Below are 57,671 nucleotides of genomic sequence, written 5' to 3'. Positions count from 1 at the left end.
ATGAAAGCTGTTTTTATCAAACTTATTGTTATAGGCAAGGCAGACAACAATAGATTCCAACCTTGACGACTTATACTTACTTATACATATAGTCTTAGATTAAGAAAACAAGGTTAAGCATTAAATTGAAACATTTGATTACGGGGGTAGCGCAATTCGCAATCGTCTATTAGACCTAAGTCGTATGGTCTACCTATCGTGATCCGTTTAAAGTGTCAGTTAATTAATGTATTGGCTAGTTCATGTAACAAAAGGAAAGGATCATGGTTGAAGGTACTAACACTCAAATGGCTATCGATTTACTGTGCTGTCACCTAGGGATTACTGAAGAAGAAGCGAAAAAACAAATCGGTATTCTTACGCCAGAAGCTGCGCAAGCAAACATCACAGAGACACAGCAAGCACTAATGGGGCTTACGAAAGAGCACTAATCCCTCGCTTGACTCCTTAAAGGCTTAAATAGCAAAAGGGCTGCAATCGCAGCCCTTTTCTTATGCTGTGCCTTATTCACCAATTACAGTGCAAGCAATGGCTGAACATCGATATACTTACCGATGTTATTAGACTTAGCTTTTGGTACATAGGGGATCTCACCCAGCTTTGGTGCACCTAGCTTGTCTTCAAGCATAGCAATAATAGCTGCGTAGTGCTCAGTGCCTGGATTAATGCGGTTAGCCACCCAACCTACTAGGTTTAAGCCGTCAGCACGAATCGCTTCTGCAGTTAATAGAGCGTGGCTCAAGCAGCCTAGCTTAATACCTACCGTCATAACCACTGGAAGCTGTTCTTTTTTAACCCAGCTAGACAGATACTCATCATCTGAAACGGGTACTCGCCATCCACCTGCACCCTCTACTAAAACGATGTCAGAGTTCTGCTTATGTTCAGCGAGCTTAGCCGATAGCACTTCTTCTTCAATCACCACACCGTCATGCTTAGCTGCAATGTGAGGAGATGAAGGTAGTAGTAATGCGTACGGATTAACGTCTTCATAAGCGATCTCTTTTGTCGCTGCTTCTTGAAGATGTAGCGCGTCGCTATTACGTAACCCTTCAGGGTACTTTTCACACCCTGCAGCAACAGGTTTATAACCAATTGTTGATAAATCTTGTGCGGCCAAAGCTTGAAGAATCGCTTTTGAAACCACAGTTTTTCCCACTTCGGTATCCGTACCTGCAATGAATACTGCATCAATCATAATTGAATAACCCCTAAACAAACTTGATATGTTGCTGGTAAGAAACCTTGATGGTTTTTAAACTCTCGATATTCCCGTTCAACAAGCTGCAACATGCGACGACTTGTCAAACCTTGTGAGCGACCACTTACATAATTAGCACCAATGCCTTTCAGGTCTCGCATCAGTTCAAACGCTGTGTCGTACCAAACGGTGATGGTGGGCAAGTCTAGTTGATGAGCCGTACAGCTAGATTGCGCTAACGCAATTTTTACCTGATTGATTGTAATAAAATGGTTAACGTGTTGATGTGAATCAATTTTGGACCATGACTTTTCTAGCTCAAACAGTGATCCATCAAGCAAAGTTGAGAAGATTACTTGTCCATTAGCCGCAGTAACACGCTTCATTTCCCTTAAAGGCGACGATAAATCGTCACACCATTGCAACGCCAAGCTCGAGAAAACAATATCAAATCTTCCATTTGCAAACGGCAACTGTTCGGCATCAGCTTGTTGATATAAAGAGACGGCAGAACCACAGCGCTGCTTAGCCTTCTTTAGCATTCCTAGAGAGAGATCGGCACAAATCACTTCAGCACCGCGACTCAACAACTGTTCTGAGAAATAACCCGTTCCGCAGCCGAGGTCGAGCACCTTAAGACCAGAAAGATCGCTTGGTAGCTTATCCAGTAAGCGGTGGCCCACATGACGCTGAAACTCAGCATGTTTGTCATAGGTAGTTGCCGCTTTACCAAACGCTTCGGCAATCGCACTTTTATCTTGGCCTAGGTATTCATGCACTACTGCTTCCTGTGACATTTGCTAAACCTCTTCCTTTAATGCATAGCTCAATTCGATAGCTTGAAGCAATGAACGGCTTAATTGGTTAACCTGCTTTTGAGTGTGATTGGCAGTTAATGTAATTCGCAAACGAGCCGTCCCAGCCGGAACAGTCGGCGGTCTTATCGCCGTCACCCATATCTGATTACGCTTTAACTTTTCTGCTATCGATAATGCCACCTGCGTTCCCCCTATCACAAATGGCTTAATAGGGGTCTTGGTATTAACCAAGCCTTGTATACCTTTCATCTGCTCCGCATAGATACCACCTAGCTCAACCAGTTTTTCTCTGCGCCACTCTTGGATTTGAATCATCTGACACGCATGGGACAAAGCGAAAGCCTGTGAGGGTGGCATTGCCGTCGAATACACATGATGTCGTGCAAACTGGGTTAAGTAGTCACCCACCTCTGATGAACATAGAATTGCAGCTCCGGAAAGACCAAATGCTTTACCAAAGGTCACCACCAAAATATCGGGTGTGATTTGCACAGCATTGCAGCTACCTGCCCCTCTATCGCCTAATACACCGATGCCATGAGCGTCATCAACCGCCAACCAACTGTCGTATTCATTGGTCAGGCTAGCGATATCTTCGAGGGGTGCGTGGTCACCATCCATGCTGAAAACGCCTTCCGTCACGACTAACGATTGCTGAGAACGACTTAGTAACGACTCAAGATGCTGCACATCGTTGTGCTTAAAGCGTTTCATTGAGGCAGGAGAAAGCACACCCGCTTCTATCAAAGAGGCGTGATTGAGCTTGTCTTGTAGCAATACGTCATCTTTCTCGAGCAGAGAGAACAACAAGGCTTGATTGGCGCTGAATCCAGAGCTGAAAAGAATGGCACGCTCAAAGCCAAGCCACTCACACAGTTGAGCTTCTAGATTTCGATGAGCAGAGCTAAAACCGGTAACTAATGGCGACGCCGCACTGCCAGCACCATACTGAGACAACCCGTTTTGCCATGCTTCGACCAATTCAGAATCGTTCGCCAGTCCCAAATAGTCATTGCTCGAAAAGTTTATGAAGTGTGAACCATCACTACTAAGCAACGGGCCATTACTGTTTTCAAGCACCTTAAGTTGACGGGTTAACCCTTGCTCACGGCGATGAACAAGGGCTTCTTTAATGCGTGATTTAAACCGTGGCATCGTAGAACATGTCATCTTTCGTAGGGCGAGCCGCAACGCGCTCTACCACTTGATCTAACAGTTCATTTTCTTGAATTTCATCAGGCTTTTGAGCCACTTCTTGGCTGTTGATACCCAACTTCTTGAACAGCTGCATATCTGTATCTTCATCTGGGTTTGGCGTAGTCAGTAGCTTACAACCGTAGAAAATAGAGTTTGCACCTGCCATGAAACACATCGCCTGCATCTGTTCGTTCATGTTCTCGCGACCTGCAGATAAACGAACCGCAGACTTAGGCATCATGATGCGAGCGATCGCGATCAATTTAATAAAGTCGAAAGACTCAACATCATCGACGTTTTCCATCGGCGTGCCTTTCACTTTAACAAGCATGTTGATTGGCACACTCTCTGGGTGTACCGGAAGGTTAGCCAGTTCAACCAGCAAGCCCGCACGGTCACTAGTGCTTTCGCCCATGCCAATAATACCGCCCGAACAGATCTTCATACCTGCATCACGAACGTGAGATAGCGTGTCTAGACGATCTTGATAGGTACGGGTGGTGATAATGCTGCCATAAAACTCAGGTGAGGTATCAAGGTTGTGGTTATAGTAATCCAATCCAGCATCTGCTAACTCACCTGCTTGCTCAGGCGTTAGCATGCCAAGCGTCATACAGGTTTCTAGTCCCATACCTTTCACACCTTTAATCATATCGGTGAGGTGTGGCATATCGCGCGCTTTAGGGTTCTTCCATGCTGCGCCCATACAAAAACGTGTTGAGCCAGCATTCTTCGCTTTTTGTGCGGCATCCAACACACGCTCAACTTCCATCAAACGCTCTTTATCGACATCAGTTCGATAGTGAGCACTTTGAGGGCAGTATTTACAATCTTCAGGACAAGCACCTGTTTTGATCGATAACAGCGTACTCACCTGCACGTGGTTGTGATCTTGGTGCTGTCTGTGAACCAGTTGTGCTTCAAACATTAAATCCATAAATGGTTTTTCAAGCAGTGCCTTTACTTCAGCGACTGTCCAGTCATGACGAACTTCCACATGTCGATCCTTTTTATTATTTGATGTCGCATCTCCATCAATAGAGATTGCATTTATGCTTGGCTAGTCTACCGACAAGCTTTAGACTGTCAACACATTGTTAATAACAAAAGTTTACAACTGGTTATATTTCAACCACAACAAGAACGGAAATCGTTATGGATCTCGCCTTTGATCGCCAGCATATCTGGCATCCCTATACATCAACGTTAACACCTCTGACCTGCTATCCTGTTACCAATGCAGACGGCGTTTACCTAGAACTAGAAGGCGGAAATCGAATTATTGATGGCATGTCCTCTTGGTGGTCAACGATCCACGGATACAATCATCCGCTCTTAAACGAAGCTGCTCACAGCCAGATCGAAAAGGTTTCACACGTGATGTTTGGTGGCATCACCCACCAGCCCGCTATCGATTTATGTAAGAAGCTTCTTAAGCTAGCACCAGACAATCTAGAACACGTATTTTTGGCTGATTCGGGCTCAGTTGCGGTAGAAGTGAGCCTAAAAATGGCACTTCAGTTTTGGCATGCGAAAGGACAATCTCGCTCTAAATTCTTAACGCTGAGAGATGGTTATCATGGTGACACGTTCGCTGCGATGTCAGTGACAGATCCCGATAACTCAATGCACAGTCTCTATAAGGGTTTTTTACCTGAGCATATTTTCGCTGACTCACCGAAGACTGGCTTTTGGGATGACTGGAACCCAAGTGACATTGATAGTTTTCGTGAAAAGCTATCCGCATATCATCAAGAAGTCGCCGCCGTGATCTTAGAGCCGATTGTTCAAGGCGCTGGCGGTATGCGTATTTACCACCCTGAGTTCTTAAAACAAATTCGCTTGCTTTGTGACGAATTTAACGTGCTGTTAATTTTGGATGAGATTGCGACCGGCTTTGGCCGCACAGGTAAATTGTTTGCCTGCGAGTATGCGGATATTCAACCAGATATTTTGTGTGTCGGCAAAGCACTGACTGGTGGTTACATGACGCTTTCCGCAACACTAGCAAGCAAAGAAGTCGCAGACACCGTATGTGGAGGTGAAGCAGGTTGCTTCATGCACGGCCCAACTTTTATGGGTAACCCATTAGCTTGTGCCGTTGGGGCCGCGAGTTTATCCCTAATAGAGCAAGGCCACTGGCAAAATCAAACTCGACAAATTGAACAGCTCTTCTCAGAGCTACTGCCACCGTTGCTCAAACATGAACTGGTTAAAGACGTTCGTTGGTTAGGCGCTATTGGCGTCGTAGAGACCCACTCGCCAGTCGAAATGGAAACTATACAGGCTCACTTTGTCGAGCAAGGTGTTTGGATTCGCCCGTTCGGAAGGTTAATTTATATGATGCCTCCGTTTATTAGCGAACCACAACATATCGAAAAATTGGTCGCTGCTATCGACACTGCATTACAAAATACTCATTGCTTTAAGTAGCCATTAAATAATGCGTTTATTGCTCTGAACAAGAGCGGTGATTATTTCCGTATATCTTCAGTAATAAATAATTTAATAAAACTAAAAGGCCTTACATAAAAGTAAGGCCTTATCTATTTTGAAGATATCGGTCAGTTTAACGTAATTGACTATCTTTACTTGCTCGACGGTTAAACAATGAATGTCGATGTGCGTCGTGCTCTAATAATGACTGACATTCGATACACAAACGAACGCCTTTTATCGCGAGTCGTCTTTTTTCTGGTATCTCGTCGCCACACTCATCACAATAACGCAAACTCTCACCACCTCGAAGGTTTCCTCTTACACGAGAGATCTCATCATCGATGGTATTTTGTATTTGCTGGCTGACACTGTCGTCTCCAGCCCATCCTACGGCCATAAGCCCTCCTCTATACATAAACGAGAAAATCTTTACCTACCGCGGTAAGAGCACATTATAGCCGGATATTAATTGAGTAATAATAACCAAAAATAACAAATTACTATTACACATTGGTAATAGTAATTAAATAAAAGTAGTTAAGGAATGCATCAACCAATTATTAATGTAATAAAAAACCCAGCCAATCGGCTGGGTTTTCAATATTTTATGAGCTCATTAAATCGTAAAACGATTAGCCGATGTGCGTTACGCCGCCCATGTATGGCTGAAGTACTGCTGGGATAGCAATACGGCCATCTGCTTCTTGGTTGTTCTCAAGAATCGCAACCATAGTACGACCAACAGCAAGACCAGAACCGTTTAGTGTGTGCACAAGTTCAGGTTTCTTCTCGCCTTTACGACGGAAACGAGCTTGCATACGACGAGCTTGGAAATCCCACATGTTTGAACAAGAAGAGATTTCACGGTAAGTCTCTTGTGCTGGAACCCATACTTCTAAGTCGTAAGTTTTCGCAGCGCCGAAGCCCATGTCACCAGTACATAGAACCACTTTACGGTAAGGAAGCTCTAGAAGTTGAAGTACTTTCTCAGCGTGACCTGTTAGCTCTTCAAGAGCAGCCATAGAGTCTTCTGGTTTAGTAATTTGTACTAATTCAACTTTGTCGAATTGGTGCATACGGATAAGACCACGAGTGTCACGACCGTAAGAACCCGCTTCAGAACGGAAACATGGAGTGTGAGCTGTCATCTTAAGTGGCAGTTCAGCTTCGTCTGTAATGGTATCGCGAACCATGTTTGTTACCGGTACTTCCGCAGTAGGGATAAGTGATAGCGTCTTAAGAGGAACATCACTAACTTGCTCAGTTAGCGGGCTTGTGTGGAACAAGTCTTCGCCAAACTTAGGAAGTTGGCCCGTGCCGTATAGGCTATCGTGGTTCACTAGGTACGGTACGTACATTTCTGTGTAGCCGTGCTCATCAGTGTGAAGGTCCAACATGAACTGAGCAATCGCACGGTGTAGACGTGCAAATTTGCCTTTCATCACGATGAAACGAGAACCAGAGATTTTTACTGCGCTAGCAAAATCAAGACCGCCAGACATTTCGCCAAGATCAACGTGATCTTTCACTTCGAAGTCGTAAGTCTTAGGTTGACCCCAACGAGAAACTTCAACGTTATCATCTTCGTCTTTACCTTCTGGCACAGACTCGTCTGGCAGGTTTGGAATAGACATAGTGATTGTTTCTAGATCAGATTGAAGCTCAGCCAGTGCTGCTTTAGCTTGGTCTAGTTCTGCGCCTAAGTTGCCTACTTCAGCAAGGATACGCTCAGCTTCTTCATGGTCGCCTTTTGCTTTCGCTTGACCAATGGACTTCGATCGAGAGTTACGTAACGCTTGTAGCTCTTCAGTTTTCATCTGAAGGGACTTACGTTTTTCTTCAAGTTCACGAATTGTCTCTACATCAAGGGCGAAGCCTCGACGTGCTAATTTTGCCGCTGTTTCATCCAGCTCAGCTCGAAGTAATTTAGAATCCAGCATTGCTAATCCTATGCTTTAGTTATTTGAATATTCAGTAGTTTGCTACTGAATCACTGCTAAACCCCTAAAACTGGTGCCATTTCGACCAATTTGTAACGATTTAATGTAAATTTTATGACTAGGTAACGATATCCAAAAAAGACTACTTTTCATAGCGTTTTTGTGGGCTTTTTGCGTCCAAATCCGCCAGATAATCTAGCTTCTCGCCAATTTTGGTCTCTAAGCCTCGTTTTGTTGGAAAATAGTATTGCTTTTCTCCCATTTCAGGAGGCAAGTACTTTTCACCCGCCGCGTAGGCTCCTGGTTCATCATGAGCATAACGGTATTCTTGTCCATAGCCCATGTCTTTCATCAAGGTTGTTGGTGCATTTCGCAAATGATGAGGCACTTCGTACTCAGGAAGGTCATGAGCATCGGATAACGCTTGCTTCCATGCTGTATAAACCGCATTACTCTTTGGTGCACACGCTAAATAAATAACCGCCTGTGCAATCGCGCGTTCTCCTTCAGCCGGACCAATACGTGTAAAGCAATCCCAAGCAGACATCGCAACCTGCATTGCACGAGGGTCAGCGTTACCAATATCTTCAGAAGCTATCGCCAATAAGCGCCTAACGATATAAAGCGGATCACAGCCTGCCGCAATCATTCGAGCCGACCAGTACAGCGCTGCATCAGGTTTTGAACCACGTATCGATTTATGAACGGCAGAGATTAGGTCGTACCAAATATCACCCTTGTTATCAAAGCGAGCCACCTTCTCACCTGCTACTTCCGCAAGCAACTGTAAGGTAATCGACTTCTCGCCTTTGTCGTTGTCTTCAGCCATGTCGTACAGCAGCTCAAGGTAGTTGAGCGACATACGCGCATCACCGTTCACTAACTCAGCTAAACTATCCAAAACATTGTCAACAAAGTGAGCAGGAACGTCACCAAGACCACGCTGCTTATCTTCAATCGCTTGGCGTATTACCGTCGCAATATCATCGGTATTGAGAGAAGTCAGCTTATATACCCGCGCACGAGATAGCAGAGCGTTGTTTAACTCGAAGGAAGGGTTTTCGGTCGTTGCACCAATGAAGGTAACCGTACCGTCCTCAATATGAGGCAGAAAAGCATCTTGCTGGCTTTTGTTAAAACGATGGACCTCATCCACGAACAAGATGGTTCTACGCCCTGCTTGCTTGTTTTCACGCGCTTTTTCGATCGCGATACGAATGTCTTTCACGCCAGATGTCACAGCAGACACACGCTCCACTTCTGCATTGGCATAATTGGCGGCTACTTCTGCGAGCGTGGTTTTACCTGTGCCAGGAGGCCCCCACAAAATCATCGAGTGGATATGGCCCGCTTCCAGGGCTCTGCGAAGGGGTTTACCTGGACCTAATATGTGCTGCTGACCAATATACTGTTCTACAGTTTCTGGTCTCATACGAGCAGCAAGGGGACGAAAATCTTCGTCCCCTGCAAAATCTAAGCTGTAATTACTCAATTGCAATCTCTTGATTATTTGATGGCATCGAGCTGATGGAAACAATATCCATCAACCCTATCGACGTACTACCAAACGATCGGCTTGTTTCGATCAATTTCTTTGGTCGTCGACCTCGACACCTTCCGGTGCTACAAAAGTAAAGCGGTCTGCTGCTGGTTTACCCAGGTTCACATTGTTGAAGGTAAACTCGCCTTTTTGACCGTCTTGTTCAATCACATTAAAGCCCTGAACAATGCCTTTTTCATTGATATTAATCTGGAAGTCACCCTGATTAGAGTCAACTGCCGTTGGTGTTAACGTAAATTGGTTACCCGATTGCGCCACATTGTAGTTATCCCAATCGCTTTCTTGGTTACGAGTCAGTAGTACAAAAGGCGTTTGTGATGTCGCTTGCTCTTGCCAATAAATACTGACTTGCTCAATGAACGGGCTGTAATACCACAAACTCTGCCCATCAGAGACCAATAGGTTTTCATCTGGGAAAGTGGTTTCCCAACGGAATAAGCTTGGACGTGCAATTTCAACCGTGCCTTCACCTTCCATTACAACTTCACCGTCAGGGCTTGTGACCACTTGTTTAAAGTCGGCGCTAAACCCTGCGTTCAATGCCAATCGGCTACTCAGCTCTTCTTTCGGAGAAGCGAACACTGAGAAGCTCATAAATAAAAGTGCGAATACTTTTTTCATTGATAATCCTGTTACAAGGTAAATCGGTCATAAAACTATGACCGATGATTAAGGGTTGAGTTCCTATCTACGCAATTAAGCGATTACTCTTTCGGCGGTGCTGGCGCTAATACTTCTCGGTTACCATTGTGCCCCGGTGAGCTCACAATGCCTTGAGCTTCTAACTGCTCAACAATACGAGCTGCGCGGTTATAACCGATCTTAAATCTACGCTGAACACCCGACACAGAACCGCGACGAGACTGAACCACATGCTCAACAACCTGATCAAACAATGGATCAACGTCTTCATCGCCTTCCATCTTCTCTCCCGGAAGTAGAGTTTCTGGGGTCTGCTCACCGTTGGTGATTTCATCGATGTAGTTTGGCTTACCACGCGCTTTCCAGTCGTTTACGACAGCATGTACATCATCATCTGATGCAAATGCCCCGTGAACACGAATGGTATGACTTGAGCCCGGTGGTAGATACAGCATGTCACCCATGCCTAGAAGCGATTCTGCACCACCTTGATCCAAGATAGTACGAGAGTCTGTTTTCGTCGATACGGTGAACGCAACACGAGTTGGGATATTCGCTTTAATCAAACCAGTGATTACATCAACCGATGGGCGCTGCGTTGCAAGAATCAAGTGAATACCTGCTGCACGTGCTTTCTGAGCTAAACGAGCAATCAGTTCTTCAACTTTCTTACCCACCACCATCATTAAGTCGGCAAATTCATCGACAACCACAACGATATAAGGTAGTTTTTCAAGCAATGGAGGCTCAGGATCCATACTGTCGCCTGCTTGCCACAATGGGTCATGGATTGGGTGTCCAGCTTCTGCCGCCATTTTCAGCTTATCGTTGTAACCTTTAATATTACGTACGCCTAATGCTGACATCAGCTTGTAACGTCGCTCCATTTCGCCCACACACCAGCGCAGTGCGTTAGAAGCGTCTTTCATATCGGTAACCACTTCTGACAATAGGTGTGGGATACCTTCATAAATAGACAGCTCGAGCATTTTCGGGTCAATCATAATGAAGCGCAGATCTTCAGGCGTTGCTTTATATAGCATACTCAAGATCATTACGTTCACACCCACCGATTTACCCGACCCCGTGGTACCGGCCACCAGCACGTGAGGCATTTTGGCGATATCAGCAATAACCGCTTCACCCGCGATGTCTTGCCCCATCACAACTGTTGTTGGTGATTTAGCATCAATAAACTGCTGGCTCCCCACCACATCAGAGAAGAAGACAGTTTGACGGCTCATGTTAGGCAGCTCTAAACCTACGTATGGTTTTCCAGGAATAACTTCTACAACACGAACTGCCATCGCAGACAATGAACGTGCTAAATCCATCGATAGACTTGAGATTCGACTCACTTTTACACCCGGTGCAAGATCAAGCTCGAATCGAGTAATAACTGGGCCAGGGAAAATATCCACCACCTCAGCTTTAATTTTGTAGTCCGCTAGCTTTGACTCAACCAGACGAGCGATATCTTCCAGAGAATCACGATCAATAAAGTTGTCACGCTTCTCAGGGTGATAGAGTAGCTCTAGGGTCGGCATCGGTGACGTTGGCTTAGGTAGGTTAGGCTCTTTTTGAACCAAGAATGGGTTTTGTGCGGCTGCCATATTCGCTTGAGCTTCAGAAACAATATTCTGGAAGGCCGCAACGTCTTTATCCTGATTCAGTTCTTCGCCTTCTGTTACTTCTTCCCAAGGAAGATCAATCGCCTGCTCTTCATCCGTAACGGCAGGTTGTGCTGTTTGCTCTTGTTGATAAGAGAATGATTCACGTTGTTCTTCGATATCACTCTCTGCTGTTTCAGAATCAAATTCAGAAGGCTGCTCGTACCCTTGCTCTTCAGCCCCATCAAATGGTGCACTGTGCACTAAGAAATCATCTTGAGTATCAGTTTCTGTTTCACCCATTGGTGAAGCATACAAAGATTCAGGCTGAACGTCGTCAGCATCAAATTCTGCAGACGCTTGAGCTTCATTCTCAATCTCTGGTTGTGCATATTGTTCATCAAGAGCTGTTTCAGTGCTCTCTTCCACAATAGGCTCAGCAGGACTAACTGATTCCTGTTCTTGCTGCATATATTGTTGATAAGCAGCTTGAGATTCATGAGCATCTGTCTGATCTTGTTCTGCAAGATCATCTTCATACATTGCAGCACTTTCTAGCTGCTCTATCGTCGCATTCAACTGCTTAGAACGCTCAACGCCCTCTTCCAATGACTCTTGTGGCGTTTGATAAACAGGAACGGCAGCAATTGGTTTTTCTGGTTGAGGGGCAATAACGGGGTGAGTCACGCGAGGAACTGGTTCTTGAGAAACCGGAGCATGCTGCTTAGACGGTACTTCTGCAGGCACATGAATATTGTAATGACGTTTTTCTGCTGCGCCTTCACCAGATACTCTATTAGCTGTATCAGAGGGGTCATTGGTCGCTGAGAAGCTCATTGCAGGATCGAGCGCTTCCGGTACCGCACTAGACTCTTCAATGACATCTTCATTGTAGATTGGCTGCTGACGGCTCTCTTGCTGTAGATCTCGGTCTGCCGACTCTTTCAATTCTGGCTCAAGCAATTCTTGGTCTTGACCACGTGCTTTATTTACAGCTGAAGTAAAGAGTTTAATCGCACCTTCACCTAGCCATTCCACAATTCTCAACCAAGAGATACCGGTTAAAAGTGTAAAGCCAGCGCCCCAAAGGAAAAGAAGTACAAGCGTACTACCCAGAATATTCAGCGTTGGCAGTGCAAGGCTCGTTAACACATCACCAACCACGCCACCTGATGAGAAGTACCAGATATCATCGAAGTTAATGTCAGCCAAACCACAGCTGGTTAGAATAAGGACCGTCAAACCAAGTAAACGGGTACCCCACAACATAAAGTCGATCTGTTCGTCTTCATTACGCTTGCGGAATAAGACCCATGCGGTGACGGTCACTAAGATAGGCAGTGGATAAGCCAGAGAGCCAAACACAAAGAAAAGGGTATCTGCTAGCCATGCACCTAGATAGCCACCTGCGTTTTGAATGTCACCACCCCACGCGGTTTGCGACCATGAAGGATCGGCAGGGCTAAAGGTTAATAACGCAACGGCAAGTAGAATAGAGAAAAGAACACCCAATATCAGGCTGCACTCTTTAAGGCGTTGAGCACCATTCAAACGAGAAGACTGGGGCTCTTCACTCGTTTTAATGATTGTTTCTACTTTATTACTGCTCTGCTTGAACATAAACCAACTTAATAATTAAACGGGATAAAACATAGCGAGCGGCACAGGCCGCCCATTTCAATGAAACTACTGTTGATTTAACCATATCAAACCAAAAAACCCAATTCCAGAAAGCAAGAAAGCGGAACAAATGTCCGCTTTCTTTCATTTCACCAATTATAACTAACGAGTTTTAATCACAAGTTGATTGGTTTGTTTCACTTCTTCCATTACCACGTAAGTTCGAGTGTCGTTTACGCCCGGTAGACGAAGCAACGTATCACCCAGTAGCTTACGGTAAGCCCCCATATCAGATACACGTGTTTTTAGAAGATAGTCAAAGTCACCCGACACTAAATGACACTCTTGGATGTCATCCAGTTTCTGCACAGCGGTGTTGAATTGTTCGAACACATCTGGCGCACCTCGGTTCAATGTGATTTCAACAAACACCAAAAGTGAAGCATCAAGATACTGTGGGTTCAGCAACGCTGTGTACCCATTAATGTAACCTTGACGTTCTAAACGACGAACACGTTCAAGACACGGAGTCGGAGAAAGTCCTACTCGTTTTGAGAGTTCAACGTTCGAGATACGACCGTCTTTTTGCAACTCATTAAGAATGTTGCGGTCAATACGATCTAGTTCCTTGGACGGCTTCTTATAATTGTCTGCCATTTTTTATTCCACCTTATTACTTCCTTGCAAAAAAATATACTACAACTTTTTAATATTCAGTATCAAATTTTACCTAAACATATCTATACTAGATATTAATTCGACAGAATTACCCTACACATAGATAAAACAACCAAAATAAAATGAGGAGTCAGGATGATCATTGGCGTACCTAAGGAAATCAAAAACCACGAATACCGCGTTGGTATGACCCCAGCTAGCGTGAGAGAACTAATCTCACACGGCCACCAAGTTTTTGTTGAAACCAATGCCGGTACTGGTATCGGTTTTTCAGACGATGATTACATCGCTGTAGGCGCATCCATTCTTCCTACTGCTGCTGACGTTTTCGCGAAAGCAGAGATGATTGTAAAGGTTAAAGAACCTCAAGCTGTCGAGCGAGCTATGCTTCGCGAAGGGCAAATATTATTTACTTATTTACACCTTGCACCAGATTTTCCACAAACTGAAGAGCTTATCAAGAGCAAAGCTGTCTGCGTAGCCTATGAGACTGTAACAGATAATATGGGTCGCTTGCCACTATTAGCACCAATGTCTGAAGTAGCTGGTCGCATGTCTATTCAAGCAGGTGCGCAAACTTTAGAGAAATCTAACGGTGGTTGTGGTCTTCTTCTAGGCGGCGTTCCAGGTGTTGAACCTGCGAAAGTTGTTGTTGTTGGCGGCGGAGTTGTAGGTGCTAACGCAGCACGTATGGCTGTTGGCCTTCGCGCTGATGTAACAATTCTGGACCGTAACGTAGACACGCTTCGTCGCCTTGACGAAGAGTTCCAAGGTCGCGCAAAAGTAGTTTATTCTACTGAAGACGCTATCGAGAAGCATGTTCTAGAAGCTGACCTAGTGATTGGTGCAGTACTGATTCCAGGTGCAGCAGCGCCTAAACTGGTTACAAAAGAGCACATCGCTAAGATGAAACCAGGTTCAGCAGTTGTTGATGTTGCAATCGACCAAGGTGGTTGTTTCGAAACTTCTCACGCGACAACTCACGCAGAACCAACTTACATCGTTGATAACGTAGTTCACTACTGTGTTGCAAACATGCCTGGCGCTGTTGCTCGCACTTCAACTTACGCACTAAACAATGCAACACTTCCTTACATTGTTAAGCTAGCGAACAAAGGTTACCGCGAAGCACTTCTATCAGACAAAGGCTTCCTAGAAGGTCTTAACGTGATTCACGGTAAAGTGACTTGTAAAGAAGTTGCAGAGAGCTTTGACCTAGAATACGTAGATCCAGCTAAAGCTATCGCGATGTTCAACTAATGATGTCATGACTCACTGAGGATCAAATTTTTCTCGTTGAGGCGCTCAGTTGAATCATACACATGAAAAAAGCCAGTCCGCTTATGTCGAACTGGCTTTTTTGTCTATGTAACACTCATGTCCGAAAGCTGTGAGATACACACTTTCTAGTAGCCGCACCGTTTATCGATCGCTCTTAACACCATGAATCAACAGGTTTCTGGGTGTGACGCTACGTTCACAAAACTCTTCTATGGTTGTTTCATAGCCTTGCTCTTTTAAATAAATCGCTCGGTCTAATGCTAGCCATATCTCTAATAGGCGTCTGAAAACCTGCTGAACCAGACTTAACTTTTCCATCTCCCAGAAAAGTGCTTCGCCTTGCACTAGATAAGAGTCAAAATCGACATTAGAACCAAACGACAACTCCTTCACTTCACAAGCCCAACGGCAGAACGACTCAAACCCTTCAGCTAGCTCTGATTTTTTGATACTCGGCACAGGAATGTATTCATTAATTCCCATTTCAGCCTTAAGTAACTGGCTGAAGCCTAGGCGATAACTCATCTCCAATTGACGATGACGCTTAACCCTCTCACCACCGGTGACGGTTTCTTGCAGTGGGATTCGTAAATCACTCTTGCTCAATGTTAAAGCAGAGGCCTTTGCTACTGATGACATCGGTTGGTAGTTTTCGTCACGAATAAGGTGATAACAACAAGGAGATATAGTCACCGCAGGAAGCCCATGCGACACGGACTTTTTAACTAACTCGACATGAAGATCACCACAGGCATGTAGTGCGACTGCATGTTGATTTGGATTAAACACCTTGTCAGCACTCTCAGAAAAAGCGTCACCTTGCACAAAGGTCATTTCTAGATGCAGTGTATCCGCTATTTTTTGGCCACTTTCACAGAGCGATTGCTGCCATTCGAAACTGGTCACCTTTTGGCTCGATTGCTGAGACAAAATTCGCCCTAAGAACCCTTTACCGGAACACCACTCCAACCACTCTTCACCATGGTGATGCTCAAGCGCCGCTTCGCCCATTGATACGATTTGCTGCAACTTTCTCCCTGGTATACCGTTTTCAGTCCCTTTAGGAAGCTGCAAGCCTTTGAGGGCTGTATTGGTAAATTGGGCGCTTTGATGAGCCTGACTAAGCTGGGGCAGAAAACGGCCGAGTTCAGTTATCAACAGATCAGGCTGTTCTTTCAAGGTCTGAATATTTTCAGTCGTTAAACTATTTAACCAGTCAACAAGTTGCGCGTTAACTTCTTGCCATGGCTGCTGCTGTGTTTGGCATAGGTGAAAAGGCTCAGAACGCCAATAAACTTGGTGCTCAAGCAAAAATGAGTCGAGTATTTTAAATCGTGAATGCATGCTTCCCCCTATAGTGCGTGGATTGTAGGGGTAACAGGCGTAAATGAAAAGGATCGAGTTAAAGAGAACGAAAGGTGAACGGTAAATGCCAAAAAGAAAAACGGCCTGTAAATACAGGCCGAATTAAGAATCAAGTTTTTCGAGATAGAATTAACGAACTGGCAGCTCGATATCTTTAAACATCTCTTCGATTTCTTCATTTGATTTCAGAGAGATAGCTTGCTCTACCACTGGACGAGTTAAGTGAGGTGCAAAGCGCTCCATGAAATCAAACATGTAAGAACGCAGGAAGGTACCTTTTCTAAAGCCAATGCTGGTTGTGCTCGCACCAAATAGATGGCTCGCATCAATCGAAACTAAATCGGTATCTTGTTCATGGTCAATCGCCATACTCGCAATCACACCAACACCAATGCCCATACGAACGTAAGTTTTGATTACATCGGCATCCGTTGCAGTAAATACCACGCGTGGTGTTAAGCCCACTTTATTAAATGCGGTATCCAGTTCAGAACGACCTGTAAAGCCGAAAACGTAAGTGACCAAAGAGTAGACCGCCAGATCCTCAATAGTGATGCTCTGCTTTTGAGCTAGCGGGTGATCTTTTGTGACCACGATAGAACGGTTCCAGTGATAACAAGGTAGCATGATCGCGTCTTGGTAAAGGTGAAGTGCTTCTGTCGCGATCGCGAAGTTTGCTGTTCCTTTGGCTACCGCCTCAGACATTTGGCTTGGCGTACCTTGGTGCATATGAAGCGACACTTTAGGGTAACGTGCTGTGAAACCTTTAATAACATCAGGCAGAGCATAACGTGCTTGAGTATGAGTCGTCGAAATGTTCAATGTGCCCATCTCTGGATGAGTATGCTCACCTGCTACGGCTTTAATGCTTTCAACGCGAGCTAGAATCTCTTGAGAGATACGAATGATATCCTCACCAGCTTGAGTAACCTGAGTCAGATGCTTGCCGCTTCGCTCAAAGATCTGGATACCCAACTCATCTTCCAGCAATCTAACTTGTTTACTGATGCCTGGCTGAGAAGTGTATAAACTCTCCGCTGTCGCAGAAACATTTAGGTTATGGTTTACAACCTCAACAATGTACTTCAGTTGTTGTAACTTCATATCTAACCCCGTAATCCTTTACTCATTTCTGTGCTAACTTATTTGCAAAGAGAGCATTCTAGTCTCGTGTAATATAATTATTAGTTATAACGCTTCAAGAACTAAAAAGACAGAAAAATTGAGTTTTTCTCAATTAACAAATAGAAATGCCACGATGGCTTTGCAAGCTAGCCCTCATTCCCATAAATTAATTGATAGTTTTGATTGCTGATTACGCTCAACAAAAGATAATCAGAAATTGCATTTTACGAGTGCCGATACATCATGGAATCGTGTATCCTCTCTAGTTAGCTCAAGAAAACATAAGCAGACATAAATATATGAATAACCCTGGTTTAATTATTGCCTTAGTCGCGATTCTTTTGGTGTTGGTATTAGGTTACAACATCATGCTTCAGTACAAAGTTAAGGTAGAAACAGCGAAGAAACAGGAAGCTTCTCGTTATTTGACCATTATTGATGGAACCGAAGAGCTTATTGGCAACGCGCACCACATGCCGTTTAGCCAAGATCTTCTTGTGTGCTTAAATAATCGAATTCTCGATGCATTAGAGAACATGTATCAGCTCGACCCAAAAAATAAGCAACTTGCCCAGCGTATTGAAAGCGTAAAACAGCAAATCATTCAGCTTAAAGAGAATTACCAAGGTGGCGAAAGCACGGTCTTTAGAGTTCCAAGCAGCGATAAACAAGCAATCATGATGCTCAAACTGGTTAAGCGCCTGCGCGATACGGTTCGTAACGAGCACAACAAAGGCCGTTTTGAAACCCAAGCCTACGTGGTAGAAAACGCACGTTTAGAGACTATTCAGATTCGCATCAACATTGAGAACGTGATTAAACGTGCTAACGATTCAATTTCACGCGGTCAACCAGGTACTGCTATTCAATTGCTTCGAAAAGGTATTGATGCATTAGCAACCAAGAATGACGCATACTCAATGAGAGCAAAAGAAAAGCTTCAGCAGATGCTGAATGACCTTGACCAAAAACGCCAAGACAAAAACGCACACGATTTACAGCAGATGGAATCTAAAGAGCGCGAAGACGATATGGACGCGCTATTCGGTCAGAAGAAGAAGTGGTAACTGCATAATCCAAACGATTAAGAAGGCCACCATTAGATATCTAAGGTGGCCTTTTTTATCGCTGACGAATTTCCTTTCTCAATATAGGGAGATCCTATTAGCTGTGATAAACTCCCACATTATCAACAAACCTGCTCCGACCATGTATCAAGAATTACTCGCTCCAATCCACTCTTTTCTTAAAGCTGAAACGCCAGATTCATGGATCGATGAAGCCAAAAAGCCAGAAAACCTTCACATCATTTTGCGCGATCACATGCTGTGTGAACTTAAAGCAGCGCAAAGCGCTTTATTCCTTATCCGTAAATACGCGGTTGATAAAGAAAGTGCTAAACAACTGAATGAATGGATCTTGCCATACGAGCAATTTGCCTACCGTCGCATTGGTGATTTAGAGTCACTTCGTGGTAAAAGCAACGTATCGAAGCAAATCACAGCGAAAGAAGGCTGTAATTACGGCGCTGACCTTATCGATAAGATGGTTCTACTTATCAAAGAAGAACTGCACCACTTCTATCAAGTGATGGAATTAATGGAGAAGAAAGGCGTGACTTACCAGCCGATTGAAGCGGGTCGTTACGCTAAAGGGCTAATCAAACAAGTAAAGACATACGAACCAGATGCCCTAGTCGATAAACTGATTATTGGTGCCTTTATTGAAGCACGCTCTTGTGAGCGTTTTGCCAAATTAGCACCTTTCTTAGAAGAAGACATGGAGAAATTTTACGTATCTCTACTTCGTTCAGAGGCTCGTCACTACCAAGATTACCTGGAGTTAGCAGAGCAAATCGCGGGCAAAGATATCTCAGAGCGCATTGCTCATTTTGCTCAAGTGGAAGCAGATCTGATCACCTCAGACGACAGCGACTTTAAATTCCATAGTGGCGCACCAGTATAATCCGCTAAGAAAGTACGCTCCAATCCAAACAAAGAAGGCCAGCTAATTGCTGGCCTTTTTATTTGTTCCACGTTAGCTATAAGAGAAAGTTAAGCTAGTGTGCCGTTGATTTCAGCAAGCACAGCTGCAGGGTCTACAGCCTGAGTAATTGGACGACCAATAACTAGGTAGTCAGAACCTGATTCAATCGCTTTATAAGGCGTCATGATGCGTTTCTGGTCACCAACATCGGCACCTACAGGGCGAATGCCAGGAGTCACCAGCTTGAACTCCTGGCCAAGAGCACCTTTCAATAAAGAAGCCTCTTGTGCTGAACACACCACACCGTCAAGACCTGAGTTTTTAGTTAAAGAAGCCAAACGCATTACTTGCTGTTGTGGCTCAAGATCTAAACCGATACCAGCTAAGTCCGATTGCTCCATGCTCGTCAGTACTGTTACACCAATCAGTAATGGGCGATCTTTACCATAAGGTTCCAAAATTTCGCGTGAAGCCGTCATCATGCGTTCCCCCCCACTTGCGTGTACGTTCACCATCCAAACACCCAACTCAGCGGCTGCACGTACTGCTTTTGAACATGTGTTTGGGATATCGTGGAATTTAAGATCCAAGAATACTGAGAAACCACGTTTATGTAATTCACGAACAAATTCAGGACCAAATAGGGTAAACATCTCTTTACCCACTTTTAGGCGGCAAGATGCTGGATCAATACGGTCAACAAAGGCTAACGCATCCGCTTGGTTGTCATAATCCAAAGCTACAATGATTTTTTGGTCGTTCATTTCATCTCCTAACGCAGTTAACTTTCTTAAAAAATATTTTCCCACCTATGTAGGTGGTATATAACAGTCATAAAAATGCAGCCCGAAAGCTGCAATTAATAATTTGGTCTTAAATGACCACAAATCTATTCACCATCTAGCCCACGAATAGGCTTGATCGTCCCCCACCCTTTACATGAAGGGCAGTGCCAATACATTGAGTGTGTTGAGAACCCACACTGACGACAACGGTAATGAGGCTTAACCTTAAGCTGTTCACCAACCATAGATTGAAGCGTGGTTAAGCTTTCTTTTGCTCGACCTTCTTCAGCTTCTGCTAGGTGGTAATCGATCAATCTATAGAAACCTTTCATGGTTGGGTTTTTCACGAGTTGCTTAGTCAGTAACTCTTGAGCAGAACCAATATCTTCATGATGAGCCACTAACTGCGCCAGCATCAATTCAGCCGACACGCCAGCTTTCTTCTGGATACAAGCTTTAAGGAATTCAACCAACTGAGCTTCATGCCCAAGTTTGTGGTAGCACTCAGAAAGGGTTGGTAACACCTCACTGGTAAAATCAATATCTTGCTCAAGAACAGCCTCAAGACAATCAATCGTCTTTTGATAATCTTCATTCGCTAAGTGGAATTTACCCAAAGCGATGCTAGCACGTACACACTTAGGGTCTTCAGATAACGCTTTCTTAAAATGCGCTAGTGCTTTAGAGCGATTACCATCGGCTTGTTCTTGCATTGCAAGTTCACACCAAAAATGCGCAACCGTAGCACGCATCTTCATTTTCTTCTTACCCAGCTTTACTAGAATATTTCCGTAATGTATTGCTTTGTTCCACTCTCGAGTTTGCTGATAAATCGCAACTAACTGCTGCAGAGCCCCCTCTTTGTGGTCAGGTTCATCAACCAGTTGTTCAAAGATTTTTTCAGCACGATCAAGAAAGCCAGAGACCATATAATCTTTAGCTAATTGTTGCAGTGCGAGGTTTTTCTGGTCGAGAGTAAGCCCTGAACGGGAGATGAGGTTTTGGTGAATGCGAATAGCACGGTCGACTTCGCCTCTTGAACGGAACAGGTTGCCCAAGGCCAAGTGAGTATCGATGGTTTCATTGTCTACTTGAAGCAGCTCTATGAAGTGATCAACCGCTTTGTCAGATTGGTCTGACAGTAATAGGTTCAAACCCGTCACGTATTGACGGGAAATCTGGTGTGATTGCTTTTGTTTTTCTTGCTGAGCATTACGATTACCCATATACCAACCATAAGCGGCTGCAATCGGCAAAAGTAAGAACAGTAACTCTAACATCAAATATAGCCTTTAAGCTTTAGTATCAGCAGCGACCTGCTTTGATTGCTTATTGAGTTGCTTCTTCAAGCGATGAATTTTCAGCTGAGATTGCATGTGCATGTTACCAAAGACTAACCAAGCAAGAGCAAAGCCTGAACTGAAAACAATACCTAATAGGCTGGAAAGGTGGAAATCACCTTGTGCTAGCAGGTAATTAAAATTCACGATAGTTTGGTTTTGAGAGCCTAAAGCCAGTGCAATTAGGAAAAGTGCGATAACGGCGACTATTTTTATAATTTTCATAGTTCATCACTCATTGGTTGGTTAGCTGTACGATTATGCAGGAAAATTACTAATCAGACCACCATATTATGGTCATAAAAAAGCGGCATACATTATAGTATGCCGCTTTTCATAATTCCGATAAGTAGGCTACATTCCTGTGTTTACTCGTTCACGTAGCTCTTTGCCTGGTTTGAAGTGAGGAACGTATTTACCTTCTAACTCTACCTTGTCACCGGTCTTTGGGTTACGTCCAACACGAGGCTCACGATAATGCAGAGAAAAACTGCCAAAACCGCGAATTTCGATTCGATCACCACTTTCTAGTGTTGAAGCCATATGCTCTAAAATATCTTTTACAGCGTCTTCAATTTCTTTTGCAGAAAGGTGCGTTTGCTCAGCGCACAGTCTTTCAATCAATTCAGACTTAGTCATAGTTACCCTCGTTGGTTTTCTTTTTAGAAATTATAGACCTATCGGAAAAATAAGCAAAAAAAAAGGAGCCTTACGGCTCCTTTCTTAGCGAAAAGTTAAATTATTCGCCTTTAGCAGCTTTGAATGCGTCTGCCATTGCGTTACCGAACGCGCCTTCTTCAGACTTGTTCAGTGAAGCCATTGCTTCTTGCTCATCAGCTTCATCTTTAGCTTTGATAGATAGGTTGATTACGCGGTTCTTACGGTCTACACCTGTGAACTTAGCTTCAACGCTGTCACCAACGCTTAGGATTAGAGATGCATCTTCGATACGATCGCGAGATACTTCAGAAGCGCGGATGTAACCTTCAACGCCTTCGATTAGCTCGATAGTAGCGCCTTTCGCGTCAACTGCAGTAACAGTACCGTTTACAAGAACACCTTTCTTGTTGTCAGCAACGTATGCGTTGAACGGGTCGTTTTCCATTTGCTTAACGCCAAGAGAAATACGCTCACGCTCTGCATCTACTGCTAGAACAACTGCTGAGATTTCGTCGCCTTTCTTGTACTCACGTACAGCGTCTTCGCCAGCAACATTCCAAGAAATGTCAGATAGGTGTACTAGACCGTCAATACCGCCTTCTAGACCGATGAAGATACCAAAGTCAGTGATAGACTTGATCTTACCAGTAACTTTGTCGCCCTTAGCTTGCATTTCTGCAAATGACTGCCATGGGTTAGCTTTACACTGTTTCAGACCTAGAGAGATACGACGACGTTCTTCGTCGATATCAAGAACCATAACCTCAACTTCGTCGCCAACATTAACAACTTTAGAAGGGTGGATGTTCTTGTTAGTCCAATCCATTTCAGAAACGTGTACTAGACCTTCAACGCCTTCTTCGATTTCAACGAAGCAGCCGTAGTCAGTTAGGTTAGTAACACGACCAGAAAGCTTGTGACCTTCTGGGTAACGCTTAGCGATTGCTACCCATGGATCTTCGCCTAGTTGCTTAAGACCTAGTGAAACACGAGTGCGCTCACGGTCGAACTTAAGAACTTTAACTAGGATCTCGTCACCAACGTTAACGATCTCTGATGGGTGCTTAACGCGCTTCCAAGCCATATCTGTGATATGTAGAAGACCGTCAACACCGCCAAGGTCAACGAATGCACCGTAGTCAGTAAGGTTCTTAACGATACCTTTAACTTCAGTACCTTCTTGTAGAGTCTCAAGAAGTTCGTCACGCTCAACACTGTTTTCAGATTCGATAACAGCACGACGAGAAACAACAACGTTGTTACGCTTCTGGTCTAGCTTGATTACTTTGAACTCTAGCTCTTTGTTTTCTAGGTGAGCAGTGTCACGGATAGGACGTACGTCTACTAGAGAACCTGGAAGGAAAGCACGGATACCGTTTAGTTCAACAGTGAAACCGCCTTTAACTTTACCGTTGATGATACCAACAACAGTTTCAGCTTCTTCGCAAGCTTTCTCAAGAACGATCCAAGCTTCGTGACGCTTAGCTTTCTCACGAGAAAGTTGAGTCTCACCGAAACCATCTTCAACAGCGTCTAGAGCTACGTCTACTTCAGCGCCAACTTCAACTTCAAGTTCGCCAGCAGCGTTCTTGAACTGTTCAGCAGGGATAGCAGATTCAGACTTAAGACCAGCGTCAACAAGAACGAAACCGTTCTCGATAGCTACTACAGTACCTTTAACGATGCTGCCTTGTTGGAATTCTGTTTCGTTTAGAAACTCTTCAAAGAGTTGAGCAAAAGATTCAGTCATTATTTAATCTTCAATAATTAAACGTCCATGGGTATCCTACCGCATGGGGTTGATAAATTCGCCGGTCATCATCCTTGCGACCAACGTTCTTGCCAGCCGAGCAGTATTACCCAGCTAGTTTCGATTCAATATAGTGTAGTGCTTTTTCTACTACCTGCTCAATATTCATTGAGGTGGAATCAAGCACTAGAGCATCCTCTGCAGGGCGAAGTGGCGCCACTGGGCGATTCCGATCTCGGTCGTCTCGCTCTTGGATCTCGCTCAAAAGGTCGTCAAATTTAACATCTAACCCCTTCTGTTGCAACTGTTTAAGGCGGCGAGTCGCACGCTCTTCTGCACTTGCATCTAAAAATATTTTTGCTTCTGCTTCAGGGAAGACAACGGTTCCCATATCGCGACCATCAGCTACCAAACCTGGCGCTGAGCTGAATGCACGCTGACGACGAAGCAGTGCTTCACGTACGCGAGGTAATGCAGCAACTTTTGAAGCCGCCATGCCAGTCTCTTCTTTACGAAGCTCACCCGACACATCTTCACCTTCTAGGATAACCTTAACTAGGTCGCCTTCAGCAATAAACTGAACGTCTAAGTGAGTTGCAAGGGGAACTAAAGCGTCTTCCGATTCAGTATCTACACCGTGATGAATTGCGGCTAAAGCCAGTACGCGATAGATCGCACCTGAATCTAGAAGATGAAAGCCTAGCTTATCTGCTAGTAACATGCACAGGGTACCTTTACCTGCACCACTTGGTCCATCAACCGTAATCACTGGGCTTTGAGAAGGCATCTTTTACTCCACGTTTAGTCGTAAGTTTTATTCTGTACTAGCGAATCGCCACTACTTTATAGGCGGCATATTATAGATAAAAATTAGAAGTCGAGCGAGGTAAATCTCAGATAATTCCAAGATGATGATGCATTCGATAATGCAACTGGCCTAATATCAATCACCTGATGCTAATAAGGCTTTCTACTGGCAGTAAATTGGCATAAAAAAGCCCCGCACGAGCGAGGCTAAGTGTATTTCTTGCCTCAGCAAATCTAACCGATGATGGCGCGTACCGCTTCCAAGTCTTCTGGAGTATCAACCCCCGCAGCGGGCGCTTCAACGGCAACATCTACGTGAATCTTCTCACCGTACCAAAGTACACGAAGTTGCTCTAGGCACTCGATACGCTCTAGGGTACTTGGTTCCCAGTTGATGTAGGTATTGATGAAACCCGCTCGGTAAGCGTAAATACCAATGTGACGAAGTAACGGAGATTCTGCAGCAGTACCGTTATTAGCGTAAGCGTCACGATCCCAAGGAATCGTCGCACGGCTAAAGTACAGCGCATAACCGTTTTTATCCGTTACTACTTTTACAGCATTAGGGTTAAACACCTCATCAACGTGAGAGATTTCTACACCAAGTGTAGCCATCGGCGCAGTGCTGTTTGCTAGGTTATTCGCCACCTGATTAATAATTGCAGGTGGAATAAGTGGCTCATCTCCTTGTACGTTCACAATAATGTGGTCGTCAGGGATGTTCATCACTTCAATCACTTCAGCTAGGCGTTCAGTACCAGACTCGTGATTCGGTGACGTCATACACACAGTCGCACCAAATGCTTTCGCAACCTTTTCAACGCGAGCATCATCGGTAGCGATAATAACGTTATCAGCTCCCGCTTTCATTGACTGCTCGTATACCCATTGAATCATCGGCTTGCCGCAAATGTCAGCCAGAGGCTTGCCTGGCAAACGGCTAGATTGGTATCTTGCTGGTATAACTACCGTGTAAGACATTACTTGCCCTCGTCCATTGAAAGAGTACGAGCTTCAGGTTCAAGAAGAACAGGAATACCCTCTTTAATTGGGTAAGCTAGGCGATCGATTTTACATATAAGCTCTTGCTTATCCTTGTCAAAAGTTAGTTTACCTTTGCATACAGGGCAAGCAACGATCTCAAGCAGACGGTGATCCATAGTATTCCATAACCTCTTTTATTCTTTTTAAAATTTGCTGTTGCGCTTCTTCATCGAACTGTGCAGAAACTGGAAGATACCACCAGTTGTCTTGAGCATATTCTTCGCATTTTACAGCGTCTTTTTCTGTCATGATCATATTCATACCTTTCTTTGCTAAGGCATGAAGTTCATCTTTATCAAAATCCTGATGATCGGCGAAGCCTTGTGTGTAAACCACATCACCATCAAGATCGTCTAATGTTTTGAAAAAACGTGGCGGGTGTCCTATCCCAGCAAAAGCCACCAGCTTTAGTAATTCTGAAACTGGCTTTTTCTGACCAGTCTTTAGATTAACGGCTTCACTCGGTGCCAAAGACATTGAGAACTCTCGCCCTTGTGCATTTCCGCCATTGTTAATCAAGAAATCTACGTCAGCCAAACGTGATAGTGGCTCTCGCAACGGGCCTAATGGAATCAGACTCTCGTTACCAAAACGCCTTACACCGTCGATAACTGAAAACTCAATATCACGCTCAAGCGCATAATGCTGCAAACCATCATCAGTAATAATGACATTCACGCCTTGATTCAATAAAGCCTTTACCGCATTCGCTCTTACTGGGTCAACCGCTACCGGCGCACCCGTTCGCTTTCTAATTAGACGTGGTTCATCACCCGAGTGTTCAGCAGGCGTGTTCTCGTCCAAAACGAGAGGGTAACTCGGCGCTTTTGCACCGTAGCCTCGAGAAACCACACCGGGGTTAAAACCGTTGGCTTGAAGCATCTCAACCAGCCAAATCACAACCGGCGTTTTACCGTTGCCACCAGCGGTAATGTTACCAACAACAATTACAGGTAAAGATGGTCGATAGGTTTCTTTTTTTCCAGATAGATAAGCATCGCGACGCTGCCCACTGATAATTTTGAACAGCAGACTCAATGGCCACAATAGCGGCCAAAGAATGTATTTTAACGGATGATTGCTAAACCAAATCTTTTCGATCACAACAAAGACCTAATCTTATCCGCTGAACTGAATTCGATGCAGTTGAGCATAGGCACCGTCATGAGCGATTAGCTCTGCGTGAGGGCCTCTTTCTACAATCTGACCATCATCAACCACTAAGATTTCATCAGCTTGTTCGATCGTCGATAGTCGGTGAGCAATAACCAACACAGTTTTGTCTTTTTGCAGTTCTTCTAATGCAGATTGAATCGCTCTTTCTGACTCAGTATCCAGCGCAGACGTCGCCTCATCAAGAATCAGAACTGGCGCGTCTCTCAATAGTGCTCGTGCGATCGCAATGCGTTGTCTTTGACCACCAGACAAACTCGCACCGTTTTCACCCACTACTGTATCAATACCATTTTCCATGCCCTCAATGAATTCACTCGCATGAGCAAGCTTAGCAGCATGTTCGATCTGTTCACGGGTGTACTTATCTTCAGCAGCATAAGCGATATTGTTTGCGACGGTGTCATTGAATAGGTGTACATTTTGTGAAACCAGAGCAAAGTGCTCACGCAGGTTTTTCAGTTCGTAATCACGAATATCATGGCCATCCAGTTCAATAGAACCAGAGTCTACGTCATAGAAACGAGTAAATAGGTTCGCAATGGTACTCTTACCTGAGCCCGATCGCCCAACAAGCGCAACCGTCTTGCCTTTCGGTATATTGAAGCTCACATTATCCAGTGCAGGTTTCTCGGCGCCTTCGTAAGTAAAGGTCACATCTTTTACTGCAACATCACCACCGACAGTTTCAGGTTTCAATGTACCCGTGTTCTGTTCCGTGTCTAAGTCCATCAAGCCAAACAGTGTCGTACTTGCAGCCATACCACGTTGGAATTCAGAAGTAACGTTGGTCAGTGATTTTAGAGGGCGCATCAGACCAAACATTGCGGAGAACACGACCGTAAACGTACCCGGAGTTAACTCAGCTTTAATTGAATCGACACTAGCAAGGAAAAGAACAACCATAATAGCAACCGATGCGATCATCTGAATGATCGGGTTTGCTGCAGCTTGAGCAGTGATCAACTTCATGCTCTGTTGGCGCATCTGGTTACTTACTTTGTCAAAGCGATGTTTTTCTAAATCCTGACCGCCGTAAGTAAGCACAACTTTGTGCCCTTTCAGCATTTGCTCTGCTGAAGAAGCAACGTGACCCATGCTGGTTTGCATGTTCTTAGAAATCTTTCTGAATCGCTTCGATACTATGCTAATCGCCCAAGCGACCAGTGGAGCAACCGCGAATAGAACCAAAGACAACTGCCAGCTGTTCCAGAACATCAAAGTTAACAAGCCAATGATGCTTGCGCCTTCACGAACAATACTCACCAGTGCTTTACTGGTTGCTGCAGAAACTTGCTCTGAATCGTAGGTAATTCGAGATAACAGCGCACCCGTCTGCTCTTTATCAAAGAAAGAGACTGGCATGTGCATAAAGTGACTGAATATTTTACGGCGGATTTCCATCACCACATTGCCAGAAACCCAGCTCAAGCAATAGGTAGATACGAAGCCACTGACGCCACGAATGAACATCATGGCAAAGATAATAAGAGGAAGTGTGCGTAGGAAATCTGATTCTGCACTACCAAAGCCTTCATCAAGTAATGGCTTTAGCAAAGAAATCATGTAGGTATCAGAGACGGCGTTAATAATAAGCGCAATAACCGCAACACCAAGGCCAGCCTTGTATAGTCGAATATAGGTCCAAAGTCGTTTAAATGTGACCCAGGTAGTTTCATCTGTTTGTGTTGACATAAAATCGCTTAATTTTCTCACAATAATCTATCTATTCTACTCCCTTACGGAGCATCTGCCTATACCACTGCCGCCCTTGTTCCTCTCTAATCGTATGATAATACCAACCTTCTTGGTGAATAGTGATGGTTATTTGTCCACTTTCACCAGTATCAAGCCAGGCACTTCCACTTTGTAGGTAACGTTGAATGACAGATTCACTTGGCATCCCCCATTGATTACCTTTTGCCAACGAAGCAATCGCTAACGTTGGTGAAACGGCTTCTATGAAAGGTGTAATAGATGAAGTGTCACTGCCATGATGAGGCACTAACATGACATCACTTTGAAGCTGTTCGCCTTCCCGAGCAAGTAACCACTCACTCACGAGTTCAATATCACCCGTGAGCAACATCGAAAAGCCCGAATCTGGTTCAATAATCCTTATGACACAAGAGTGTGGGTTATACGCCCTATTCACTAGTTTTGGAGGCCACAACACCTCGAACTGCACGCTCTGCCATTCCCACACCTCACCTAACGTACATGCTTGAACAACTGAGCTCATTTGATGATTCAAACTTTGGCTTGCTTTTATCCATTCAGGCTGAAAATTCTCAAGCAGCGCTGGGTAACCACCAGCGTGATCAGAATCGAAATGACTAATGATCACTCCTTGAATCTCATCAATTCCTCTTTGCGATAAAGTCGGAATCAATAGTGACTCGACTATCGACCCTCCCGGCCACGCGTTACCTAAATCGTACACCACCACGTGATTATTCTTTTCAAGGGTGAGAGACAAGCCATGCCCTACGTCCAAGACATCAATAGTTAACTGGTCCTGTTTCACTTTGCAAAATTCCCACCACAACAGGAATACAGAAATGATGACAGCGGCAGCCCCATGTTTGAGATATCGAGCAATAAAACCGAAGAGTAAGATAAGAAAAACGAGCAACACGGTTACGTGATCATCCACCTCAATCCAAAACTGTTCAGAGAAAGGCAAGCTAAACACCAAGGGTTCAAGCGATAAATCAACCAGTTTCCATAACTGAGTAGAGAAATGAACCATTGATTCGCTGCCTCCAATCAAAGATTCAGCTATCAAACCCAGAAACATCGACATAAACAGCAAAGGTATCGTCACCATTGATACCCAAGGCAATAGCAGCAAATTGTAGACGACCGAGATCAAGCTAACGCCTTTGAAAAAGAACATCGAAAAGGGCGCAATTAACAAGGTCAGCAGGACCTGTATTTTGATGAGCTGTAGCACTCGTTCAATAAAGCTAGAATTTAAAGAAGAGGGAGCATTATTGAAGGCAATGTAGAGAACCGCACCCAATGTACCAAAAGATAGCCAGAAACTACTGGATAACGCAGAAAAAGGCCAAATAACGAGGACGATACACAAGCTAACTAGAACATAGCGAACCACACCGATACTTTGTCCACGCCACAGAAAGTAACTCGCCACGACACACATCACTAGCGCTCTCAGGGTCGGCGGAGTAAACCCAGCAAACCAACTGTAGAAATAAGCGAAGCCTAAACCGAACAGTGTCGGAAGCCACAACAACCGAGGAGACAGCAAACGCACTAGCTTCCCCACCTGATAACCAATTCCAAAGGCAATACCAATGTGAAGCCCTGAAATCGCCATCAAATGAATCAAGCCACTGCTCTTTAGTAAATCCCAACGCAAAGAAGGAATAAGATCTCGATAGCCAAAACTCAAAGCGACTATTAGGTCGTTATTTTTTAGCTGGCTAAGATGCTCAAGACTGCGCTCGAACCACCGAGCACGTAGATGATTACTAGAGTGGATTCTATATTGAGTATTCGTTCGGTAATTCGCATTTGCCGTAACCCCAGTGCCAAACAGGTGCTTTTCCAAGTCAAAGCCCGCTTCATTAAGCTTCCCAAAAACAGGCTTGATACTTACCGACAAATGAACGTCATCACCCAAAGTGAGCTTGAAAGGCGTAAACAATCGCAATTTTATCAATTGAGGAAAGATTAATTTTTCACCGTCAATTGATCTAACTACTACTACGCTTTCAAAACCATGGCTATTTTCACTAAAAAGACTAACTACTGAGACATTTATGGTAGTATTCTGCCCTGATTGAAATAAGCGACTTGTTTGGATTTCAATCACATTACCTAGGCATACAACGAGTATTAACGCAGTAGCTAGACCTCTTGTACGTCGGAAAACGCTATACTTTATTGATGCAATTACTAATAACAGCATCAATGGTGCCAAGACCCAATATGGCATCACAGGCCAGAAGCTGGCTGACACAACTGTCGCAGCAAATGAAATCAAGAACCAAGTGTTAAACAAGAGAGTAGCTTCCTCCTATGCCAAGAAAGTTTATCAAACGATTTATGCCTGACCATGAGCTCATCAAGCGTCAGAAAGCATTAAAAGTTTTTGGCAATGTTTTGTACAACCCCAACTTATGGTGCCTTAATCGTCGCTCCGCGGCTGGTGCGTTCGCTGTTGGGTTATTCATGGCGTTTGTCCCTCTTCCAAGCCAAATGATTATGTCTGCAGGCCTAGCCGTTGTATGTGGTGTTAACTTACCGCTGGCTGTCGCTCTCGTTTGGATCAGTAACCCCGTAACCATGCCGGTCTTGTTCTACTTTGCTTATAAAGTAGGTGCATTCGTTATGCATGTTCCGCAGCAAGCTTTTCACTTCGAGCTGTCTTGGGACTTTATCTTGGCGCAAATGAGCACCATCGGGCCTCCGTTCTTATTGGGCTGCATGATTTGTGGTGTGATTTCAGCAATGATTGGTTATTTCGGCATTCGTGGCTTATGGCGCTACTCAGTGGTGAGAAGCTGGAAGAAACGACAAGCAAGATAGTGAATCTATACTGACGCACTCTCCACTTTTAATGGATAGTGATCAAAATCAGACGAGTTATAAGCCATTAGGTGATAGGCATGTAATGAAAGTCTTAGATAATACAGTTTGAATTCAATAAAAAAGGATCCCACAAGGGATCCTTTTTTGTATCTGTCGAAACAGGAGATTTGTTATTTGGAGCTCAACACAGAGGCGGGGTTTAACTTCGATGCTCGAGATGCTGGGTACCATGTCGCCAGCAAACTTAAAGCAATTGCAGTACCTGATACTACAACGACATCCATCATATTGAGTTGTGATGGCAAGAAGTCGACAAAGTAGATATCACCTGACAGGAATTGGTGGTCGATCAGCTTCTCAAGCCCTTTAATAAGAGTGGTTAGATTGAGTGCAACCAAAACACCTATCGCACTGCCGACTAAGCCACCTAATACGCCTGAGAACACGCCCTGCCAAACAAAGATACGCTTAACTAAACCATCAGAAGCCCCCATGGTTCTTAAGATTGCGATCTCCGAAGCTCTGTCTTTTACCGCCATCATCAGTGTCGAGACAATGTTGAAACACGCAACACCAATCACCAGCACCATGACTAAATACATAATGGTGCGAACCAATTGAATATCTCGATATAAGAAACCGAACTTCTGTTGCCAACTTCGCAGGTAAACATACACATCAAGCTGATTACCTACCTCGCGGACAATCTCGTTCGCGTTCAGTACATCGGTCACTTTCAAAGAGACCCCCGTCACTGCCTCACCTAAGTTCGCGTACACTTGAGCATCACCAATCGGAATAAGCGCTAAGCTATGGTCAATTTGTCCATTCAGCGTCAGTAAGCCGGCGACTTTTACTCGAACACGCTTGGGCGCCTGAACCTTAACCGATCCGTTGACTGTTGGGATCATCAAGGTCAAGTAGTCCCCCACTTGCGCACCAAGCACATTCGCTACACCAGAGCCTAAGATGATCTGCTGCTGTCCTGCTTTGAAATCGCTCCACACTTGCTTATCAATGAAGCTTGATAGGCTCGATACCTGTTGCTCAAGCTGTGGATCAACACCACGTACTTCAATCGCTTTAAGTTCTTTTCCCTTTTCAGCCAGCGCTGTGATTTTCACATAAGGTGCAGCTGCAACGACTTTGTCATTTTTTTCGGACTGCTCTACCACATGCTCCCAGCGAGTTACAGGTTCATTGACCCCTTCAAACTCACCATGTGGAATCACAGACAGCACACGCGATTCTAGCTCACGCTCAAAACCATTCATGGCTGATAGACCGATAATGATCACCGCCACACCAACCGCAATACCAATTGTCGAAGACAAGGAGATGAAAGACACCATCTTGTCTCGCTGTTTAGCACGGCTGAAGCGGCCGCCTATCACTAGAGATAAAGAAGAAAACACTTAATTCTCCTCTTTTTCTACGTTAACCAGTAAACCATCTTGCATGTGCAGTTGACGATCCATTTTGGAAGCGAGTTCGCCATCATGGGTCACGACTAAGAAGGCAGTATCGTACTCTCGGTTTAACTCTCGCATTAAGTCATAAATAGAAAGCGCAGTATTGTGGTCAAGGTTACCCGTCGGCTCATCCGCTAGTACAAGATCTGGCTTGTTGACTAATGCACGGGCAATCGCTACACGCTGCCTTTCGCCACCAGAAAGCTCTGAGGGTCGGTGACCAACTCGATGACTTAGCCCTACTTTATCAAGTAGCAACTGTGCTTCTTGTTTTGCTTTCGCAGGCTTTTCACCGCCTATTAGCAGTGGCATAGCAACGTTTTCTAGCGCAGAAAAGTCGGATAGCAAGTGATGGAACTGATACACAAAACCAAGGTGTTGGTTGCGAAGCTTAGCCTGCTTGTTCGAGTTCAGTTTAGCTAAGTCTTGACCAAGAAAGCTCACACTGCCCGCAGAAGCATCATCAAGCGCCCCTAAGATATGCAGTAGCGTACTTTTACCCGACCCAGAGGTGCCAATAATCGAGACCAGTTCCCCTTTTTCAATTTCAAAGCTAACACCTTTGAGGACTTCGGTATCCAACGAGCCTTCACGGTACGTTTTACTGATATTATTACATTGAAGAAAATTACTCATAACGAAGGGCCTCAGCAGGTTTCACAGAAGATGCACGGTAAGAAGGGAAAATAGTAGCAATCAAGCTAAGTGCAATAGCGAGTACCACCACAACGGCGATTTGAATTGGGTTAATCCAAATAGGTAACTGACCACCAAAAGAAAATAGAGCACCCCCCATCGCTTCTAAAATCGGGTTAAGGTTCATTGCTAGAACAACGCCTAGTACGCCACCCGATAGTGCGCCAATCACGCCGCTACTCGCACCCTGAACCATAAAGATGCCCATCACTTGACCATCGCTCATGCCTTGGGTTTTAAGTATCGCAACCTCAGATTGTTTCTCCATCACCACCATAATCAGCGCAGAGATAATATTGAATGCAGCAACACCAATGATCAGCCCAAGCATTAGGCCCATCATGTTTTTCTCCATACGGACCGCTTGGAACAGTTCACCGCGTTGGTCACGCCAATCACTCCACAACCATCCATCTGGTAAGGGTTGGCTCGATAGTTCCGCGACTTCAAATGGGTCTTCAAAAAACAGGCGCCAACCTGAAATGCTGTCTGACTTATAACGCATCAAACGCCCAGCATCTTGGATATCCGTCACCATAAGTTGAGCATCAATATCCGAGCCCGTATTAAAGATACCGGCTACCGTGAAATTACGTTGGCTAGGAATACGGCCAAGAGGTGTGTACTGGCTTGCGCTGGTCACCATTAGACGAACCTTGTCGCCCATCGATACCTTTAAGTTTCTTGCCAGAGTATGGCCAAGGAACAGCTGGTATTGACCTGCTTTAAGTGAAGACAGTCTACCCGCGATTAAGTGGTCTTGAAGTGGGTCATCAGAATTGGGTTGGATGCCAATCAAAAGGCCCGCTGACAATTGCATAGGGCTCTGAATCACCGCCTCACTGCGAATAATCGGTTCAACATGACCATTAAGCGAAATTCGCTTAGCAAAACCAGGAGCCTGTTCAGAGAATAGCGTCTTACCGCCTTGCTCATAAACCACTGCCTGAGGGAGAACGCCGAGAATTCGGTCTTTTAATTGCGCTTCGAATCCATTCATTACCGACAAAACAGTAATCAAAGACAGCACACCAATAGTGATACCCGCTGTCGACATATAAGAAACAAAACGGCTAAAGCGATCACCTGAACGGCCTTTCAAATAACGTAGGCCAACAAACATTGAAATAGGATGAAACATACTTTGAACCATCAAAAAGGGATGCGGGTTAATGTAACGGGTATTGCTGTTGCTGTGTAGGGGGTAATTGAAAATATAGAGTGAATTAACTCAATTAGTTAAGCCTGAAAAACAGAACCCTGTCAAAACACCAAATTTCAAACAACTATTTGATAGTTTCAATTAACTGACCTTGATTACTGCCGCCACATAGCGATAATCAATGGGTCACTTCAAGGAACTAACGCATGTCAGAACAAGAGTTTTTCACTGTTCACCACAGTCTTACCGCTAATTTAGAACCGATGGAAAGTAACTTCACTTTACCCTCTCAAATTCAGTTCGAATCCGAGATCCCTGCCCCTTTTGTTGTGGCGAGTGAATTTAGCCAGTTGGACCTATTAGCCGACAATGCTCGCGCAGAACTGAAAAACAGCGACTTGAAGAATGTCACCAGTTTATTGGATGCACAGAACTCCAAATTAAACCTGCTGTTGAGCTTTATGTTATCGCAGCAAGATGATGAGAAGTTTAGAACTCACACCTACTCCTTCGGTGCGAGCCAATTTTCCTGTTTTTCTAAGACAGACATCGAACCAGGTCGCTTAGTAAAAGCTAAGCTGTTCTTGGAACACCCTGCTGCTGCGATTTACTGCTACGCGGAAGTGTTTGCAAGCCAACCTAAAGATTCAGGTTTCGAAATCAACTTCAAATACGCTCATCTTCGTGATACTGACCAAGACCTGCTGATCAAAGCGGCACTTCATCAACAACAGAAACTTTTGCGTCAACGCTCTCTAGACCGAGATAACAAGTAAATTAACATGACCAAACAATCTATTTTTACCCTCCCCTCCCTCAAAGGAGCCGGTGACAAAAAGCACATTGGTAACCTTGTGGGTTCGTCTCTCGCTCTTGCTATCGCTAAACTCGCAGAGCAACACAACAGTCATACTGTACTTGCTGTGCCAGATCCACAAATCGCACTCAAGCTGCAATCTGAAATTGAACAGTTTACGGCGAGCGAAGTTGCACTATTCCCAGACTGGGAAACTTTGCCTTACGACAGTTTCTCGCCACACCAAGAGATCATATCAGATCGTATCGCACGCCTTTATGCCTTGCCGACATTAAAAGACGGCATCACGATCGTGCCTATCAGCACGCTACTCCAGCGCCAATCACCACGTGACTTCTTGTTACAGCACACTCTAATGGTGAAAACTGGTGATCTTTACTCACTAGAGAAACTGCGCCTGCAGCTTGAAAAATCTGGCTATCGTTACGTTGACCAAGTATTTGGCCCGGGCGAGTACGCAAGCCGTGGCTCTATTCTTGATCTGTTCCCGATGGGCAGTAAAGTTCCTTTTCGTATCGACTTCTTTGATGACGAGATCGACACCATTCGAACCTTCGAGCCAGAGAGCCAACGTTCTATCGAAGACATCTCTGAAATTCGACTCTTACCCGCGCACGAGTTCCCAACTTCGGAAACTGCGATAGAAGATTTCCGTATTCGTTGGCGTCAACAATTCGATGCACGACGTGAACCAGAGTCGGTTTACATGCAGGTATCAAAGGGGACTTGGCCTGCTGGTATTGAGTACTGGCAGCCTTTATTCTTCGATCACACAGAAACACTGTTTGACTATGTTGCTGACGAAGCACAGATTTTGGTTTTAGGTGATGTCGAAACCGCTGTTGATTCTTTCCTTGCTGATGTCGCACATCGATACGACCAACGTGGGGTCGACCCATTACGTCCTCTATTAGCGCCAGAACAACTTTGGCTGAAAAAAGACGAACTGTTCGCACATTTCAAGCAAAAGCCACAGGTCAACCTGAGCTTAGAGTCTATTGAAGAGAAAGCTGGACGCATCAACCTTCCGGTTACGTCACTGCCTGATCTTAGCGTTCAACACCAAAACAAAGAGCCTTTGGCTAACCTAAGAAAATTCACTGAAGCCTTCGATGGCAAGGTTGTTTTTTCGGTTGAATCAGAGGGTCGCCGTGAGGCACTAAGCGAACTACTGCGCGGCATAAAAGTACGACCAAACGAAGTAGAAAACCTCGATGCAGCCGTTAAGGCCGACGATAAGTTCAGCCTGATCCTAGGTTCAGCTGAACACGGTTTTGTTCACAAAGAGAAAAACATCGCACTTATCTGTGAAAGTGACTTGCTTGGCGACCGCGTTGTTCAACGCCGTAAAAAAGATAAGAAAAGCGTTAATAGCGACACGGTTATCCGCCATCTTGCGGAACTAAAACCAGGTCAACCTGTTGTGCACATTGACCACGGTATTGGTCGTTACATAGGCCTACAGACCCTCGAAGCCGGCGGCATGAAAACCGAATACGTTACGCTTGAGTACCAAAACGATGCCAAGTTATACGTGCCAGTTGCTTCTTTGAACCTTATTGGACGTTACTCTGGGGGCGCTGAAGAATCTGCACCACTGCACAAGCTAGGTGGTGAGGCTTGGCAAAAAGCCCGTAAGCGTGCCGCTGAAAAAGTGCGTGACGTTGCCGCAGAGCTGCTGGATGTCTACGCCAAGCGCGAACTCAAACCTGGCTACAAATTTGTTTTGGATCGCGGGCAATACGCAACCTTCAAAGCTGGCTTCCCGTTTGAAGAAACCGATGACCAAGCGATGGCAATCAATGCTGTTATGTCTGACATGTGCCAAGCAAAAGCCATGGACCGCTTGGTGTGTGGTGATGTTGGTTTTGGTAAAACCGAAGTAGCGATGCGCGCCGCTTTTGTTTGTACCGATAACAGTAAACAAGTAGCGGTTCTGGTTCCAACTACCCTACTTGCTCAACAACACTTCGAAAACTTCCGAGACCGTTTCGCGAATTTACCGATCCGTGTTGAAGTGCTTTCTCGATTCAAATCAGCTAAAGAGCAAAAAGCGATCATGCAAGATGTCGAAGACGGCAAGGTTGATATCCTAGTCGGTACTCACAAACTGCTCTCTAGTGATATCCAGTTCAAAGACCTTGGCTTACTGATCGTCGATGAAGAACACCGCTTTGGTGTCCGTCAAAAAGAGAAAGTAAAAGCGATGCGTGCCGATGTCGACATTCTAACGCTGACTGCGACTCCAATCCCAAGAACGCTTAACATGGCGATGAGTGGAATGCGTGACCTATCGATCATTGCTACTCCGCCGGCACGACGCTTAGCTATCAAAACTTTTGTTCGTCAAAGTGATGATGCAATAGTGAAAGAAGCAGTACTTCGTGAAATCATGCGTGGTGGTCAGGTTTACTTCCTCCACAATCAAGTCGATACAATTGAGAAAACCGCAGAGTCATTACAAAAGCTGATTCCAGAAGCTCGTGTAACGGTCGCTCACGGTCAAATGCGAGAGCGCGAACTAGAACGCATCATGAATGACTTCTATCACCAGCGCTTTAACCTGCTGGTATGTACAACCATCATTGAGACCGGTATCGATGTTCCGACAGCCAATACCATCTTGATGGACCGAGCCGACAACCTTGGTTTAGCACAGCTTCACCAATTGCGTGGTCGCGTAGGTCGTTCTCACCACCAAGCTTATGCGTACCTGCTAACACCGCATCCGAAAGCGATGACCAAAGATGCAATTAAACGATTAGACGCGATTGCCTCTCTGGAAGACTTAGGCGCAGGCTTCACTCTCGCAACACACGATTTAGAGATTCGTGGTGCCGGTGAACTGTTGGGTGATGAACAGAGTGGTCAAATACAATCTGTCGGCTTCACGCTGTATATGGAGATGCTAGAGCAAGCGGTTGAGGCCTTGAAAGAAGGTCGAGAGCCGTCACTTGATGACCTGTTACGTGAACAAACTGAGATTGAGATGCGCATCCCAGCTCTATTGCCAGACGACTATATTCCAGACATCAACACGCGCTTATCAACATACAAACGTATTGCGAGCGTGAGTGACACGGATGAACTTGCGGAGCTGAAAGTCGAGCTTATCGACCGCTTTGGTATTCTTCCTGATGCAACCAAGAACTTATTATCGGTTTCCGAGCTTAAGTTGGCGGCGGCCTCTATCAAGGCGAAGAAGATTGAAGCGCATGACAAAGGCGGATTTATCGAATTCTACCCGGATGCTGACATAAACCCGAACTACCTTGTTAAACTGTTGCAATCTCAACCGCAAAAGTTTTCAATGGAAGGACCAACTAAGTTCAAGTTTACGATACCATTGGTCGACAGACGGAAACGAATTCAATTTGTTAGTGATCTATTAGGCGAATTCAGACAGAACTTGCTGCCTTCAGCGTAAAGCCTAATCCACTTACACATATAATTTATCCAGCCGGTAGTGCGGCTGGAAAACGGAGTAAAAATGAAAAGACTGATCCCACTGCTACTATTGTTCGTCTCACTGCCAAGTTTGGCACAGAGACAATTTGATATAGAAGTGATCATTTTTAAGCGCGCAGTTGACGCAGAGAGGGTGAATGAGTCTTGGCCTAATACCCAACCAAAGATTGCACTTGAGCGCGTTGGTTCATTTCAGGACACCCAGTACCGAGCAAGTAAAGGGGTAAAGATGCTCCCTGACTCGGAGTACAAACTGACGCCTCAGAAAGATAAGCTAAAGCAGCATGCTGGCTTTGAAGTACTGATGCATACGGCTTGGCGTCAAGGCGATCAAGGGAAGAGCTCAGCACCTGTGTTCCACATTCAAGCAGGTAAAGACTTCTCGAAACAGTTCAATGCTGACGGTTCAGAAAAAGGCGCAGTCACGACATCTGCAGATGGCTTTCAAGAAGAGACTATCGACAAGCCACTTTACGAACTTGACGGCAAGCTACAAATCTATGTTCAGCACTACCTATACGCTGAAACCACTCTGGATTTGAAAGCACCAAGCGTTCGTGAAGTGAAGCTGCAAGAACAGCTAATCGAACTCGACTCTCCAGTAAGCGGTGCTGAGAGCAATGTTCAAGTAGGTAACTTAACGGAAATCTCTCCAACGGTTGAAGTAGAAGAGTTCCTCAAGAGCTACCGTATGGAGCAAAAACGTCGCATGCGCAGTACTGAGACTCACTATCTTGACCACCCGCTTCTTGGCATGGTAATTCAAGTTCGTCGCGTTGCTGAGTAAACAACCCAAGTGATATAGCGACGAAGCTAGTTGGTTTGTTAGCACCCAAGCTATACTCCTACTAATCATTCAAAGCGCCCTCCATTGTGAGGGCGTTTTATTAGGTGCAGGCTACTTTCAGCAGGTACTTACAAATTTAATTGGTACGCCCTATGAGCCCCGACTTTCAGATCAATACACAAAACCTCAGCCTAAGAATTATTGAGCCTTCTGACGCTCACGAGTTTTCTCAACTGATCAAGTCTTCCCCTAGCTTACTGCCTTGGGTCGACTGGTGTCATGATCGGTTCTCTATCGCTGAAGCTGAAAAGTTCATTCTCGCCACTCGCTTAAACTGGGTGAAAGCCGATGCGTTTGGCTTTGGCATTTTCGAAAGAAAAAGCGACAAGCTGGTTGGTATGGTGGCAATCAATGAGCTTTACCACACCTTTAATATGGCGAGTTTAGGGTATTGGGTTGGTGACCAATTTCAACGAAAAGGCATAGCAAAGGAGGCGATGCTAGCTCTGTTTGAATTTTGCTTTGCTCAGCTCAAGTTAACGCGTTTAGAGATTGTCTGTGATACCGAAAACCTACCGAGCCAAAAGCTCATAGAGAAGTGTGGGGCAGAACGAGAAGCCATTGCCAAGAATCGCTTTATCTTCAACGGCAAGCCAAAAGATGGTGTCGTTTACTCGGTATTGCCACCAGTGGCTTAGCAATAACCAACAAGGTTACCAATTAACTGACACGATCAAAAAAGAGCTCCGGAGAGCTCTTTTTTACTATCAGCGTTAAGCGTTTTGAAAGCTTAACTCTTCTTCGAAAAGCTAACTAATTAGTGAAGCTTTAGGTTTGGACGTAGAACACGGTTAATACGACCAACCAACATCATTAGAGATGTCTTAATGATTCCGTGAAGCGCCATCTGGTGCATGCGGTACAAAGAGATGTAAACCACACGAGCAATACGACCTTCAACCATCATCGAACCTTTAGTCAGGTTACCCATCAAGCTACCTACAGTAGAGAAACGGCTTAGTGATACTAGTGAGCCTTTATCTTTGTAGATGTAGTCTTTCAGGTCACGACCGTTCAGCTTAGCAATGATGTTGCTGAATGCGCAGCTTGCCATTTGGTGAGCCGCTTGAGCACGAGGTGGAACAATAGAACCATCCTTTTGTGTACATTGTGCCAAGTCACCGATAGCAAAGATGTTGTCATCAAGTGTCGTCTGCAGCGTATTTTTCACAACCAGTTGGTTGATACGGTTGGTTTCAAGACCACCTATATCTTTCATGAAATCTGGCGCTTTGATACCTGCTGCCCATACCATGATTTGAGCTGGGATTTTGTCGCCATCTTTCGTTGTTAGGCCATCAGCGTCCGCTTGCGTCACCATAGTATTGGTACGAACGTTCACACCAAGCTTAGTCAGCTCAGAGTGTGCAGCACTTGAAATACGAGGAGGAAGAGCTGGAAGAATACGCTCACCAGCTTCAACTAGGTTTACGTTCAACTTACTTGAGTCCAGGTCGCCGAAACCGTATGTACGAAGCTCTTTCACAGCGTTGTGAAGCTCAGCCGAAAGCTCTACACCAGTCGCACCCGCACCAACAATGGCGATGTCTACCGTACCTTGACCGTTCTTAGCATGCAGCTTTAAAAACTGGTTGTTCATTTCAGTACGGAAACGGTGAGCTTGCTCTGGGCTATCAAGGAAAATACAGTTATCACGAACGCCAGGAGTATTGAAATCGTTAGACGTTGAACCTAGTGCCATGACCAGAATATCGTATTCAAGCTCACGGCTTGGCATCAGCAATTCACCGTGCTCATCTCTCAGCTCGCTAAGTACAATCGCTTTACGCTCACGATCGATGTCGTTCAGACTGCCCATTTGGAAATCGAAGTAATGGTTTTTTGCGTGCGCGCGGTAACTTAACGCATCAACACCTTCATCCAAAGAGCCAGTTGCTACTTCATGAAGTAATGGCTTCCATAGGTGGCTTGCTTTACGGTCTACCAGTGTAATCTGGGCACGTTTCTTACGACCTAAAGTGCGGCCAAGCTTAGTTGCTAGTTCTAAACCACCAGCACCGCCGCCTACTACGATAATTTTTGTCACAATGACAATCCTCTACAAAATGAATAAATAGGGTTCGGCTCGATTACTCCAACCGATAAATTCTATGTATCTACCCGGCCTTTACATAAGGCTGTGACATATTGGATAACCGCGAAAAAGAATAACGACAGCTCACCGAGTAATTAGAGGGATTACAAGCAACAAACATCCGCTTGTCGACTTGCTCACGTGGATAAAAAAGGTGACGACCTTAGAGGCAGTACACAAATAATGGGCAAGTTTTATCACTCGCTCTCAATTTTTTTGATATTTATCAAAATATTTAGCTTTGGAACATTATATATGGCAAACCGATGACCGCAACTAAAATCCTTACCCTCAATGAGGATTCGCCGCCAAATAGTTAACGTTTGCGCAAACTTATCAACATCGCAGCTACGACAGCATCATCAATAGTAACGTTACATTCAAAATAAAAAAAGCGGCACTCATTGAGTGCCGCTTCTTATAAAATACTTAGTATGTTAAGCGTCTTTGAAAGCTTTCATTGCCTGAAGATGTTGAGAGATTTTTTTGAATTTATGGCTCTCTTTCTCATCCCAAATCACATCGTAGTAATCTTCGAGCGCAGCAGCTGTTTTGCTATTGTCGTGAATTTCATCTTCGCGAGAAAGCACCACTAGACAGCGACCTTTGTTTTTCATGCGGTACTGTTCCACACACTTATTCGCAATATCTTCGTACTCTTCAGGACGATCGATTCGGCCCACCATGTTGTTTTCAGGTTGAAGATTTGGATTGAAAATAACCTGTTTGATACCACACAAGAAGCCAATACGCTCAGACCAAAAACCGCCTAAACCAACACCACAGATAATTGGATGTGGGTCGTCTGATTGCTCTATCACTTTGTGCACCTCTTTCAGTAGGTACTGCATGTCGTGCTTTGGATGCAAAGTACTGTAGTTGATGAAACGAACGTCATCATCAATGAATTGCAACTGCAGTATTTTTTCGTGATTTCCCGAGCTTGTTGAGTCGAAGCCGTGAAGATAAATAATCATTGTACCTCCCCCATTGAATATTGGTACGTTTCGAACAATCTAACACGAAAAACAAGGTTTTAAAGGGAAGACCATCGAAATTATATTTTTCACTTCCTAAACGTGATCCTAGATACAGAAAGTGTGACTCAGAGCCTCAGCTTCACGCAGATAACTTTCATCTCCCCACAGTTGATAGGCGAGCAAATACCACAACATTGCCATCATTCGACTTCGTGGTAACCACGCTTCTACACCATCTAGCCAAGGTTGAACATCGTGAATACCGCGCAGCTTACAATACTTTTCAACCGTTTCTTGCACCGGGGCACCTGCGACTGAAATGGTTAAGGTTAGATCTAATCTAGGGTCAGCAATTGCCGCGTATTCCCAATCAATGATTTTAATCCCGTCACTGCTCTCCACTAGGTTATAACCGCCAAGATCAAAGTGACATAAGGAAAGATCAATGCTCGAGATACTTGGCGTTGTACGCCACTCTTTATAAATGTTGCTGTAGACCTCAGTCTGATGAGCGGCATTAAGCTGAAGCCAATAATGGTCTACTCGCGCTGAAAAGCTAAACGGCTTAAGTGGTAATCGTGCGGTGTTAACTAGATGCACAGAGATAAGCGTTTTCAGAAGGTCATCAATATCTAAACCTTCATATAGCGTATCCCCAGCAACCCACTCAACCAATAAGCCCTGCTCATTCACCACTATCGGGCTTGGTCCAATACCAAGACGCTCGATGGCAGACAACACTTGGTACTCTTCATGACGGGAAATAAAGAAAGCGTTGGTGATTGGTGTGCTCGGACGCCATACGTATTCATCGCCATCAGAAGATACCAGCTTCCAACATCGGTTAGTCAGACCACCGGTGAGTGTTTGAGCCTTCACTGGCGGCTGCGAAAAATAACCATCAAGCGAACTCAAACTGGTATCAAGAAGCTTAGCCTCAGACCAAGAAAAAATTGCCATTGCTCATTCCCTATTAACGTCTTCATTTCCCTACAAAAAAGACACTGACCAGAGCCAGTGTCTTCAAATATCAGCACATCATGTACTGAATTAGCGTGTAACCAATCTATTCACTGTAAATAGTAAGTGTGCATAGTTGGTAGTTAAGCAAAATTAAAGACCTAGTAGGCTCTTAGATTGCTGCTTACGGATTTCAGTCTCGTCAGCCCACTCGATCAAGCCAGTCTCAAGGTCCATCAGACGCATGGTCATTTTGTAGTACACATCTTCGTCGCTACCTGCTTTCTTAACGATGCTTGATAGGTTGCCGTACAGCATGTACTGAGCACCAACCATCTTACCGAACTGAATCGCAGAGCTTTGGTTCACTAGCTCATCGTTGTTTTGGAAGTTTAGTTGCTCACGAACAGACTCTACACGGTCCATGTCAACGAAACGGAACTTACCAGAGTTCAGCATTTTTGTACTGATAGTGTCAGTGATTGACTCAGTATCGATGTGCTCACTTGTTTTGTTCTTGATTCGCTCTACGAATACGATTGGACGCTGATCACGAGTAATGTAAGACACTGAACCAGAAGCCATCATGCTATCAACCATCTCACCAGCAATAGTTTGAAGGTCAGTTGAACCGAAATCGATTGTCGTGGTTTCTACTGCTTGTGCATCACCGTAGCTTACCTTGTTTGAACAACCGCCTAAAATAACCGCTAAGCCTAGTAGCGCAATGACACTCTTTTTCATTATGTTTCCTCAACTTATCATTGAGCGGGGTTACCCACACTCTTAAATTTTATCTGTGCGAATCAATTCGCTTTCTTAAGTGCTAGTCCACCTTAACTAGCACCGGTTATAACTAAATCTATTCTTACTGCTCTCGGAACTGCACTCGGAATTGAGTTGCTTTCGGGTTTACCGATACTTCCGACAACGAGATGCTTTCAAAGCCACGTACAATCGCTTGCTTCCACGGCCCTTGTTTCAAGTTGACCTCAAGCCCAGCATCGTCATACCAATAGAAACGATAAAGGATGTGTTGGTCTCCTTTATAGTTACTGTTTAAGCGGACAATACCTCGAGTGTGACCATCAATCTGATCGGTACGGATATCTTCAACTTGTAAACGGCTGCCCAACACATTGTCGCCAAAGAATACGTTCTGAGTCAGACTATCAACCCTTACGCCAGCTGTATTATCAGCACAACCAGCCAGAGCCATAACCGCTGCTAAGCTCACTAACCACTTTTTCATTACAGCCTCCCTAGCTGTTTATGCCACATTGTTGCGTTGTTTCCTTGTCGAGAAATCCATACCAAAGTAGTCTGCCCTTCTCGAATATCAAAATCATAGGTTTTAGCGCCCGCTTCCAAAGTATATTGGCCGCTGTTTGCTACAAACGTACTGCTCTTAATCTCAGCTGGTAATGATTGCCAACTGCGAGTGTCTGGTTGCTCTGTCAGCGTGTTCCACACATTGAACAAAATGTTGCCAACGTCATCACCCTTGGTTGCCTCTTTACGAATGCGGTCTTTTGCGACCACACGTAGTGCTTGGCGAATAACAATGCTCGTCATACGCTCAGATAGATCGTTCTGAGCCATAGCGTTTACGTCGGTAATCAAATGCTCTTGCAGCGGCTGCCCACTGATTCGTAACGGAGAAAAACGTTCTACGTTCTGACTTGGGTAATATGGCAGCGCAAGAGAGTATATTGCTCCCTGATCGCGACTGTCATAAACAGGTAAATCTAATCGCCAACTGTCCATCGCTTGAACAGCACTCTGCTCTTGGAGAACAATCACGCGCCCTTGACCACTACTTAGCTTAGATGACTGCTTGTAACGCTTCTCCAGTTTGGCTAAATCTTGTCCCATACCCAAACGTGCAGCCGTTACCATGGTTCTATCGATAATCTCTTGGTTATCAGGCATCACCGCCAATGCACGTCGATAATCAACATAAGCACTGTTTAAATCGTTTGAAGCTTCATAAAGCAAACCCGATAAAAACATCAGATAAGCGTTCTGCACTGACTGCAGCTTTTTACCCGCATCTGGGTAATTCGCGAGAATGCTGCCAACATTGGCAGATAGCCCCTGTTTCTTCGCATCGCCGGCTGCTCTTTCTAGCTCAGCCTCGCGCTGCTTCTTTGCTTGCTCTTGAACTTGGTTGGCGCGACGCATTTCAATCACCGCACCTTCTAAATCGTTTTTCTTTAGATAATTCAAACCGAGGTAAAGATGAAGAAAGCCTAACTCGTAATCGGGCGGCACATACTCGGTAATATTGTCATTCACAGCCAATGCACCCACACTGGTTGCACTGTCTGATATTGAGATGACGGCTTTTCTCTGCTGCTCGGTAACAGCCTGATCCGCGGCTTCAAACGAAGACTTACTCTCTGGATATTTTTGATCCAACAGATTGATTCTGCCTCTCTCAAAATTATCGAGAATGTCTCCTGCTGCGTAATCTGGTAACGCTTGTTGAGCCTCTGAATAATCTCCAGATTTAACGGCTTGATAGACACTTTTATTTTGTGCGCTGTAATGACTGAACAGGTTACCTGCAGACATACTCGCGCATCCCGCGGTCAGCGCCGATAGTAGGGCAATGGAAGCGAATCTAAACTGTTGCTTCACTTATCGTCTCCGTGCATGTTTAAAATGCCAACTTTATTAGGGTCCCGTTATCAAAACGAAACCTGCTGTAAAAAGGATTTCAAGCAAGTAAATGCTTGTTTCATCGTGCTCTGCTTAAACAAAGCCGATATTCAGACAACAGTTAACAATTAAAATTGGCATACAAACAACAAATTTTCCAACTTGTTGTTTGTGTTAATTAACTTATTTGATTAGCTCATAAGTAAAGGGCCAAGCGGACGGCCACCAACTAAGTGCATGTGGATGTGGTAAACCTCTTGGCCACCATGAGAGTTACAGTTCACAATAAGACGGTAACCATCTTCCGCGATACCCTCTTCTTTTGCTAGCTTACGAGCAACAGTAAACATACGCCCCATCATTGCTTCATCTTCTACTTCAACATCGTTGGTCGTTGGGATCTGCTTATTAGGGATGATAAGAATGTGACTAGGAGCGCGTGGATTGATGTCACGGAACGCTGTCACTAAATCGTCTTGGTATAACAGATCTGCTGGAATTTCTTTATTAATGATCTTACTAAAGATGGTTTCTTCAGCCATGTTTTTCTCCGATAAAACATTTACTTTTTAGTGTTTTGAGTATGCGCTATACCGCATCAAACCACAATAAACCTGCTATAAAGCTTAATAAAAAACACCGTTCAAATCAAAGAAAACTGGTCTTAGTTCTCAAGAATGGCATGTTAATTATAACTGAGCGCTATTTTTGACGTGTGCGTCATAAAATGCGTAAGATGAGCTCAATAAAATGCTGACAATTTTGTTATTTTTACTTTGACCTGACATTAGGTCTGCATTTTATTTAGGGAGAAAGCCATGAAGGGATCTGTGATAAAGCGTATGTACGCTGGTTTCGCACTGATCATCATCATGTTCGCAATCACGATAACCATCATGATGAACAGCATGAATCAGATACATAGCAATTTTGAGAGTGTTTCAGAAACCTCATTACCGCTTGTTGCGCTTTCCAATCAAACAAGTGTCCAATTGCTTTCTGCTGATAAGTCATTCAAAGATTTCTTAACCACACAAAACGCTGAACGCATGTCTGCAATGCGCACAGAATTTGCTGCATCACAAAACGCTTTTTCAGAAGTTCTTGGCAATCTAGAAGCAGCAAGCCAAAACAATACCTCCCTCATCGAACGCATTACTCAGCTAAGAGCCATGGAAGAGCGCTACTTTGCTGAAGCGGATGAAGCGATGAACAATTACGTCGCGATGTTTGAAGCGCAAGAGCAAGTACAAAAAGCATCACGTGATTTCCAACGCCTACACTCAGAGTTGACCGTTGGTATGAAAGAGTACGTAGCCGATCAAAAAAGCATCTCTGTAAAAGTAATGGCGAAAAGTTACTTCATCAAGCTGCAAGACGCAGAAGTAATCACATCAGACGCACTTGCGAGCTCTGATGTAGCATTCGTACAGAAAGCCGTGAACCAAAACAAGAAAGCCGTGACTCACCTAAACTACGCTTACCGTGGTTTGGCAACACAACTACCTGCTCTTAAGAATGTATTCGATGAATCAGTTCAGGAGTTCACTAAAGACGTAGGCCAAAAAGGCGGTGTTCTTGATAAGCACAACAACTACCTCCAAGCAAAGCAAGCACTTTATTTAAACATCGCTAACTTAGCGGTTGAAGTAGACCAAGCGATGTCTGTGTTAGACTCATTCAACGTAACAGCCGAAGAACAACTTAACTCTTCATTGGCAGACGCGAGCAGCATATACGACAAAGGCCTATTTAATGCTATTGCAATCGGTGTAGTTGTAACAATATTTGCAGCAGCAATTGGCTACCACATTGCTCACAGTGTGAGAGAACCACTAACCCGTATCCTTAAGACACTGGAAGGCCTAACAGAAGGCGACATGACACAGCGCATCGATATTCGTTACAACAACGAATTCAGCCGAGTAAGTGGCCACATCAACACCTTAGCCGATAACCTGCACAATATTCTTGTGAAGCTTAACGATGCGTCAGATGACCTAACCAAAACAGCAAGCGTCAACCAGAAGACCTCTTCAGAAACTCAGGCTCAACTGAACAGCCAGCGTGAGCAGACTGCGGCAGTAGCGACGGCAATGACAGAGATGTCGCACTCAGTACAGGAAGTGGCGAATAGTGCACAAAGCTCTTTGACTATGGTTCAGCAAGTTGAAACCGCTTCTGAATCGGGTCGTCAGATCATGAACACCAACATCAGCACCATCAACCAACTGGAAACTCGTTTGACCGAATCAGTTAGTGCAGTGAGTGAACTGCAACAGATGAGTAGCCAGATTGGCTCAATCCTAGACGTAATTCGCGGTATTGCAGAACAAACTAACCTTCTAGCACTGAATGCTGCGATTGAAGCGGCGCGTGCTGGTGAGCAAGGTCGTGGTTTTGCGGTCGTTGCCGATGAAGTTCGTGTACTGGCGCAGAAAACAACGCAATCTACCGCTGAAATCGAAACTATGATTAGCAACCTACAGTCCAGCTCGAAAACCGCAAGTAATGTCATCGAAAGCTGTATGAGTGATATGGATATGTCGGTACAACAAGCATCGAATGCCAATAGTGCAATGGAAGAGATTCAAGCCTTGATTCTAGAAATCAGCCATATGAGTACTCATATCTCTCAAGCAGCAGCTGAACAGAGTGAAACATCAGGCGATATTGCGCGCAATATTGAAGACATTAACCACATTGCCGATGCAAGTTATCAAGCAATGTCATCAATAGCTGAGGCGAGCCAAAACCTAACGCTTCTTGCGAATCAACAAGGAGATTTGGTTCATCAATTTAAGCTATAGATAAGTGATGGAACCATAAATATTAGGTGAGATTGTTGGGACTTCCTTCCCAATAGTGGTAACTATTTGAACAAGGGCAACTTTTATCAAGAGTTGCCCTTGTTTTTTATGAGCTTTGTCATTATATGGTTATTAAGGCTTGCTGTTTCCCGTTTTCTTTCACCTTTATGAGCGAGCCGCTATTAAGGAATTTATATGGCTGTTCATGTTGGCATTATCGATCAAGACCCCATTCGCTTGCTTACCCCACTACTTGATAACCGAACGATCAGCACGCACATCGTGTTCATCGGCGATAAGAATCAAATCGATATGTATCAGCGCTTAGACAGTGTTTTACAAAAGCGTGATATTACGAGCGAGTTTTTTGAAATTCCGACGATCGTAAACACGTCAGTAATTAAAGAATCCATTCAAAACCTTGCGGAAGATTTAAAAGCACGTGGCCAAGAAGTGAAACTCAACGCTAGTTGTGGTCTGCGTCACCGTCTACTTTCAGTTTACGAAGTGTTCCGTACTTACCACTGGCCTATCTTCGTTGTAGAGCCAAATAGTGACAAACTGTGCTGGCTTTACCCGAACGGAAAAGAAGACGCGCAAGTTCAAGACCGTATCACTATCGATGACTACCTAACCGTATTTGGCGCCCGTGGCGAATTCAGTGATGTACAGCTACCTCCACAACTCGATCAAAAGCTATACGAGCTAGGTGAACGTTGGGCAAGTAACGCACTTGAATTAGGTCCTGGTCTTGCGACACTTAACTACCTTGCAACCACTTGTCGCAAAGAGCAGAAGCTGGATGTTGAGTTATCAGAGAAGCAACAGGGCTATCGTGAACTGAACATGCTGTTAAGCGATTTAGTAGAAGCGAAAATTGCGACTTATGAGAATGGCACCCTAACCTTTGCCAGTGAAGATGCTCGACGCTTCTCGAACGGCGAGTGGCTTGAAACTCTCGTTCACAGCACGGTAAAGCAGATCCAAGATGACATGCCGACCATCCAAGATCGCTCTTTGAATGTTCAGGTATACCGCCAACTTGGCGAACGTGAAGTTCGAAATGAGCTAGATGTGGCATCTGTGGTGAACAATAAACTGCACATAATCGAATGTAAGACGAAAGGCATGCGTGATGATGGTGATGACACCTTGTACAAACTGGAATCACTAAGAGACCTTTTAGGTGGCCTACAAGCCCGCGCTATGCTAGTGAGCTTCCGCCCGCTTCGCCATAACGACATCACACGCGCAGAAGATCTTGGCCTTGCTTTGATCGGCCCTGACGAGTTGAAAGAACTTAAAACGCACCTAACAGCTTGGTTTAAGGCTGCTGGCGGTAACGAAGACCAAGAGTGCTAAAGAGCAAGCTTCTCTTAAACCAATATAACAAAGGCGAGTCACTATTTAGTGACTCGCCTTTTTCTTATCTGTTTTTTCTCTGTCACTTAACCAGTAAATAAAAAATAGCCGCATCAATCGATGCGGCCATTTCAAAATTTGCTGTCAGATTAAAACTTAAAGCACTTTTGCTACTTAAAGCATTTTGCGAGCAGCTTCTACAACCACTTTGATTGAGCGTGCTTCTGTTACTTTTAGTGTGTCGTGATCAGGCGTCTCTGTTTGCGTACGGTTGATGATTACACCAGCAACACAACCCGCTTTCAGACCAGAACTTGCACACATAGTTAGCAGCGTTGCAGATTCCATTTCGAAGTTTAGAACGCCCATGTCTTGCCACTCTTGCATGGAACCTTGGAAACGCTTAACTACACGACCAGAGAACGTGTCGTAACGCTCTTGACCTGGGTAGAAAGTATCACTTGAAGCCGTTACACCCATGTGAACTGTTGCGTCAGCCTCTTCAACTGCTGCTTTCATTGCTGTCGCTACTTCGAAGTCAGCAACCGCTGGGAACTCCATTGGAGCAAAGTGTAGGCTAGCACCGTCCAGACGAACAGAACCAGTAGAAACAATCATGTCACCCACGTTTACGTGAGGTTGGATAGCACCAGTAGTACCAACACGTAGGAAAGTGCGAACACCCAGTTGAGCTAGCTCTTCTACAGCGATAGAGGTAGATGGACCACCAATACCTGTTGAACATACAACCACTGGCTTACCGTCTAGTTCTGCGCGGTAAAGTGTGTATTCACGATGGCTAGCAAGAAATACAGGGTTCTCCATCTCTTCTGCAATTTTTTGTACACGAGCAGGATCACCTGGAATGATCGCAAGAGTAGCACCGTTAAGATCTGCTTCAGTAACACCTAAATGGAAAACAGCTTGAGACATAGTTCGCTCCTTTTGGCTTATTGGGTTATTTACCCTTATTTAAGCTCATAGTAAATTCGTGGGGTACGAACACACTCTAACCAAGCTCATGATAAAATGAAGTGATACAGCTCACACCGTTGATAGCAACAAGATTTCAAGTTTCACAAAAAACCGATTGGCATCACAAAAATAAGCAATCTGAGCACCTTCGTTGCATACTAATGAGACAAAAAACGCCTTTAACGTATTACCGTTAAAGGCGTTTATATAGTGTGTAATTTTGTATAAAAGCGTTGGGTTTAGTCTGCTTTAGACTTGAATCGTAGCAGGCGCAATGCATTCAATGTCACCAGTGCTGTTGCACCACTGTCCGCTAGAACCGCTACCCACAAGCCCGTAATACCAAATAAGCTCGTCACTAAGAACACACCTTTCAAGCCAAGAGCCAAAGCGACGTTTTGACGGATATTATTGATAGTAGCTTGCGACAGCTCAATCATTGCTGGTAATTCAGTTAGACGGTTATGAGTCAGTGCTGAATCAGCAGTTTCCAGAGCGACGTCTGTACCCCCACCCATTGCGATACCGACATGAGCGGTCTTCATCGCTGGAGCATCGTTAATACCATCTCCAACCATCGCTACATGCGACTGTTGAGACAACTCTTGTACGTAAGACACCTTATCACTTGGAAGTAGGCTTGCTTTGTACTGCATACCAACCTTGCCACTGATCGCAGCAGCACTGCGCGGGTTGTCCCCTGTCAACATAATAGATTGAATACCGAGACCATTAAGGCGTTCAATCGCTAACTTCGCATCACTACGTAATGTGTCTTGCCACGCAATCAGACCAATCGCATTGGCTGCCTGATCAGAGCCTTTAACCTCTAATGCAACAACAACGGTTTTACCTTCATCTTCTAGCGATTCGATTTGCTTAGATACCTTTGCATCCAAAGCAAAATCAAGTTTAGATGGCGCAAGCGCTCGATACTTCACACCATCGACGTCACCTTCCACGCCACTACCAATCAGCGCTTTCTTGTTGTGTGACTCAGGAATATCGATGCCTAATTCTTCAACTTTTGCCACCAGTGATTTTGCCAATGGGTGAGTAGAGCCAACTTCAATAGCACCAACAACACGAAGCATCGCATCTTTCTGCCAACCTGACAGTGGCTCAATATCAGTCACCTGAGGCTTACCTTCAGTCAGTGTGCCTGTTTTATCGAAAGCAATAGTTTCGATCTTACCAAGCTGCTCAAGTGCTGCACCGCCTTTGATTAGCGCACCGCGTTTTGCTGCCGCAGCCAAACCTGAAGTGATCGCCGCAGGTGTTGAGATAACAAGTGCACAAGGACATGCGATTAGCAACAGTGCTAGACCACGGTACACCCATGTTTCCCAAGGTTGAGCAAACAATAATGGTGGCGTGATGATGACGAGCAAAGCCACTACCATCATCAATGGTGTGTACCAACGACTGAACTTATCAAGAAAACGCTCTAGTGGTGCTTTACGTGATTCCGCCTCTTCAATCAGGTGAAGAATACGGTCAATGGCGTTCTCACCCTGTTTAGAGGTAATCGTAATGCGTACCACTTTATCGACTACGACAGCACCAGCCATGATGCTATTACCTAGGGTGTGCTCGACAGGTACAGACTCGCCAGTCAACGCACTTTCGTCAAAACTCGCCGCATCGGTAATCAACTGACCGTCTGCTGGCAAACGAGAACCCGCAGCCACTTCAATCACATCGCCAGGTACCAACTCGCTTACCGCTACTTCAACACGTTCACCGTTAATAATCTTGGTCGCATTCTCAGGTACTAAAGCCATTAGCGCTTGAACACCACTTCTCGCTTTAGAAGAAGCAAAAGCCTCTAAGCGTTCGCCAATCAAGAACAGAAGCAATACCATTGCCGCTTCTGCGGTCTCGCCTAGGTATAGTGCACCCAGTGCAGCCACGCTCATTAAGGTTTCTATCGCGAAAGGAGTTCCCGAGTGGGCTAGTTGAACGGCTTTCTTAGCGACCGGATACAATCCAAGTAGACATGTCGCGATGAATAAGCCTTCACTTAATTGAGGTGCTGAACTTTTCAGTAACGCCGCAAACAGCATCGCTGAGGCTATCGCTATGATCTGTAAATTAGGTTGAATATGCGCTTGCCAAAACGTCTCTGGTTGTTGTTTTTCTTTCTTAGAACCTACTTCCGTTAACGGGAAGCCAGTGTTAATAGAGACGTGCTCTATGGTGTCTGCAAGACTTTCATTGTTAAATTTCACAACCAGTTTTTCGGTAGCAAAGAGTACCTTCGCTTGAATTACACCGTCGATATTACTGATCGCTTTTTCTATTTTTCTGGCACAAGCTGGGCAGTCCATTCCGGAAACCAACCAACTTTTAGAAAATTGGGCATCGTTCGTTATCGTTGAGGACTGACTGTCTTCTTCTCCACTGTCTGAACTACAACAGCCATCACCCGATGACGCGACTGTCGCTGAAGAAGAGCTGCAACATGCTGATGATGTACCAGCTGCAGTAATGCTTGAAATTTTAGGGCTAGAGCAGCTTATTGCGGCTGCTTGTGGTTGAACGTCCACTTTTACTGAGCGGCACGCTGCGTGTTTTGCGCACATAATGTATCTCCTTAATACTTCAATATCCTTGAAGTGGTTGCTTAGTCATTAAAGCAATCAACCCCAAGTTCATCGAAAGTATAAACCTTGGAGGTAGCTCCAAGGTCAAGAAGAAGTTTTCGGTTAAGGCGTTTTATTTCGATCTTTTCATTTCGAATGACATTCACATCACTAGCCTGGCTTAACCTCAGCACACTCTTCTCTATTCGCTGAAACATCATCAATCAGCACGGCATCATGAGAACAGAAAGGCTGTGTATTCAAACTTACGATAGACACGTCATCTTCAACAGGCTCAACGTTAGAGCCCTGAATCAATTCAGAGATGTGGTAACGAAGCACCAAGACACCTAACAATCCAAACAGAATATTACCCAGCGCTTGTCCGTATAACACACCTAACGCGCCAGACCATTGCGAACCTAAATATACGAAAGGTAAGGTACCAAGTGTCGCTTTACCTAAGTTCAAAGCGGTGGAATACAGCGGCTTACCTAGGTTATTAAACGAGGTGTTCGCGACAAACAGTGCACCGTTAAAGATGAAAGTAATGGCCACATAGGTACAGAAAGCAGCAACAATGATCGCCGCATCCCCTTGCAGACTAAAGCCATGAATCACGGGACCTTGTAGGAAGTACAACAAGACGCAAACCACAATTGTGTACACCGTAGTCACAACTAGAGAGTTATTGAGCGTCTCTTTTACTCTGTCCATTCTCTCGGCACCAAAGTTCTGACCAATGATTGGCCCTACCGCGCCAGACAAAGCAAAAATCACAGCAAAACACACCGGTGTTAAACGACCAATTACCGCAAAGCCCGCAACGAAATCTTCACCATATTGTGCAATACCTGTCGTGACAATGGCATTGCCGATAGGTGTTGCCGTGTTAGTAATGATTGCAGGGATCGCGATGGCTAAGATTGGGCGGATATTGATGCGCCACTGGACGAATGATGGCGGAGCCACCAACTCATGACTGCGAATCAAAGGATAAAGTGAGAAGAAGAGAACCGAAAAGCGTGCCACAACAGAAGCGATAGCCGCTCCTTCGATATTCCAACCAAAGCCAAAAATAAACAGAGGGTCTAAGATCGCATTTACGATCCCTCCCGATAATGTCGCCCACATTGAACGCTTGGCATCACCCGCAGCTCTTAGGCCAGCACCTGCAGCCATCGCAAGCGCCAACAATGGACCACTCGGTAATAAAATCTGCAAATAAGCTTGTGCACGTTCTGCGGCCAAGCCTTTCGCGCCAATGGCTGCCAATAGCTCAGGGATATAAGCGTACATCACAGCAGTGACGGTTGAGCTAATGACAAACGCGGTCAGCATAATACTGGTGCTGAGGTTTCTTGCTTGGTCTCTATTTTTTGAGCCAATAGCTTTTGATACCAACGCTCCCATCGCAATGGAAGTACCAATCGACACAGAAGTAGAAAAGAAAGTGAGTGTGCCAGCAAAACCAACCGCAGCAGCCAGTTCAACCTGACCTAGCATACTGATAAACAGCATATCGAGCAGGTCGACCACAAATAATGCCATCAAGCCGACTGAGCCTGCTCCCGACATCACCAAAATGTGGCGCATCGTTGAACCTTCTACAAACTTTGCAGTTTGGTTTGACATGAAACCTCCAAAAACTGAAACACCAAAGGCTAAACCTATAGACCCATAAATAGGTATAATTAGAAAAGCTCCACGAAGAAAAAGGCGCTAGTGCGCCTTTTTTATTTAAGGGTGTAGAGAAATATAATCGTTCTTAACACGCTACTATACCGGATGTTGGAAACATTCATCTAAGTTCTTGCCGATTGCTCTCAATACATCGGTTCGAGTGATAATGCCAACCAATTTCTGATTATCGATGACAGGATAAGCTTTTGGTTTACCTACCTGCATCATATCTGCCAATTCGATAATGGATAAGTCTGGTGCGACTGATAGCACCTCTTGGTACATACAATCACCAACAATATGGGTGTCTTGGCAGAAGTAGCTAACCTTAACTAGCTTCTCTAATAAATCTTGCTCAGAAAGGAAACCAATCACTTGCTCATTGTCGTCAATAACTGGTCCACCCATGTGATGACTACTCATCACTTTGTCTAACGCTAGACTTAACGGCATATCAGGAGTGAATGTCACAACCTGCTGCGTCATGTAATCTTTCACTTTAATTGAATGCATAGCGTTCTCCCTAAATACTTTGCGTCATGTTTTTATCTGCTTCTTTCATTTAATTGTTGTCTAAAATCTTGATTTTACTAAATGGATTTCAGCAATTTTATTGATAGGCAAAACCTAACAAGACAAAAAAACGAGGCAGATAAAGGGTTGAGCGCATTTTCCAACATCCCAAAAAAGTAAAAAAAGAGCCCTTACAAAGTCTTACTTTCTCTTTCTCGAGCTTACTTAGCCGCACTAGCCTGTATACATAAACCCTGTAATCTTCAACGAATCAATAATAAAAACACCATTTGAAAAAGTTTATGCAACACAACGAAAATACTATGTATGCGTATGTTTATGAGGCCCAGAACGGCACTGACAACACACTCATTGCTACTATCGATAACCAAGAAAAGCCTCTGGTTTCGAATTGTCTCGACGAAATAAAAAACATGTCGAATCTAGCCATTGATTTAGCCGCTCAAAACAATCTAAGGGTCAAGCTCGTCAAATATCAAAAAGAGCAAGAGATCGATTTCGGCATGTTCTTCAAATAAACATTCACATACTCCCCCCTTCGCTATAAGGCAGCCATGTTCGAGTGGTTGCCGAACTCAGACTGACAAGCTTGAGCAACAAACGGTATGCTTGATAAACACCACGTTCTCTTCCTTATTCGGTCTCACATGCCTTTTTCCACCGCCATCTTTAAGATTAAAACTTACTTCAGCACATTGCTGGATTTTCAGTCCCGTATTTGGTTGGTCCATATCTTTGAAGATTCGATTTCTGACCAATCATTTGTCATCAATGAGGATGCCTTTAAAGAACCGCTAGAGTGGATGAGAAAGCGTGATTACCACTCAAAATGCTCGATCGTGTTGATAAGATGAAGATATCGCAGGTTATCGAGATTCAATTCGAAGACAAAATGCATAGGCTGATGCGAGTAAAGTAGTGGTTCAGTCCTGAGTATTTAACCGAAACACCCGATACAAAAAAAGGCCAGCAATCGCTG

At 44.7% G+C, this 57,671-nt stretch carries 50 protein-coding genes; 13 read left to right on the top strand and 37 right to left on the bottom strand.

The annotated features are described in order from the left end of the window. Positions 1-263 precede the first annotated feature (263 nt). Entirely contained in the window at positions 264-431 is a 168-nt protein-coding gene (locus ACTRWI_RS11070) for a hypothetical protein (RefSeq protein WP_186728084.1), read from the top strand. A gap of 83 nt (positions 432-514) precedes the next feature. Here the strand turns inward: ACTRWI_RS11070 and bioD are convergent, their stop codons facing one another. From bioD to bioB, 4 genes are read right to left on the bottom strand one after another with little or no spacing between them, the layout of a single operon-like run. Next, complete coding sequence (gene bioD / locus ACTRWI_RS11065) at positions 515-1,198, bottom strand: dethiobiotin synthase (protein ID WP_499131323.1); 684 nt, start codon at positions 1,196-1,198, stop codon at positions 515-517. Then, positions 1,195-1,998, bottom strand: coding sequence for a malonyl-ACP O-methyltransferase BioC (gene bioC / locus ACTRWI_RS11060; protein ID WP_499131321.1), 804 nt, complete (start codon positions 1,996-1,998; stop codon positions 1,195-1,197). The genes bioD and bioC overlap by 4 nt, the downstream gene beginning before the upstream one ends. A gap of 3 nt (positions 1,999-2,001) precedes the next feature. Next, positions 2,002-3,174: an 8-amino-7-oxononanoate synthase gene (gene bioF / locus ACTRWI_RS11055; protein ID WP_499131319.1), complete on the bottom strand. Its 1,173-nt coding sequence runs from the start codon at positions 3,172-3,174 to the stop codon at positions 2,002-2,004. Then, positions 3,161-4,261, bottom strand: a complete 1,101-nt coding sequence (bioB, locus tag ACTRWI_RS11050) for a biotin synthase BioB (protein ID WP_499131330.1) — start codon at positions 4,259-4,261, stop codon at positions 3,161-3,163. The genes bioF and bioB overlap by 14 nt, the downstream gene beginning before the upstream one ends. A gap of 110 nt (positions 4,262-4,371) precedes the next feature. Here bioB and bioA point away from each other — a divergent pair, with 110 nt between their 5' ends. After that, positions 4,372-5,649, top strand: a complete 1,278-nt coding sequence (gene bioA / locus ACTRWI_RS11045) for an adenosylmethionine--8-amino-7-oxononanoate transaminase (RefSeq protein ID WP_499131317.1) — start codon at positions 4,372-4,374, stop codon at positions 5,647-5,649. A 136-nt stretch (positions 5,650-5,785) separates the two neighbouring features. Here bioA and ACTRWI_RS11040 read toward each other — a convergent pair whose 3' ends face one another. The 6 genes from ACTRWI_RS11040 to lrp form a co-directional block, all read right to left on the bottom strand. Then, positions 5,786-6,052, bottom strand: a complete 267-nt coding sequence (locus ACTRWI_RS11040) for a DksA/TraR family C4-type zinc finger protein (RefSeq protein ID WP_004741997.1) — start codon at positions 6,050-6,052, stop codon at positions 5,786-5,788. A gap of 235 nt (positions 6,053-6,287) precedes the next feature. After that, the gene (gene serS, locus ACTRWI_RS11035) at positions 6,288-7,595 is read right to left on the bottom strand and encodes a serine--tRNA ligase (protein ID WP_004741995.1); all 1,308 of its coding nucleotides are present in this window, start codon (positions 7,593-7,595) and stop codon (positions 6,288-6,290) included. Between the two features lie 142 nt (positions 7,596-7,737). Next, a complete protein-coding gene (locus ACTRWI_RS11030; RefSeq protein WP_499131316.1) occupies positions 7,738-9,087 on the bottom strand; it encodes a replication-associated recombination protein A in 1,350 nt (449 codons plus the stop codon). A 93-nt stretch (positions 9,088-9,180) separates the two neighbouring features. Continuing rightward, entirely contained in the window at positions 9,181-9,777 is a 597-nt protein-coding gene (gene lolA / locus ACTRWI_RS11025; RefSeq protein WP_499131315.1) for an outer membrane lipoprotein periplasmic chaperone LolA, read from the bottom strand. 83 nt (positions 9,778-9,860) lie between these two features. Further along, positions 9,861-13,028: a DNA translocase FtsK gene (locus ACTRWI_RS11020; RefSeq protein WP_499131313.1), complete on the bottom strand. Its 3,168-nt coding sequence runs from the start codon at positions 13,026-13,028 to the stop codon at positions 9,861-9,863. A gap of 162 nt (positions 13,029-13,190) precedes the next feature. Further along, a complete protein-coding gene (gene lrp / locus ACTRWI_RS11015) occupies positions 13,191-13,685 on the bottom strand; it encodes a leucine-responsive transcriptional regulator Lrp (RefSeq protein WP_017057048.1) in 495 nt (164 codons plus the stop codon). Between the two features lie 156 nt (positions 13,686-13,841). Between lrp and ald the strand changes: the two genes are divergently transcribed. Continuing rightward, positions 13,842-14,966, top strand: coding sequence for an alanine dehydrogenase (gene ald / locus ACTRWI_RS11010; protein WP_499131310.1), 1,125 nt, complete (start codon positions 13,842-13,844; stop codon positions 14,964-14,966). A 162-nt stretch (positions 14,967-15,128) separates the two neighbouring features. Here the strand turns inward: ald and ACTRWI_RS11005 are convergent, their stop codons facing one another. Beyond that, positions 15,129-16,331: a methyltransferase gene (locus tag ACTRWI_RS11005; protein WP_499131308.1), complete on the bottom strand. Its 1,203-nt coding sequence runs from the start codon at positions 16,329-16,331 to the stop codon at positions 15,129-15,131. Between the two features lie 150 nt (positions 16,332-16,481). Next, positions 16,482-17,456 (bottom strand): HTH-type transcriptional regulator CysB, encoded by a 975-nt coding sequence (gene cysB / locus ACTRWI_RS11000; RefSeq protein WP_499131306.1) that lies wholly within the window; start codon positions 17,454-17,456, stop codon positions 16,482-16,484. A gap of 320 nt (positions 17,457-17,776) precedes the next feature. Here cysB and ACTRWI_RS10995 point away from each other — a divergent pair, with 320 nt between their 5' ends. Beyond that, the gene (locus tag ACTRWI_RS10995) at positions 17,777-18,544 is read left to right on the top strand and encodes a DNA repair protein (protein ID WP_499131305.1); all 768 of its coding nucleotides are present in this window, start codon (positions 17,777-17,779) and stop codon (positions 18,542-18,544) included. 142 nt (positions 18,545-18,686) lie between these two features. Further along, a complete protein-coding gene (gene miaE, locus ACTRWI_RS10990) occupies positions 18,687-19,442 on the top strand; it encodes a tRNA isopentenyl-2-thiomethyl-A-37 hydroxylase MiaE (RefSeq protein ID WP_008224293.1) in 756 nt (251 codons plus the stop codon). Positions 19,443-19,531: 89 nt separating this feature from the next. Here miaE and pyrF read toward each other — a convergent pair whose 3' ends face one another. The 11 genes from pyrF to ACTRWI_RS10935 form a co-directional block, all read right to left on the bottom strand. Then, positions 19,532-20,227 (bottom strand): orotidine-5'-phosphate decarboxylase, encoded by a 696-nt coding sequence (gene pyrF, locus ACTRWI_RS10985; RefSeq protein WP_499131303.1) that lies wholly within the window; start codon positions 20,225-20,227, stop codon positions 19,532-19,534. Between the two features lie 125 nt (positions 20,228-20,352). Next, complete coding sequence (lapB, locus tag ACTRWI_RS10980) at positions 20,353-21,528, bottom strand: lipopolysaccharide assembly protein LapB (protein ID WP_499131302.1); 1,176 nt, start codon at positions 21,526-21,528, stop codon at positions 20,353-20,355. 12 nt (positions 21,529-21,540) lie between these two features. After that, on the bottom strand, positions 21,541-21,813 hold the full coding sequence (locus ACTRWI_RS10975) for a LapA family protein (protein ID WP_499131301.1): 273 nt from the start codon (positions 21,811-21,813) through the stop codon (positions 21,541-21,543). A gap of 129 nt (positions 21,814-21,942) precedes the next feature. Continuing rightward, complete coding sequence (gene ihfB, locus ACTRWI_RS10970) at positions 21,943-22,227, bottom strand: integration host factor subunit beta (protein ID WP_004741980.1); 285 nt, start codon at positions 22,225-22,227, stop codon at positions 21,943-21,945. 100 nt (positions 22,228-22,327) lie between these two features. Beyond that, positions 22,328-23,998: a 30S ribosomal protein S1 gene (gene rpsA / locus ACTRWI_RS10965; RefSeq protein ID WP_061031784.1), complete on the bottom strand. Its 1,671-nt coding sequence runs from the start codon at positions 23,996-23,998 to the stop codon at positions 22,328-22,330. A 106-nt stretch (positions 23,999-24,104) separates the two neighbouring features. Next, entirely contained in the window at positions 24,105-24,785 is a 681-nt protein-coding gene (gene cmk / locus ACTRWI_RS10960; RefSeq protein ID WP_499131299.1) for a (d)CMP kinase, read from the bottom strand. Between the two features lie 254 nt (positions 24,786-25,039). Next, entirely contained in the window at positions 25,040-25,786 is a 747-nt protein-coding gene (kdsB, locus tag ACTRWI_RS10955; RefSeq protein ID WP_499131297.1) for a 3-deoxy-manno-octulosonate cytidylyltransferase, read from the bottom strand. Beyond that, positions 25,786-25,965: a Trm112 family protein gene (locus ACTRWI_RS10950; protein ID WP_499131295.1), complete on the bottom strand. Its 180-nt coding sequence runs from the start codon at positions 25,963-25,965 to the stop codon at positions 25,786-25,788. The genes kdsB and ACTRWI_RS10950 overlap by 1 nt, the downstream gene beginning before the upstream one ends. Further along, the gene (gene lpxK, locus ACTRWI_RS10945; protein WP_499131293.1) at positions 25,946-26,953 is read right to left on the bottom strand and encodes a tetraacyldisaccharide 4'-kinase; all 1,008 of its coding nucleotides are present in this window, start codon (positions 26,951-26,953) and stop codon (positions 25,946-25,948) included. The genes ACTRWI_RS10950 and lpxK overlap by 20 nt, the downstream gene beginning before the upstream one ends. A gap of 15 nt (positions 26,954-26,968) precedes the next feature. Further along, a complete protein-coding gene (gene msbA / locus ACTRWI_RS10940; protein ID WP_499131291.1) occupies positions 26,969-28,717 on the bottom strand; it encodes a lipid A ABC transporter ATP-binding protein/permease MsbA in 1,749 nt (582 codons plus the stop codon). 31 nt (positions 28,718-28,748) lie between these two features. Continuing rightward, entirely contained in the window at positions 28,749-30,959 is a 2,211-nt protein-coding gene (locus tag ACTRWI_RS10935) for a DNA internalization-related competence protein ComEC/Rec2 (protein ID WP_499131326.1), read from the bottom strand. Positions 30,960-31,069: 110 nt separating this feature from the next. Here ACTRWI_RS10935 and ACTRWI_RS10930 point away from each other — a divergent pair, with 110 nt between their 5' ends. Further along, a complete protein-coding gene (locus ACTRWI_RS10930) occupies positions 31,070-31,579 on the top strand; it encodes a DUF2062 domain-containing protein (protein WP_499131289.1) in 510 nt (169 codons plus the stop codon). Positions 31,580-31,752: 173 nt separating this feature from the next. Here the strand turns inward: ACTRWI_RS10930 and lolE are convergent, their stop codons facing one another. The 3 genes from lolE to lolC are packed head-to-tail and all read right to left on the bottom strand — an operon-like array spanning position 31,753 to position 34,891. Continuing rightward, positions 31,753-32,997: a lipoprotein-releasing ABC transporter permease subunit LolE gene (gene lolE, locus ACTRWI_RS10925; RefSeq protein WP_499131287.1), complete on the bottom strand. Its 1,245-nt coding sequence runs from the start codon at positions 32,995-32,997 to the stop codon at positions 31,753-31,755. Further along, on the bottom strand, positions 32,998-33,690 hold the full coding sequence (gene lolD, locus ACTRWI_RS10920; protein ID WP_499131285.1) for a lipoprotein-releasing ABC transporter ATP-binding protein LolD: 693 nt from the start codon (positions 33,688-33,690) through the stop codon (positions 32,998-33,000). After that, entirely contained in the window at positions 33,683-34,891 is a 1,209-nt protein-coding gene (lolC, locus tag ACTRWI_RS10915) for a lipoprotein-releasing ABC transporter permease subunit LolC (protein ID WP_499131283.1), read from the bottom strand. Before lolC ends, lolD begins: the two co-directional genes overlap by 8 nt. Positions 34,892-35,118: 227 nt before the next feature. On the opposite strand from lolC, the gene ACTRWI_RS10910 reads away from it, so the two are divergent. The 4 genes from ACTRWI_RS10910 to ACTRWI_RS10895 all read left to right on the top strand — a co-directional run bounded on the left by ACTRWI_RS10910 (position 35,119) and on the right by ACTRWI_RS10895 (position 40,682). Beyond that, positions 35,119-35,688: a hypothetical protein gene (locus ACTRWI_RS10910; protein ID WP_499131281.1), complete on the top strand. Its 570-nt coding sequence runs from the start codon at positions 35,119-35,121 to the stop codon at positions 35,686-35,688. Positions 35,689-35,694: 6 nt separating this feature from the next. Next, positions 35,695-39,156 carry a transcription-repair coupling factor gene (gene mfd, locus ACTRWI_RS10905; protein WP_499131279.1) on the top strand — a complete coding sequence of 1,154 codons (3,462 nt, stop codon included), beginning with the start codon at positions 35,695-35,697 and terminating at the stop codon, positions 39,154-39,156. A gap of 63 nt (positions 39,157-39,219) precedes the next feature. After that, a complete protein-coding gene (locus tag ACTRWI_RS10900; protein ID WP_499131277.1) occupies positions 39,220-39,984 on the top strand; it encodes a peptidoglycan binding protein CsiV in 765 nt (254 codons plus the stop codon). A gap of 152 nt (positions 39,985-40,136) precedes the next feature. Continuing rightward, complete coding sequence (locus ACTRWI_RS10895) at positions 40,137-40,682, top strand: GNAT family N-acetyltransferase (protein WP_239917611.1); 546 nt, start codon at positions 40,137-40,139, stop codon at positions 40,680-40,682. 119 nt (positions 40,683-40,801) lie between these two features. On the opposite strand, the gene ACTRWI_RS10890 is transcribed toward ACTRWI_RS10895, so the two are convergent. The 7 genes from ACTRWI_RS10890 to hinT form a co-directional block, all read right to left on the bottom strand. Continuing rightward, complete coding sequence (locus ACTRWI_RS10890; protein ID WP_499131275.1) at positions 40,802-42,091, bottom strand: NAD(P)/FAD-dependent oxidoreductase; 1,290 nt, start codon at positions 42,089-42,091, stop codon at positions 40,802-40,804. A gap of 485 nt (positions 42,092-42,576) precedes the next feature. After that, on the bottom strand, positions 42,577-43,116 hold the full coding sequence (gene ycfP / locus ACTRWI_RS10885; protein WP_499131273.1) for an alpha/beta hydrolase YcfP: 540 nt from the start codon (positions 43,114-43,116) through the stop codon (positions 42,577-42,579). A 108-nt stretch (positions 43,117-43,224) separates the two neighbouring features. Continuing rightward, entirely contained in the window at positions 43,225-44,079 is an 855-nt protein-coding gene (locus ACTRWI_RS10880) for a phosphotransferase (RefSeq protein WP_499131271.1), read from the bottom strand. A 153-nt stretch (positions 44,080-44,232) separates the two neighbouring features. Next, positions 44,233-44,823 (bottom strand): penicillin-binding protein activator LpoB, encoded by a 591-nt coding sequence (lpoB, locus tag ACTRWI_RS10875; RefSeq protein WP_499131269.1) that lies wholly within the window; start codon positions 44,821-44,823, stop codon positions 44,233-44,235. Between the two features lie 124 nt (positions 44,824-44,947). After that, a complete protein-coding gene (locus tag ACTRWI_RS10870; RefSeq protein ID WP_004741950.1) occupies positions 44,948-45,331 on the bottom strand; it encodes a YcfL family putative periplasmic lipoprotein in 384 nt (127 codons plus the stop codon). Next, on the bottom strand, positions 45,331-46,722 hold the full coding sequence (locus ACTRWI_RS10865; RefSeq protein WP_499131266.1) for a COG3014 family protein: 1,392 nt from the start codon (positions 46,720-46,722) through the stop codon (positions 45,331-45,333). Before ACTRWI_RS10865 ends, ACTRWI_RS10870 begins: the two co-directional genes overlap by 1 nt. A gap of 212 nt (positions 46,723-46,934) precedes the next feature. Continuing rightward, entirely contained in the window at positions 46,935-47,285 is a 351-nt protein-coding gene (gene hinT, locus ACTRWI_RS10860) for a purine nucleoside phosphoramidase (protein WP_499131264.1), read from the bottom strand. Between the two features lie 276 nt (positions 47,286-47,561). Here hinT and ACTRWI_RS10855 point away from each other — a divergent pair, with 276 nt between their 5' ends. Continuing rightward, positions 47,562-49,553, top strand: coding sequence for a methyl-accepting chemotaxis protein (locus ACTRWI_RS10855; RefSeq protein WP_499131262.1), 1,992 nt, complete (start codon positions 47,562-47,564; stop codon positions 49,551-49,553). Positions 49,554-49,748: 195 nt separating this feature from the next. Next, entirely contained in the window at positions 49,749-50,915 is a 1,167-nt protein-coding gene (locus ACTRWI_RS10850) for a DUF1887 family protein (RefSeq protein WP_499131260.1), read from the top strand. Positions 50,916-51,089: 174 nt separating this feature from the next. Here ACTRWI_RS10850 and udp read toward each other — a convergent pair whose 3' ends face one another. From udp to ACTRWI_RS10830, 4 genes are all read right to left on the bottom strand, one after another. After that, on the bottom strand, positions 51,090-51,848 hold the full coding sequence (gene udp / locus ACTRWI_RS10845; protein WP_499131258.1) for a uridine phosphorylase: 759 nt from the start codon (positions 51,846-51,848) through the stop codon (positions 51,090-51,092). 281 nt (positions 51,849-52,129) lie between these two features. Next, positions 52,130-54,475 carry a zinc/cadmium/mercury/lead-transporting ATPase gene (locus ACTRWI_RS10840; protein ID WP_499131256.1) on the bottom strand — a complete coding sequence of 782 codons (2,346 nt, stop codon included), beginning with the start codon at positions 54,473-54,475 and terminating at the stop codon, positions 52,130-52,132. Between the two features lie 171 nt (positions 54,476-54,646). After that, positions 54,647-56,110 (bottom strand): MATE family efflux transporter, encoded by a 1,464-nt coding sequence (locus tag ACTRWI_RS10835; RefSeq protein ID WP_499131254.1) that lies wholly within the window; start codon positions 56,108-56,110, stop codon positions 54,647-54,649. Positions 56,111-56,254: 144 nt separating this feature from the next. Then, positions 56,255-56,671: a CBS domain-containing protein gene (locus ACTRWI_RS10830; RefSeq protein WP_008221675.1), complete on the bottom strand. Its 417-nt coding sequence runs from the start codon at positions 56,669-56,671 to the stop codon at positions 56,255-56,257. Between the two features lie 302 nt (positions 56,672-56,973). Here ACTRWI_RS10830 and ACTRWI_RS10825 point away from each other — a divergent pair, with 302 nt between their 5' ends. Continuing rightward, positions 56,974-57,210, top strand: a complete 237-nt coding sequence (locus ACTRWI_RS10825; protein WP_499131253.1) for a hypothetical protein — start codon at positions 56,974-56,976, stop codon at positions 57,208-57,210. Positions 57,211-57,671: the final 461 nt, after the last annotated feature.

This window comes from Pseudoalteromonas sp. G5_S1_14_S5, assembly GCF_054968605.1.
Note: the sequence above shows the minus strand (reverse complement) of the source record. Positions and strands in the feature narration are given on the sequence as shown.

Bases quoted from the DNA above. Each gene is read 5' to 3' on its own strand.
- ACTRWI_RS10825 (WP_499131253.1), top strand. From the start codon at position 56,974: ATGCAACACAACGAAAATACTATGTATGCGTATGTTTATGAGGCCCAG.
- ACTRWI_RS10895 (WP_239917611.1), top strand. From the start codon at position 40,137: ATGAGCCCCGACTTTCAGATCAATACACAAAACCTCAGCCTAAGAATT.
- ACTRWI_RS11005 (WP_499131308.1), bottom strand. From the start codon at position 16,331: ATGCATTCACGATTTAAAATACTCGACTCATTTTTGCTTGAGCACCAA.
- lolD (WP_499131285.1), bottom strand. From the start codon at position 33,690: ATGAGTAATTTTCTTCAATGTAATAATATCAGTAAAACGTACCGTGAA.
- lapB (WP_499131302.1), bottom strand. From the start codon at position 21,528: ATGTTAGAGTTACTGTTCTTACTTTTGCCGATTGCAGCCGCTTATGGT.
- ACTRWI_RS10855 (WP_499131262.1), top strand. From the start codon at position 47,562: ATGAAGGGATCTGTGATAAAGCGTATGTACGCTGGTTTCGCACTGATC.
- ACTRWI_RS10850 (WP_499131260.1), top strand. From the start codon at position 49,749: ATGGCTGTTCATGTTGGCATTATCGATCAAGACCCCATTCGCTTGCTT.
- miaE (WP_008224293.1), top strand. From the start codon at position 18,687: ATGTATCAAGAATTACTCGCTCCAATCCACTCTTTTCTTAAAGCTGAA.
- ACTRWI_RS10830 (WP_008221675.1), bottom strand. From the start codon at position 56,671: ATGCATTCAATTAAAGTGAAAGATTACATGACGCAGCAGGTTGTGACA.
- cysB (WP_499131306.1), bottom strand. From the start codon at position 17,456: ATGAAGTTACAACAACTGAAGTACATTGTTGAGGTTGTAAACCATAAC.
- lolA (WP_499131315.1), bottom strand. From the start codon at position 9,777: ATGAAAAAAGTATTCGCACTTTTATTTATGAGCTTCTCAGTGTTCGCT.
- ACTRWI_RS10835 (WP_499131254.1), bottom strand. From the start codon at position 56,110: ATGTCAAACCAAACTGCAAAGTTTGTAGAAGGTTCAACGATGCGCCAC.
- ACTRWI_RS10880 (WP_499131271.1), bottom strand. From the start codon at position 44,079: ATGGCAATTTTTTCTTGGTCTGAGGCTAAGCTTCTTGATACCAGTTTG.
- ACTRWI_RS10840 (WP_499131256.1), bottom strand. From the start codon at position 54,475: ATGTGCGCAAAACACGCAGCGTGCCGCTCAGTAAAAGTGGACGTTCAA.
- bioC (WP_499131321.1), bottom strand. From the start codon at position 1,998: ATGTCACAGGAAGCAGTAGTGCATGAATACCTAGGCCAAGATAAAAGT.
- ACTRWI_RS10995 (WP_499131305.1), top strand. From the start codon at position 17,777: ATGAATAACCCTGGTTTAATTATTGCCTTAGTCGCGATTCTTTTGGTG.
- lolC (WP_499131283.1), bottom strand. From the start codon at position 34,891: ATGTTTCATCCTATTTCAATGTTTGTTGGCCTACGTTATTTGAAAGGC.
- hinT (WP_499131264.1), bottom strand. From the start codon at position 47,285: ATGGCTGAAGAAACCATCTTTAGTAAGATCATTAATAAAGAAATTCCA.
- ACTRWI_RS10910 (WP_499131281.1), top strand. From the start codon at position 35,119: ATGTCAGAACAAGAGTTTTTCACTGTTCACCACAGTCTTACCGCTAAT.
- ACTRWI_RS10975 (WP_499131301.1), bottom strand. From the start codon at position 21,813: ATGAAAATTATAAAAATAGTCGCCGTTATCGCACTTTTCCTAATTGCA.
- ald (WP_499131310.1), top strand. From the start codon at position 13,842: ATGATCATTGGCGTACCTAAGGAAATCAAAAACCACGAATACCGCGTT.
- ihfB (WP_004741980.1), bottom strand. From the start codon at position 22,227: ATGACTAAGTCTGAATTGATTGAAAGACTGTGCGCTGAGCAAACGCAC.
- pyrF (WP_499131303.1), bottom strand. From the start codon at position 20,227: ATGAACGACCAAAAAATCATTGTAGCTTTGGATTATGACAACCAAGCG.
- ACTRWI_RS11070 (WP_186728084.1), top strand. From the start codon at position 264: ATGGTTGAAGGTACTAACACTCAAATGGCTATCGATTTACTGTGCTGT.
- rpsA (WP_061031784.1), bottom strand. From the start codon at position 23,998: ATGACTGAATCTTTTGCTCAACTCTTTGAAGAGTTTCTAAACGAAACA.
- ACTRWI_RS11020 (WP_499131313.1), bottom strand. From the start codon at position 13,028: ATGTTCAAGCAGAGCAGTAATAAAGTAGAAACAATCATTAAAACGAGT.
- ACTRWI_RS10870 (WP_004741950.1), bottom strand. From the start codon at position 45,331: ATGAAAAAGTGGTTAGTGAGCTTAGCAGCGGTTATGGCTCTGGCTGGT.
- ACTRWI_RS10950 (WP_499131295.1), bottom strand. From the start codon at position 25,965: ATGGATCACCGTCTGCTTGAGATCGTTGCTTGCCCTGTATGCAAAGGT.
- lrp (WP_017057048.1), bottom strand. From the start codon at position 13,685: ATGGCAGACAATTATAAGAAGCCGTCCAAGGAACTAGATCGTATTGAC.
- bioD (WP_499131323.1), bottom strand. From the start codon at position 1,198: ATGATTGATGCAGTATTCATTGCAGGTACGGATACCGAAGTGGGAAAA.
- lpoB (WP_499131269.1), bottom strand. From the start codon at position 44,823: ATGAAAAAGAGTGTCATTGCGCTACTAGGCTTAGCGGTTATTTTAGGC.
- kdsB (WP_499131297.1), bottom strand. From the start codon at position 25,786: ATGTCTTACACGGTAGTTATACCAGCAAGATACCAATCTAGCCGTTTG.
- ACTRWI_RS10930 (WP_499131289.1), top strand. From the start codon at position 31,070: ATGCCAAGAAAGTTTATCAAACGATTTATGCCTGACCATGAGCTCATC.
- bioF (WP_499131319.1), bottom strand. From the start codon at position 3,174: ATGCCACGGTTTAAATCACGCATTAAAGAAGCCCTTGTTCATCGCCGT.
- udp (WP_499131258.1), bottom strand. From the start codon at position 51,848: ATGTCTCAAGCTGTTTTCCATTTAGGTGTTACTGAAGCAGATCTTAAC.
- cmk (WP_499131299.1), bottom strand. From the start codon at position 24,785: ATGCCTTCTCAAAGCCCAGTGATTACGGTTGATGGACCAAGTGGTGCA.
- ACTRWI_RS10935 (WP_499131326.1), bottom strand. From the start codon at position 30,959: ATGCTGTTATTAGTAATTGCATCAATAAAGTATAGCGTTTTCCGACGT.
- ycfP (WP_499131273.1), bottom strand. From the start codon at position 43,116: ATGATTATTTATCTTCACGGCTTCGACTCAACAAGCTCGGGAAATCAC.
- msbA (WP_499131291.1), bottom strand. From the start codon at position 28,717: ATGTCAACACAAACAGATGAAACTACCTGGGTCACATTTAAACGACTT.
- mfd (WP_499131279.1), top strand. From the start codon at position 35,695: ATGACCAAACAATCTATTTTTACCCTCCCCTCCCTCAAAGGAGCCGGT.
- ACTRWI_RS10900 (WP_499131277.1), top strand. From the start codon at position 39,220: ATGAAAAGACTGATCCCACTGCTACTATTGTTCGTCTCACTGCCAAGT.
- serS (WP_004741995.1), bottom strand. From the start codon at position 7,595: ATGCTGGATTCTAAATTACTTCGAGCTGAGCTGGATGAAACAGCGGCA.
- ACTRWI_RS11040 (WP_004741997.1), bottom strand. From the start codon at position 6,052: ATGGCCGTAGGATGGGCTGGAGACGACAGTGTCAGCCAGCAAATACAA.
- bioA (WP_499131317.1), top strand. From the start codon at position 4,372: ATGGATCTCGCCTTTGATCGCCAGCATATCTGGCATCCCTATACATCA.